Below are 55,134 nucleotides of genomic sequence, written 5' to 3' on the forward strand. Positions count from 1 at the left end.
CCCCACTACCAGGGAGGGCAGCATGAATTCCACCCACGAAAACGTCAGTAGATCCCTCCGTTCTCATGGACCTGCCACTTGTTCAGGACCAGGAAGCACGCAAGGCCGGCAAATATCGCATTTTCTACGACCGTGAACTGGTGTCGAGATTTGCGGTCATCCCGCGCTATGGCAATGGATCTCAAGTGCGATGGTTCGAAGCCAAGCCGTGCTACATCTATCATGTCGTGAACGCATGGGATGCGGGCGAACAGATCATCATGGATGTATGTCGGGTCAAAAATCCCCAGCACCAGACGACTTTCGAGACACCGCTGGCGAACATGCTGGCCTACATGCGCCTTGACGCGCAGTTGTACCGCTATCGCTTTGATCTGCGAACAGGTCAGACAACCGAGACGGATCTCGACGACGCCAACATTGAATTTCCCAGCGTCGACTCGCGAATCGTCGGAAAGTCACACCGCTATTCCTACAACATGAGCCTTGCCAACGAGCCCACACTGTTATTTGACGGACTGGTGCGTTTCGACTCGCGAGATGGCGCCAAAGTCGAATACAAGTTCGGGCCCGGCAGGTGGGGCGCCGAGGCCCCGTTTGCTCCCCGGGACGGTTCCACCAGTGAGACTGACGGCTACCTGGTGTGTTTTGTCAACGACGAAGCAGATGACTGCGCTGAAATCAACGTGTTCGACGCGGACTGTATCGACGCGGGGCCTCTCGCAAGAGTGCTGTTACCCCAACGCGTACCGTCGGGATTTCACGCGTGCTGGGTTCGAGCAGACCAACTCGAATCCTGCAACTCACGGACATTGCGGTCGTAACCGGCGAATGCGGTCCAGCGTCTGGCAGCAAAGCGGCAGTGCCGAACTGGAAGTGATCGAGAAAGGATCGTGCAGTAGAAACCACGAGGTGCCGCTGCTATTCGTACATGGAGCGTGGCATGCGGCGTGGTGCTGGGACGAGCATTTCCTGGATTTCTTCGCACGGGAGGGCTACCGCGCCCTGGCACTGAGTCTGCGCGGCCACGGCAATAGTCCAGCACCCACATCGCTGGATGTCTGCTCAATCAGGGACTTCGTGCACGATGTGGCGTCAGTTGCCGAAGCGCTGCCGCGAAGACCGGTGGTGATCGGTCACTCGTTGGGTGGTTTGGTTGTGCAGAAATATCTGGAGCAGCATGAATCCCCGGCTGCCGTTCTTCTTGCGTCTGTTCCGCGGCGGGGAATAAGTGGAGCCGTTTTGCGGTTCTCGAGGAGGCATCCCTGGCTGACGTTGACCAAAGTGCTCGCCGGAGACACCACGGCTGCGCTCGGTAGCGTAGAGCTTGTCCGTGAGCACCTCTTCTCACCGCAGACACCTGAATCGTTAATCGTTGCGTATATGGGTCGACTCCAACGCGAGAGCAGACGCGCTTTCTATCTGGATGCGACGCTCGCGAGCCTCCCGAAACCCAGATGTGTCACGACCCCTCTGTTGATACTCGGCGCCGGATGCGACGGCATCTTCAGCGCATCAGAAGTCCGCGCGACAGCCCGCGCCTACCGCACCGACGCGGAATTCTTCCCCGATATAGGTCACGACATGATGCTGGAACCACACTGGCCGGCGGTGGCCGGACGAATCGACCGGTGGCTCGGTACGCACGGGCTGTGAGTGCGCTGCGCGCCACACCGAGGGACTCGCGCCCGAACGACACGACCAGCAAGGACCAGCAAGGACCAGCAAGGACCAGCAAGGAATCGACCACCATGCCCCACGACGATCCCCCGATCATTCGCCGCCAGGCCTGTCACTCGCCCGAACGTGCCAGCCAGTATCTCGAACGCGGCTGGTGGAGATCCGAGACCATTCTCGAGGTGTTCGCCCGCAACGTGGCGATGCTCGCTAATGCCACTGCCGTCAGCGATCCGTCCAATTTAGAAACGCTGTGCGATATGCCCGCCCAAAGCCTGACCTGGTCCGAACTCGATGCCTGCGCCGAGACCATCGCAGCGAAGTTATACGCGGCAGGCATCCGCCCCGGCGACGTCGTCGCCGTGCTGCTCCCCAACTCGGTTGCGTTAACGGCGAGCTATCTGGCGGTATGGCGGCTCGGCGCCGTTGCCTCGCCGATGCCCATGTCCTACCGGCGCCACGAGCTTGCCCGCGTCCTTACCTGCACCCGAGCCTCGGCACTGCTGACCGTCACCTCCTTCAACAACCGGGCACCGGCCCAAACCGCAGTGTCACTGATGAACCAGAAGCCGTACGACGAAATCCGGCTCCGCGTAGTTTTCACCTTCGGTGCCGAGTCCACCGACGGCGCCGTCACCCTCGACGGGACGCCGGCCGGCACTGAATCGCGACGACGGGTGCGGGAACTCGGTAGCGAGTTGGTCCACAGCGTCAACGACTGCATCACGATCTGCTGGACCAGCGGAACCGAAGCCGCCCCCAAAGGGGTCCCCCGGTGCCATGGGGACTGGCTCGCAATCGCTCAAGTTGCCCAGGATGCCATGGCTGTGACTCCCGATTCGGTCATCGTCTCCCCATTTCCGATGGTTAACATGGCAGGTTTAGGGTCGGGAATTCTCCCCTGGCTGCTGGGGGGCGGGCATTTGGTCCATCATCATCCATTGGATCTCGAATTATTCCTGACACAAATCCACCGATATCGCGCAACGCACGCAAATATGGCGCCGGCAATAATGACAATGTTACGTAACCAGCTCGATTGCCGTGGTGATTTCGATCTGTCCTCGCTGCAAAAGGTCGGCGCAGGTGGCGGGCCGTTAAGACCCGGTGACGTCCGCCACTGGCAAGAGAAATTGGGAATTGATGTGATCAACTTCTTCGCCTCCAATGAGGGAGTTTGCCTGATCGCGGCTCCCGACGACATCCCCGATCCGCTCATGCGTGCCCACTATCTGCCCAACTACAATTCCGCCGCACGGCACTGGATCACCGCGGTCGCCTCGCGCACTGACGTGCGTTTAGTCGACATGGCGACCGGTCATCCTGTCACGACAATCGGCGGCCGCGGTGAGCTGCGAATCAAAGGACCCACGATCTTCGCCGGCTACCTTGACGGCACAGCACCGCGCAAGCCCTTCGACGACGAGGGCTACTTCTGCAGCGGTGACGTTTTCGAACTCTCCGGCGAAAACGGTGAATTCTTGAAATTTGTTGACCACGCCAAGGACATTATCGTCCGAGGTGGAATGAATATCAGCCCCGCCGAGATTGAGGGAATCCTGATCGACCATGCCGCTGTGTCGGAAGTCGCCATAGTCGGCTACAGCGACGATGTGTTCGGCGAGAAATGTTGCGCCGTCGTTGTTCCCGAGCAGGGAGCCACACCGACACTTCAGCAACTCGCCGATTATTTGCGGGGACGCGATGTCGCGTCGTTCAAACTGCCGGAGTTACTGGTCCTCACCGAGGCCTTGCCGCGCAGTCCGACCGGAAAGCTGATGAGGCGCGAACTCGGCCGCACCGTCAATCAACAGGCGCACTAGTTGGATCGGAGTCTCTCGGGCAGGTCGGCGCGACCCGGGTTCGCCTTTCGACCGCCCCGGACGGCCGGGCCGACGCTGTCGGCGACAACCTCCTCGGAGGGCGGCAGCCGGGGACTCGCCGCAGTTCGCAACCGCGGGGCTGTCGTCGCTGGGTCAAATTTCCATGGGTCAAAGCGATACGGTGCGGACCAACCAGTCGATAGGGTACATTCCTGTGGTCTCGCTCACTACCTGCGAGTAGGGAGCCGACAGTCACACGGAGGGATGGGACGAGGAGGACGCGTGCGACATGATCGGCCGCGAAGGCGGGCGGTACGCGGGCTCTCGGTAGGGGGTCGACGGTGACCACTACACAGCCGCGGATCTCCGATTACGTCCGTGCCCGAATCGGGCCTGCGCTCCTGCTGGTCGGCGGATTTTTCCGGATGTGTGTGCTGACCGGAAAAGCATTGTTTCGCTGGCCCTTCCAGTGGCGCGAATTCATCCTGCAATGCTGGTTCATCATCCGAGTCGCGATCCTGCCGACCATGGCGGTCTCGGTGCCGGTGACGGTGTTGTTCATCTTCACCTTCAACCTCCTGCTCATCCAAGCTGGGCTCGGCGATGTCTCGGGGGCCGGTGCGGGAATCGCGGTGATCACCCAGATCGGCCCCATCGTGACGGTGCTGGTGGTCGCCGGCGCGGGAGCCACGGCGATCTGCGCCGACTTGGGCGCCCGCACCATCCGGGAGGAAATCGACGCGATGGAGGTGCTCGGCATCGATCCCATTCACCGGCTGGTGGTCCCGCGGGTGGTCGCCGCCACGCTGGTCGCCACGCTGCTCAACGCGCTGGTGAGTATGGTCGGGCTGGCCGGCGGCTACATCTTCGGTGTCTATCTGCAGAATATCTCCGGCGGCGCCTATCTGGCCACGCTGACCCTGGTCACCGGGCTGCCCGAAGTGGTCATTGCGACCATCAAGGCCGCGATATTCGGGTTGATCGCCGGCTTGGTCGGCTGTTATCGAGGATTGACCGTGCGGGGCGGCTCCAAGGGTTTGGGGACCGCCGTGAACGAGACTGTGGTGCTCTGCGTGGTGGCGCTGTATGCGGTCAATGTGGTACTAACCACGATCGGTGTTCGGTTCGGAACGGGGTCCCTGCAATGACGATGACCGAAGTCCTCAGTGCCCGCTTCCCGCGGGCGGTCCACACGCTGAGCCGTTACAGCAGCACCGCTGCGCGGCCTCTCGACGAAGCCGGCAAGCTGGGCTGGTTCACGGTCATCAGCGTGCGCGACACGCCTTGGGCGCTAACCCGATACCACAGGGAAGTGCTGCGGCTGATCGCCCAGGTCGGGATGGGAACCGGTGCCATGGCCGTCGTCGGAGGCACCGCGGTGATCATCACCTTCGTGACGCTGTCCTCCGGCTCGCTGGTCGCCATTCAAGGACTCGCGTCGCTGGGCCACATCGGCATTCAGGCACTGCTGGGCTTTGTCGCAGCGCTGATCAACGTGCGCCTTGTCGCCCCCGTCGTTTCCGGTGTTGTGCTGGCGGCGACGGTCGGCGCGGGCGCGACCGCCGAACTGGGCGCGATGCGGATCAGCGAAGAGATCGACGCGCTGGAAGTGATAGGCATCAGGTCGATGGCGTACTTGGTGTCGACCCGGACATTGGCCGGGCTGGTGGTGATCATCCCGCTCTACTCACTGGGACTGATCATGTCGTTCCTGTCACCGCAGATCATCACCACGGTGCTCTATGGGCAGGCTTCTGGAACTTACGAGCACTATTTCCGCACCTTCTTGCGCCCCAACGATGTCTTCTGGTCATTCGTGGAGGTGATCATCATTTCGGTTGTCGTCATGCTGAGTCACTCGTACTACGGTTACAACGCCAGCGGCGGTCCGGTCGGTGTCGGCGAGGCCGTCGGCCGATCGATGCGTTTTTCGCTGGTTTCGGTCAACGTGGTCATCCTGTTGGCCGAAATGGCGCTCTATGGCGTCAACCCCAACTTCAACTTCACCGTGTAGGACAACGGGGAAAGCCATGACACTGCCGTCGGGTAAACACAACAAGCCCCCGTTCCAGCCGTACCGCGCGGCCGGCGTGGTGGTGTTCGTCATCGGTGTCCTGGTGCTGTGGTTGGTATACCTGCAGTACCGGGGGGATTTCACACCGGTAACCCGGCTGACCATGCTCGCCTCGCGCGCGGGACTGGTCATGGAACCCGGCTCCCAGGTCACCTACAACGGAGTGCGAATCGGCCGAGTTGCAGACATTGTCGAGGTGCAACACGACGGCAGGCCAGCAGCGAAATTCACGCTGGACGTGTATCCCCGCTACCTCAAGCTGATTCCGGCCAACGTCGACGCCAAGATCGAAGCGACCACTGTGTTCGGCGGCAAATCTCTGTCGTTGACATCACCGAAAAATCCTACTCCGCAACGAATCACGCCCCAGCATGTCATCGACGCGACACATGTGACCACGGAATTCAACACGCTGTTCCAGACGATCACCTCGATCAGCGAGAAGGTCGATCCGGTCAAGGTGAACCTGACCCTGAGTGCGGCCGCCGAGGCGCTGAGCGGGTTGGGCGACAAATTCGGCCAGTCGATCGTCAACGCCAACACGGTGCTCGACGAGGTCAACCCGCGCATGCCGACGATCCGCCACGACATTCGCCAGTTGGCAACCCTCGGCGACACCTACGCCGACGCTTCACCGGATCTGTTCGACTTCCTCAACCACGCGGTCACCACAGCACACACCGTGCACCACCAGGAAAACGAGCTGGACCAGGCATTGTTGGCGGCGACGGGCTTCGGCAACACCGGCACCGACATCTTCAACAGGGGCGGACCGTATCTCGCGCGCGGCGCCGCCGACTTGGTGCCCACCGCCCAACTGCTGGACACCTACAGTCCCGAGCTGTACTGCACGATGCGCAATCTCCACGATTCAGAACCGAAAGTCGCGGCCTTCACCAGCCCCTATTCGCTCCATTCCGAAACCACACTGCTGTCCGGGCTGGGGCTCGCCATCAACCTTCCCGGCCTCGGGCTCACCTTAGCGTCGGGAGGACTCATCGGGCTGGCCGGCCTCGTCGGCGGCGCGCCGAATCCCTATATCTATCCGGACAATCTGCCGCGGGTCAACGCGCACGGCGGACCCGGCGGAGCACCGGGCTGCTGGCAGTCGATCACCCGTGATTTCTGGCCGGCACCCACGCTGGTGGCCGACACCGGGGTCAGCCTGGCACCGTACAACCACGTCGATACCGGCTCACCGTACGCGATCGAGTACGTCTGGGGCCGCCAGGTGGGGGATTACACGATCAACCCATGAAAATCACCGGCACCGTCGTCAAACTCAGCATCGTCGCCGCGGTGCTGCTGCTCTTCACCGCGATGATCGTGGTGGTGTTCGGCCAGATCCGTTTCGAGCGGACCAACAGCTACTCCGCGGAATTCAGCAGTGCCAGCGGCCTGCGCAGCGGCCAGTTGGTCCGCGCCTCCGGCGTGGAGGTCGGCAAAGTCAAAGACCTCAAGCTGATCGACGGCGGCCGTCGGATCCGGGTGAACTTCGACGTCGACCGCTCCATTCCGCTGTACCAGTCGACCACAGCGCACATCCGCTATCTCAACCTCATCGGTGACCGCTACCTCGAGCTCAAGCGCGGCCAGGGCGAGGGCGCCGACCGTATCCTGCCGCCCGGTGGCTTCATCCCGCTGTCGCGCACCCAGCCGGCCCTGGACCTTGATGCGTTGATCGGGGGCTTCAAGCCGCTGTTTCGGGCGCTGGACCCGGAGAAGGTCAACACGATCGCGTCGGCGATCATCACCGTGTTCCAGGGCGAGGGTGGCACCATCAACGACATCCTCGACCAGACCGCGCAACTGACCGCCCACATCGCCGAGCGTGACCGGGCCATCGGTGAGGTCGTCAAGAACCTCAACATCGTCTTGGACACCACCGTCAAGCACCGCAAGCAGTTCGACCAGACCATCGTCGACTTCGAGAAACTGATCACGGGCTTGAGCAACCATGCCGACCCGCTCGCCGCGGGCACCGCGAACATCAGCAACGCCGCCGGGACAGTCGCCGACCTGCTGGCCGACAACCAGGCGCTGCTGCACAAGACGTTGAACTACCTCGACCCCATCCAGCAGGCGATCATCGACCAGCGTGCTCAGTACGACGACCAGCTCCGCCGGACACCGGCGGGGATCAACACCGTGGGCCGGGTCGCCAGCTCCGGCGACTTCATCAGCTTCTACCTCTGCGATCTGACGCTGAAGACCAACGGGCTGCAGCCGGGCGGACCGGTTCGCACCGTCAAGATCTGGCAGCAGCCGACGGGTAGGTGCACGCCGCAATGAGAACTCTGGAGCCGGCCAACCGACTGCGGATCGGGGTCATGGGAATCGTCGTCACGCTGATGGTCGTCGCCGTGGGCCAGACGTTCACCAGCGTCCCGATGATCTTCGCCAGCCCGAGTTACTACGGCCAGTTCACCGACACCGGCGGGTTGAGCAAGGGCGACAGCGTGCGCATCGCCGGTATGAACGTCGGCAAAGTGGAGGGCATCAAGATCGACGGCGACCACGTGGTGATGAAGTTCTCGACCGGAAGTCAGCTCATCGGCACCGAGAGCCGGCTGGCCATCAAGACCGACACCATCTTGGGTAAGAAAGTGCTCGAGGTCGAGCCGCGGGGAACCACGATGCTGCCGGTCAACGCAGTGCTGCCGCTGGGTCAAAGCACCACCCCTTATCAGATCTACGACGCGTTCTTCGACGTCACCAAGGCGGCCGCCGGCTGGGACATCGACACGGTCAAGCAGTCGCTCAATGTGCTGTCGCAGACCATCGACCAGACCTATCCGCACCTCAGCGATGCGCTCAACGGGGTGGCCAAGTTCGCCGACACCATCGGCAAACGGGACGAGCAGATCACCCACCTGCTGGCCCAGGCCAACCAGGTGGCCGACGTGCTGGGCGATCGCAGCGAGAAGGTGGACCGCCTGCTCGTCAACGCGAACACCCTGCTGGCCGCGTTGAACCAGCGCAGCCAAGCGATCAGCGCGCTGCTGGACAACGTGTCCGCCTTGTCGATCCAGGTGCAGGCCCTGATCAACAACAACCCCAACCTGAACCACGTGCTCGAGCAGTTGCACTCCGTCAGCGACTTGCTGACGGCCCGCAAAGAGGACCTCGCTCAATCACTGGTCATGATCGGCAAAAGTCTCCCGATGATCAACGAAACCATCGGGTCGGGACCCTACTTCAAGGTGTCGCTGGCCAACCTGTTGCCGTACTGGATTCTGCAGCCCTGGGTGGATGCGGCATTCAAGAAACGCGGTATCGATCCCGAGGAGTTCTGGCGCAACGCGGGCCTGCCGGCGTTCCGGTTCCCCGATCCCAACGGCACCCGGTTCCCCAACGGCGCCCCGCCGCCCGCGCCGCCGGTGTTGGAGGGCACCCCGGATCACCCGGGTCCCGCGGTGGCGCCCGGCTCGCCGTGCTCGTACACGCCGACACCGGACCTGCTGCCGCGGCCGTGGAATCCGATGCCGTGTGCGGGCATAGGCCAAGACCTGGGCCCGTTCGGGCCTAACGGTCCCTACCCGCTGTTGCCCGACGTCTTGTCGTCGCCGCCGAACCCCAACGGCCTGCCCCCGACACCGGGGATCCCCATCGCCGCGCAGCCCGGCGATGCGCCGCCGGACCTGCCGGGCACACCGGTGCCGCTACCGGCGAATGCGCCGCCCGGTGCCCGTACGGAAAACCTGGGACCGGCCGGTCCGGCTCCACCGCCGTCGACATTCGCGCCCGCGCTGCCGCCGGGGCCGCCGGCCCCGCCGGGACCCGGGCCGCAGTTGCCGGTGCCGTTCATCCCACCGGGGGAATTCGGAAGTCAGCCAGGCGGAGGCGGCGGCAGCTTGGAGGCCAGTACGTCATGAGCACCGTGTTCGATCTGCGCAACATGCGGCTACCAAGGCTGTCGCGGGTGTCGGTCGCGATCGGCGCATTGGCGGTCGTAGTGGGTCTGATCGCGTTGTTCGTCGCCCGCGAGCTCTATACGAAGTTGACCAACAACAGCGTGGTGGCCTACTTCCCGGAGGCCAACGCGCTCTACAGCGGGGACAAAGTCCAGATCATGGGCGTGCCCGTGGGCGCGATCGACAAGATCGAACCCGCTGGCGACAAGATGAAGGTGACCTTTCACTACCTCAACAAGTACAAGGTCCCGGCCGACGCACAGGCGGTGATCCTCAACCCGACGCTGGTGGCCTCCCGGGTGATCCAGCTGGAGCCGCCGTACAAGGGCGGGCCGGTGCTGGCCGACAACGCGGTGATCCCGATCGAGCGCACCCAGGTGCCGGTGGAGTGGGACCAGCTGCGCAACGACCTCACCAACATCATCACCAAACTCGGCCCCACCAAAGAGCAACCCAAGGGCCCGTTCGGCGAGGTCATCGAGGCCTACGCCGACGGATTGGCCGGTAAGGGCAGGCAGATCAACACCACATTGAGCAGCCTCGCGCGGGCACTGACGGCGTTGAACCAGGGCCGCGGCGACTTTTTCGGGGTGGTGCGCAGCCTGGCGCTGTTCGTCAACGCGCTGCATGCCGACGACCAGAAGTTCGTCGCGCTCAACAAGAACCTGGCCCAGCTCACCAACAGCCTGACCGGCTCGGATCACGACCTCGCCGACGCGATCCAGCAGTTCGACGGTTTGGTCACGACGCTACGCCCGTTTTTAGCCAAGAACCGCGAGGTGTTCGCCCGCGACGTCGACAACCTGGCCACCGTGACCAACACGCTGGTCCAGCCCGACCCGCTGAACGGCTTGGAAACGTTCCTGCATGTGGCGCCGACAGCGCTGGCGAACGCGACACAGATCTATCACCCGGCGCAGGGCGCGATCGTCGGGCAGCCCATTTCACTGGGCGGCGCTATGGGCTTCGCGAACCCGATGCAGTTCTTCTGCAGCGCGATCCAGGCCGGCAGCCGGCTGGGCTATCAAGAGTCCGCCGAACTGTGTGCGCAGTACCTGGCACCGATCCTGGATGCGATCAAGTTCAACTACATCCCGTTCGGGTTGAACCTGTTCAGCACCGCGGCGACGTTGCCCAAAGAAGTCGCCTACTCCGAGCCGCGGCTGCAGCCCCCCAACGGGTACAAGGACACCACCGTCCCCGGCATCTGGGTGCCGGACACGCCGACCTCGCACCGCAACACCCAGCAGGGCTGGATCGTGGCACCGGGGATGCAGGGCGTCAAGGTCGGCCCGATCACAGCAGGGTTGCTGACTCCGGAGTCGCTGGCCGAACTGATGGGTGGCCCTGACATCGCCCCGGTCCAGTCCACCCTGCAGACCCCGCCGGGACCCCCCAACGCCTACAACGAGGAGCCCGGTCCGCTGCCCTATATCGGGCAGCCCGGCCATCCGGCCCCGATACCGCCGCCGCCGCCCGGCCCCGAGGTCATCCCGGGCCCGGTCGCACCGACGCCGGCACCGGTCGCCGGGCCCGCGCCGGGACCGGCCGGACCGCCACTGCCCGCCGAGGCGGCCCTGTCGATAGGAGCAGGCTCATGAGCGCCGCAGGCGTGCTGCGCTGGGCCCGCCACCGGGCCTGGCAGGGGATGGCCCTGGGCGGGTCGGCGCTGATGCTGAGCTCCTGCGGCTGGCAGGGGATCTCGAATGTGCAGATTCCCGGCGGCCCGGGCAGCGGCCCCGGCTCCTACACCGTCTACGTGCAGATGCCCGACACCCTGGCGCTCAACGGCAACAGCAAAGTAATGGTGGCCGACGTGGTCGTGGGCAGCATCCGCGCGATCCAGCTGAAGAACTGGGTTGCCACCCTGACGCTGGGCTTGGACAAGAGCGTCAAGCTGCCCAAGAACGCCACCGCGAAGATCGGGCAGACCAGCCTGCTCGGTTCCCAGCACATCGAGCTGGCCGCGCCGGCTAATCCCTCGCCGCAACTGCTGAAGAACGGCGACACCATCCCGCTGCGGAATGCCTCGGCGTATCCGACGATCGAGCAGACCCTGGCCAGCCTGGCGACGATTCTGCGCGGCGGCGGGATCGCGAACCTCGAGGTGTTGCAGAACGAGGTCAACAACATCGTGGCCGGCCGCGGACCGCAGATCCGCGCGTTTCTGGGCAAGTTGGACACCTTCACCGCCGAGCTCAATCAGCAGCGTGACGACATCACCCGCGCGATCGACTCGACCAACCGGCTGTTGGGCTATGTGGGAACCCGGGCCGACGTCCTCGACCGGGCATTGACCGAATTCCCGCCGCTGATCAAGCACTTCGCCGACAAACAACAATTGCTGATCGACGCCGTCGATTCGGTGGGCGCGCTCAGCGCGGCCACCGCCCAATACCTGTCACAGACCCGGGGACCGCTGCATCAGGACCTGCTGTCGCTGCAGTGCCCGTTGCGTGAATTGGGCCGTGCCGCGCCACACGTGCTCGGCGCGCTGAAGTTGCTGCTGACCGTGCCGTTCGACCTCGACACCGCCCCCAAGCTGATCCGCGGCGACTTCATGAACTCCTCGCTGACGCTGGACACCACGTTGTCGTCGGTCGACAACGCGTTCTTGACCGGGACCGGGTTTTCCGGCGCGTTGCGGGCACTCGAGCAATCGTTCGGCCGGGACCCGGCAACGATGATTCCCGACGTCCGCTACACCCCGAACCCCAACGACGCCCCCGGCGGACCACTGGTGGAAAGGGCGGACCGGAATTGCTGACGCGCTTCGTCAAACGCCAACTGATCATCTTCGGCATTGTCAGCGTGGTTGCGATGCTCATCTTGGGCTGGTATTACCTGCGCATTCCCACCTTGATGGGGATCGGCCAGTACACGCTGAAAGCCGACTTGCCCGCATCGGGCGGCCTGTACCCGACGGCGAACGTGACCTATCGCGGCATCACGATCGGCAAGGTCACCGGCGTCGAGCCGACCGAGCAGGGCGCACAGGCGACCCTGAGCATCGCCAGCCGCTACAAGATCCCGATCGACGCCACCGCTAATGTGCACTCGGTGTCGGCGGTCGGAGAGCAGTATCTCGACTTGGTCTCGGTGGGCAACCCGGGCAGGTTCTTCTCGCCCGGCCAGACCATCACCAAGGGCACCGTGCCCAGCCAGATCGGGCCGGCGCTCGACGCCGCCAACCGCGGGTTGGAAGCGCTGCCCAAGAACAAGATCAGCCAGCTGCTCGACGAGACCGCCGAATCGGTGGGGGGGCTGGGACCCGCGCTGCAACGGCTGGTCGACGCGACCCAGGCGATCGTCGGGGACTTCAACACCAACATCTCCGACGTCGACGACATTATCGACAACTCCGCGCCGATCCTGGACAGCCAGGCCAATTCCGGTGCCGCGATCGAGCGGTGGGCGCGCAACCTGAATATCCTGGGCGCGCAGGCCGCACGCAACGACCAGCACGTCAAAAACATCCTGCATCAGGGCGCGCCGACTGCCGACGACCTCAACGCCGTCTTCGGCGACGTTCGCGAATCGCTGCCGCAGACCTTGGCCAACCTCGAGATCGTGATCGACATGCTCCGGCGTTACCACAACGGTGTCGAGCAGGTGCTGGTGATCTTGCCGCAGATCGGCTCGATCGTGCAGACGGTTGCCGCGCCGTACGACAAGGACCGCCAGGCTGTGCTGGATCTGTCGTTTGCGATCAACCTGCCGCCCCCGTGCTTCACCGGCTTCGTGCCGGCATCGGAGTGGCGATCACCCGCCGACACCAGTTTGGCGCCGCTGCCGGAGTCCGCGTACTGCAAGATCCCGCAGGACACGCCCGCCAATGTGGTGCGGGGATCGCGCAACATCCCCTGCGTCGACGTCCCCGGCAAACGCGCCGCGACACCCCGGGAGTGCCGCAGCAACAAACCCTACGAACCGCTGGGCACCAACCCCTGGTACGGCGACCCCAACCAGATCCGCAACTGCCCCGCCCCCGGTGCCCGCTGCGATCAGCCGGTGAACCCCGGTCAGGTGATACCGGCGCCGTCGATCAACACCGGACTGAACCCCGCACCCGCCGACAAGGTGCCCGGGACTCCGCCGCCGATCAGCGATCCGCTGCAGCGGCCGGGTTCGGGTTCGGTGCAGTGCAACGGGCAGCAACCCAACCCCTGCGTCTACACTCCGGGCGGACCTCCCGTAGCGACCTACAGTCCGATGAGCGGTGAGGTGGTGGGTCCCGACGGGGTCAAATACTCCGTCGACAACTCGAGCAACACAGGGGAGGACGGATGGAGGGAGATGCTGGCACCGGCCGGCTGAGCCCCGACGATACCGACGCGTCGTCTTCTGCCGGGGTACCCGCCGAGGATTGCCCGGAATCGGGTGCCCCGACCTCTGATACCGGACCGGAGCAGACCGCTGCCGAGACCACCGCTGAGGAGCTCACCGAGACGGCAGCGCCCGTCGAGCGCCCGTCGCGGTTGGACCGCCGCTGGTTCATCGGTATTGCCGCGGTGCTGCTCCTGCTGGCCGGTGGCATCGGCGCCGGTGGCTACCTTGCGGCACGCGCCGACCACCAGCGCCGGGTCATCGCCCGGCACGACGCGGAGGCCCTGAAGGCAGCCCAGACGTGCGTCGCGGCGACCCAGGCACCCGACATCGCTGCGATGGTGGCCAGCGAGCAGAAGATCATCGATTGCAGCACCGGCGCTTTCCGCGCCCAAGCGGTGTTGTACAGCAGTTTGTTCGTCGAGGCATACCAGGCCGCCAACGCGCACGTGGAGGTGTCGGACATGCGGGCGGCGGTGGAACGCAACAACGCCGACGGGTCGGTCGATGTGCTGGTGGCGCTTCGCGTGAAGGTCTCCAACAGCGAAGCGCAGAACAAAGAGGCGGGTTATCGGCTGCGGGTGAAGATGGCCCCCGACGACGGCCAATACCGCATTGCCAAGCTTGACCAGGTGGCGAAGTGACGGCGACGGTCGAGCAGACCCCGGGCACACCCCTTGTCGACACGCCACCTCCGGGTGGCCCGGCGGGCTGGTGGGTGCGAACGGCGGCGTGGATCGTCGATGTGCTGCCGGCTGCTGCCGTGGCGGCGACGATGGTATTGGTCGCTGCCACGATGAACCAGCACCCCACCTGGCGGTGGGTATGCCTGTCGGTCGCCGGGGCGGCGATCTTGCTCGCCGGAGCTAACCGGGTGCTGCTGCCGACGGTGACCGGCTGGACCCTGGGCAAAGCCCTGTGCGGCACGGCGGTGGTGCGCCCGGACGGTGCGGCCGTGGGACCCGGGCGGCTGCTGTTGCGCGAGCTGGCTCACCTGCTGGACACGGTCGCGGTGTTCCTCGGCTGGCTGTGGCCGCTGTGGGACCGACGCCGACGCACCTTCGCCGACCTGCTGCTGGGCACCGAGGAACACCGCATCGAGCCGGATCGCCGGCCGCGCCGCATCCGGCGACCAGTCGCCGCGGTGTGGTCGATCGCGACGCTGCTGTGCGTAGCGGGTGCTGCGGTGAGCGTCGCGGTGATCTACCTACCCCAACGGGCGTCTGACCGGACCCGCGCCGAGATCGCCACCCAGGGGCCCACGATCGTCACCCAGATGCTGAGCTATGACCCGAAGACATTGCACGACGACTTCACCCGCGCGCTCGCCCTGACCACCGAGAAGTATCGCCACCAGCTCGCCGAACAACAGGAGGCGGTGCAGAAACGCCATCCCGTCGTCAACGAGTACTGGGTGACCAACAGCGCGGTGCTGTCCGCCGAGCCCCACCGGGCGGCGATGCTGTTGTTCCTGCAGGGCCACCGGGGTGGCGGAAACGAGAACCGCTTCATCACCGCGACCGTGCGGGTCTCCTTCGACAAGGGCGCCGACGGCCGCTGGCTCGTCGACGATCTGGCCGTCGTGACCAAACCTAAACCTGCCAAGGGCGAAAAGTGAGCCCGCGCCGGCGAATTGCGCCCGGCGAAGCGTCGCTGCTCGTCGAGCAGATCCCCAAAAAGTACCCGTGGTCGGTGTTGCCGCTGCCGCGGTGGAGGTTGCCGCGGCAGTGGTGGAAGCCGTCGCGCGGCGCGCTGTTTCCCTTGGGCATGAGCGTCGCGGCGCTGATCGCCACTGCGGCGATCGCAACCTGCTCGCTCATTCTGGTCAGCCACAAAGCGCACCTGCAGGCGGCCTCGAAGGAAGCCGTGGTGCTGGTCTCCGTGCGGTCGTTCATGACCGGGTTCACGTCGCTGGATCCGTTTCACGCCAACGCCTACGTGGACCGCATATTAGCTTCAGCCACAGGAGATTTCGCCAAGCAATACCGTGAGCACGAAAACGAGATCCTGATTCAGGTCGCTCGGGCGGAGCCGACCAAGGGCACCGCGCTGGAGGCCGGCGTGGAAAGGTGGAACGACGACGGCAGCGCCACCGTGCTGGTGGCCACCGAAATCACTTCGAAATCCCCTGACGGCAAGCAGGTTGTCGAGAACACCAACCGCTGGGTGGTAACGGCCCAGCAGGAAGGAAGCCAGTGGAAGATCAGCAACCTGGTGCAGGTGTTTTAAGCGAGAAGGTCACCGAGGACCAGCCCGAGGACACCGCGGCGGCCGACCCCGGCGCCGACGAACCCGGCGCCGCGGAGGATACACCGTCCACCGAGTCCGATGGTGCCCAGCCGGTGCGGCGACCGGCCGGCAAGTGGCTCGCGGTGACGGTCGGCATAGCTGCCGCCCTGTTCGTCGGCTCTGCGGCCTTCGCCGGCGCTGCCGTGCAACCTTACTTGGTGGATCAGGCGGTGGTGCACACCAAATTGAACATCGCACGTACTGCCGCCAACGCGATCACCACGCTGTGGACCTACACCCCGGACAACATCGACAAGCTGGCCGACCGGGCCTCGCAATACCTCGGTGGCGACTTCGGGGCGGACTACCGCAAGTACATCGACAAGATCGTCGCCCCGAGCAAGCAAGCCCAGATCACCAACACCACACAGGTGATCGGCGCGGCGGTGGAATCACTCAACGGGCCCAACGCGGTGGCGCTCGTCTATACCAATACCACCGCCACCAGTCCCCTGACGAAAAACATTCCGTCGCTGAAGTATTTCTCTTACCGGCTGACGATGAAACGCGACCGCGCCCGTTGGCTGGTAACCAAGATGAGCACGGTCACCGCCCTGGACCTGACACCGCAGTTTTGATGCTCAGTTGAATGCCAGCCAGCTGGGCAGTGCGCGCTCGTGGGAGTCGCACAGCACCTGGCGGGTGTCACAGTTGCCCTTCGGCACCCCTGCCCCGGCCCACATGCCTCCGGTGTCGCGGCGCAGCACGATCGCGGAGGAGCCGCCACCGTCGAGGAGCACGGCGGTGTCGCTGCCCAGCCCGCGGAACAGGTCCTGGATGTTATCCGGGGTGTAACTGCCGCCCTGGAACACGTACAGCTCGTCCTTGGGCCGGCTGTAGGCGATCGCCGTCCGGGCCGCGCTGGGGCCGCCGTCGTTGAGCTGGCCGGTGTCGCCCGGGGACAGCAAGCCGAGCCCGCTGACCGCGACGAATCCGGCGCCCTTGTCGACCAGATTCTGGATAACCGGGGCGGCGACCTCGAAGTCGGTACCGTTCTTGCCGCCACGCGGTGCCACCACATACGGCGCACCATCGGTCGGCAGGATCATTGTGGCCAACGGCGTCCACCGATTATCACCATTGGAAAGGCCCGGCTTGCCGGCGTAGGCGATCGTTCCGGTCACCGGTAGATTGGCCCGGCCCTGACCGTGGGTATTGTCGACATAGGCGCCCAGCGGTGAGCTGCACCCGGTGGATCGCCACGACCCGCCGCGTTGTCCCCGAATGTCGAAGAAGTTGGCGTTCACGGCGATGGTGGGCTGTCCCATCACCCGCCAGGCCTGCAACGGCGTGAAGATTTCCGCGGCCTGGATGTCGCCGCCGGTGCGCGCGGCCGGGTTGCGCTCACAGCGCGATTGAAAGCCCCGATGGCTGTCCACCAGCAGGTGGGGTGAAAGCCGTTGCGAGGCCGCCTTGATGATCATCAGGTGACCGCCGCCGTTCCCGTCGTACCAGCTACCGCCCGCGTTGAGCATCGGCGCTGGGTGCCCGGGACCGAAGTTGTACACCAGATAGGAGCCCTTGGTATTGGCGATGGCATTGGCCAACAACTCGCGGGCCTCGGCCCGCGCGAGGGGCTGACCGGTGCTGATGGCCAGCGCCGCCAACAATGCGAGCGTGACGCAGCCGGCCACCATACGCTGGAGGCTGGCAGCAAGACGCGGCACGGGACGCCCTTTCGGCACAGACCATTGATACAACAAGCACACCACTAGCCTCACCGGCATCGCCGTTACGTCGGATAACGAAAGTGTGACGCTTCGGCTCCAGCTTTAGCCCCGGGTCAACGCCCCGGGGCAACGCGTGGAGACCACTGCGTGTGTTGAGATTGCATCCAGGGCTGTGCATTTCCCCAGATTCACGACCCTGGACGCAATCTCGACAGCGTTGCCGTCCACCTGCCGTCATTTTCCCGGGCGATCGACCGTTAGGCTGCCACTGATGGTCACCACCCGAACCGAACACGCGTTCGACGGCGTCGGCGGCGTGCATATCGTTTACGACGTCTGGACACCGGACACCCCTGCGCACGCGGTGGTGATTCTTTCCCACGGACTGGGTGAGCACGCCCGACGCTACGACCATGTCGCTGCGCGGTTCGGCGCCGACGACCTAGTGACCTATGCCCTCGACCACCGCGGCCACGGCCGCTCCGCAGGCAAGCGTGTGCTGTGCAAGGACATCTCGGAGTACACCGGCGACTTCGCGCGACTCGTCGACATCGCCACCAGGGAGCATCCAGGCTGCAAGCGGATTGTGCTCGGGCACAGCATGGGTGGCGCCATCGTGTTCACCTACGGCGTGGAACGTCCCGACGACTACGACCTGATGGTGCTGTCCGGTCCGGCGGTGGCGGCTCAAGCAGCGGTGCCGCCGCTGCTGGCGTTCACCGCCAAAGCACTGGGCGCCGTCGTTCCGGGCCTGCCGTTGCAAAAGCTCGATTCCGACGCGATATCGCGCGACCCCGCCGTGGTGAATGCCTACAACACCGACCCGCTGGTACACCACGGCAAAGTTCCGGCTGGCATCGCGCGGGCGCTGTTGCTCGTCGGTGAGACAATGCCGCAACGAGCTGCTGCGCTGACGGCTCCGTTGCTGGTCGTGCACGGGTCGGCAGACCGGTTAGTCTCCGTCGAGGGCAGCCGCCGGCTGGTTGAGGCCGTGGCTAGTTCGGACCGTGAGCTGAAGGTGTATCCGGGCCTGTACCACGAGGTCTTCAACGAGCCTGAGCAAGGTCAGGTGCTCGACGATGTGGTGTCGTGGATCAACGCCAGACTGTGAGTAACGCACCGGGAGAGGACGCGGCCGAGGCCGCGATGTCGTCCAGGTGGCTTATTTTGACGACGATGCAGAGCGAAGCGATGAGGAGGAGCGGCGCTCATGACCCGCGCCGACGACGATGCAGAGCGAAGCGATGAGGAGGAGCGGCGCCGATGTCCCGCGCCGACGACGATGCAGAGCGAAGCGATGAGGAGGAGCGGCGCCGATGACCGACGACAAGATGCTGGCACGCATCGCAGCCTTATTGCGTCAGGCCGAGTCGACCGACTACGCCCATGAAGCCGAGGCGTTCATGGCCGCCGCGCAACGGCTGGCCACGACGGCGTCGATCGACTTGGCGGTGGCCCGCGCCCACGCCAGCACACGCACACCCAATCAGGCGCCGGTTCAGCGCACCATCACCATCGGCGCAGCCGGCAGCAAGGGACTGCGCACCTATGTGCAGTTGTTCGTCGTGATCGCTGCAGCCAACGACGTGCGTTGCGACGTGGCTTCCAACTCCACATTCGTCTACGCCTACGGCTTCGCCGAGGACATCGACGCCAGCCACGCCTTGTACGCCAGCCTGGTGGTGCAGATGGTGCGCGCGTCGGATGCCTACATCGCCTCCGGCGCGCACAAGCCCACCCCGACGATCACCGCCCGGCTGAACTTTCAGCTTGCCTTCGGCGCCCGGATCGGCCAACGGCTGGCCGAGGCACGCGAGCAGGCTCGCCAGGAAGCAACAAAGGATCGCGGGCGCCCACCGGGAACGGCGATTGCGTTGCGAAACAAAGAGATCGAGCTACGTGATTACTACCACAGCGCATCGAAGGCTCGTGGCATCTGGCGGGCCAGCCGGGCGTCCGCGGGGTATTCGTCGGCGGCGCGCCGAGCGGGGGACCGCGCCGGCCGGCAGGCCCGGTTGGGCAACAGCATCGAGCTGTCGGCGGCGCGGACCGCCCTGGAGCGGTGAGTTCGCAGAACGGCCGGGACGCCCAGCGTTCGAAGGTCTACGCTGCCGAGGAATTCGTCCGGACTCTGTTCGACCGTGCGGCCCAGCACGGATCGCGCAGCGTGGAATTCTTCGGCGCGCAGCTGACGCTGCCGCCCGAGGCGCGGTTCGGGTCGGTCCCTGCCATTCAGCGCTACGTCGACGAGGTACTGCAACTACCGTCGGTGCGGCAGCAGTGGCCAACGGCGCGGCCGCTGCGAGTCCGGTCCCGACGCGCCGCAACAGCAGCGCACTACGAACACCGGGACGGGGCCGGGATCATTGCCGTCCCTGATCGCGGTGCCGACTGGGCGATGCGTGAACTGGTGGTGCTGCACGAAATTGCTCATCATCTCTGCGATGAGCCGTCACCGCACGGACCGCAGTTCGTCGCTACTTTCTGCCGGCTGGCCGAGTTGGTAATGGGCCCCGAACTCGGTCACGTATTGCGTGTTGTCTTCGCGAAACACGCCGTGGATTAACCGACGTTGGCTAACGTTGGGCCGGTGGGCGACGCCGGTGCCGATCCCGATTCCCGGGCGCGCGAGGTCGAGCTGGAGATGACCGACGAGGAGCGGTTCCGCCTGCTGGTCAGCGTGATGGGCGCCAACGACCTCCTACCGATGCGGGACCCGCGCATACCGCCCGACGTGCCCATGAGCGCCGGTTACGTTCCCGGAGTACCCCGCCTCGGGGTACCCGCGCTGCTGATGAGCGACGCGAGCCTCGGCGTCACCAACCCCGGCTACCGGCCGGGTGACACCGCGACCGCCCTGCCGGCAGGTCTGGCGCTGGCCGCCGGCTTCGATCCCGCCCTCGCCCGTGCGGCGGGCGGGGCGATCGCACGCGAGGCACGCAGCCGCGGGTTCAACGTGCTGCTCGCGGGCGGCATCAATCTCGCCCGAGACCCCCGCAACGGCCGTAACTTCGAATACCTCTCCGAAGATCGGCTGTTGAGCGCTCTGATCGCAGCGGAGTCGATCAACGGCATCCAGCAGGAAGGCGTCATCTCCACGATCAAGCACTATTCCCTGAACTGCAACGAGACCAACCGACACTGGCTGGACGCGATCATCGACCCCGCCGCGCATCGCGAATCGGAACTGCTGGCCTTCGAAATTGCCATCGAACGCTCCCATCCGGGTGCGGTGATGACCGCCTACAACAAGGTCAACGGGCAATACGCCGGCGGTAACGAGGCCCTGATCAACGGCGTGCTGAAAGACACGTGGGGATACCGCGGTTGGGTGATGTCCGACTGGGGCGCGACACCAAGCTGGGAGTTTGCCCTCGCCGGCCTCGACCAGGAGTCCGGAGCGCAAGCCGACGTCATGTTGTGGCACGCCGAAGCGTTCACTGACCGGCTCGAAGCCGCCTATGCCGAGGGCAAGCTGTCCAAGAAACGGTTGTCCGATATGGTGCGCCGGATCCTGCGGTCGATTTTCGCTGTGGGTGCCGACCGGTGGGAAAGCACCCCGCAACCGGATATGGCCGCCCACCATCGGATCGCGTTGCAGGTCGCCAGGCAGGGCATCGTATTGCTGCAAAACCGGGGTGTCCTGCCGCTTTCACCCGAATCCGTGCAGTCTATCGCTGTCATCGGCGGCTGCGCGCAGATTGGTGTGCCGATCGGCTGCGGGTCGAGCGCGGTGGTGCCGCCCGGGGGCTACGCGGCAGCGTTTCCGATCGGCTGGCCGGGTGGCTTGCGCAACCTCTTCTTGTTGCCGTCGTCGCCGGTGGCCGAGCTGAGAAAGCAACTACCCCAGACGTTTATCGAATTTGACCCCGGCGTCAGCCCGGCAGAGGCCGTCCTTGCAGCGCGACGTGCCGACGTCGCGATCGTATTCGCGATCCGGGTGGAGGGGGAAGGCCTCGACAGCGCCGACCTGTCGCTGCCCTGGGGCCAGGATTCGGTGATCGCGGCTGTCGCAGCGACTAATCCGAACACGGTTGTAGTCCTGGAAACCGGCAACCCGGTCACCATGCCGTGGCGCGATGCGGTGAACGCGATTGTTCAGGCCTGGTATCCGGGTCAGGCCGGTGGTCAGGCGATCGCGGAGGTCATTGCGGGTCGGGTCAATCCATCGGGCCGGCTGCCAATCACCTTCCCGGTCGACTTGGGTCAGACACCTCGCCCGGAGCTGCCCGGACTGGGCGCCCCGTGGGGTACCGCAACAACCATCCACTACAGCGAGGGCGCCGAGATCGGCTACCGCTGGTTCGACTCCAACGGCTTGACACCGATGTTCGCATTCGGTCACGGGTTGTCCTACACCAGCTTCGAGTATCGCGACCTCAGGGTGACGGGCGGTGACACCGTGACCGCCGACGTCACCGTCGTCAACTCCGGCGAGCGCCCTGGCGCCGATGTCCCGCAACTGTACTTGACCGCCGCGCCCGGCGAACGGCGACTGCGGTTGCTCGGATTCAATCGGGTTGAACTCGAACCGGGCGAAGCACGCCGGGTAACCATCGAAGCCGATCCGCGCCTACTGGCCCGTTACGACTCCGATGCGCAAGCCTGGCGAATCGCCGCGGGACGACACGCGGTGGCCGTAGCCTCGTCCGCGGTAGCTTTGCACCTGATCACCGACGTGGAGTTGACCGGCCGCACCTTCGGCCGCTGACCGGCCGACCGGAAGACGGTGCTATTCGACAGGGACCATCTCGTCGCCACAGGTGCACCGATACGGGCCGCCCGCCTCAGGGCAGTGGCATGCGGCCTCGATGCGTACCCGGCATCCGCAGCCCTCGTGACCGCAGGTCAGCAACGTCCCGTTCTCGTAACTGGCCATCTGCCGCACACTCCTTGTGTCGGGAATCCCGCGACTGCGGAATCCGGCGGACTGTCTTTCGATGTGACTGTATACCCCATATGGGTATATGGTGAAGGCCATTGGGGCGATCTGCGGGCATTGCGCCCAACCCGCTACCCTTGAGGCCGTGACCGACCAGCCCAACCCTGCCGACGTCGACGCGTTTTTGGACACCACGTTCGTCGGCGAGGATGCCGCCCTGTCCGCGGCGCTGGAAGCCAGCGACGCAGCAGGGTTGCCGCGCATTGCCGTATCGGCTCAGCAAGGCAAGTTCCTGAGCCTGCTGGCCACCGCGATAGGGGCCCGCCGGATCCTCGAGATCGGTACGCTGGGCGGCTACAGCACGATTTGGCTCGCCCGCGGCGCCGGTTCGGACGCACGGGTGGTGACGCTGGAAGCCGAACCCCTGCACGCCGAGGTGGCGCGGGCCAACCTCGACCGCGCCGGGGTCGGCGACCGGGTGGAGGTGGTGGTGGGCCCTGCCTTGCAGACGTTGCCGAGCGTGAACGGCCCGTTCGATCTGGTGTTCATCGATGCCGACAAGGAAAACACCGTCGGCTACCTGCAGTGGGCCGTCCGGTTGTCCCGTCCGGGCTCGGTCATCGTCGTCGACAACGTCATTCGTGACGGAAGTGTGTTGGCGCCACCCGACGATGATCCGCTGGCGAAGGCCATGCGCGCAGCCCTGGACATGATGGCGGACCATTCGCAGTTGGACGCTGCGGTGCTGCAGACGGTGGGCGTCAAAGGCTGGGACGGGTTCGCGCTGGCACTTGTCCGGTAAAGAAGCACCGCCGGGGTTCAGCCGCAGACCGCGCCAGTCGCGGCCGAACCGACCAACTTGACATATTTGGCCAACACACCCCTGGTGTATCGCGGCGGAAGCGGAGTGAAACCAGCACGACGGGAACCGAACTCGTCGGCGTCGACCAACACGTCGAGGGTCGCGTTGGGGACGTCGAGACGGATTCGGTCGCCGTCACGCAGAAATGCGATCGGTCCGCCGTCGGCCGCCTCCGGGGCGACGTGTCCGACGCACAGCCCGGTGGTGCCGCCGGAAAACCGTCCGTCGGTCAACAACAGCACGTCTTTGCCCAGTCCCGCGCCCTTGATCGCGCCGGTGATCGCCAGCATCTCGCGCATTCCGGGGCCGCCCTTGGGGCCCTCGTAACGGATCACCACGGCATCCCCCGCAGTGATAGTGCCGTCTTCAAGAGCATCCAACGCAGCCCGCTCCCGGTCGAAAACCCTTGCTGTCCCCTCGAATACGTCGGAGTCGAAGCCTGCCGTCTTGACCACAGCCCCTTCCGGCGCCAGCGAGCCGTGCAGAATGGTGATTCCCCCGGTCGGGTGGATAGGATTGTCGAGCGCGCGCAACACCTTCCCGTCGGGATCCGGAGGGGCGACCCGCTGCAGGTTTTCGGCCACGGTCCGTCCGGTCACCGTCAGGCAGTCGCCGTGCAGCAGGTCCGCCTCCAACAATGCTTTCATGACCACCGGTACACCGCCGATGCGATCGACGTCGAACATCACATGCCGGCCGAACGGCTTGACGTCGGCCAAGTGCGGCACCCGCGACCCGATCCGACTGAAATCCTCCAGCGACAGCTTGACGTTGGCCTCGTGGGCGATGGCCAACAGGTGCAGCACCGCGTTGGTCGAGCCGCCGAAGGCCATCACCACGGCGATCGCGTTCTCGAACGCCTCCTTGGTGAGGATGTCGCGAGCGGTGATTCCGCGGCGCAGCAGATCCACGACGGCCTGGCCGCTGCGCCGGGCAAACCCGTCTCGGCGCCGATCGGTGGCCGGCGGCGCGGCGCTGCCGGGCAGTGACATACCAAGGGCCTCAGCCGCGCTCGCCATCGTGTTGGCGGTATACATCCCGCCGCAAGCGCCTTCACCGGGGCAGATAGCCCGCTCGATCGCATCGACATCCGAACGCGGCATCAACCCGCGAGCGCACGCACCGACCGCCTCGAATGCGTCGATGATCGTGACGTCGCGCTCGCTGCCGTCGGACAGCTTGGCCCGGCCCGGCAGGATAGTGCCGGCGTAGAGGAACACCGACGCCAGGTCCAGCCGTGCCGCAGCCATCAGCATGCCGGGCAGCGACTTGTCGCAGCCGGCCAAAAGCACCGCGCCGTCGAAGCGTTCGGCTTGCATCACCGTCTCCACGCTGTCGGCGATAAGCTCACGCGACACCAGCGAGAAGTGCATGCCCTCGTGACCCATCGAAATGCCGTCGGACACCGAGATAGTCGCGAACTCAAGCGGATACCCCCCGCCGGCAAACACCCCGTCCTTTGCCGCTTTGGCCAGCCGGTCCAATGACAGGTTGCACGGGGTGATCTCGTTCCACGACGAGGCCACCCCGATTTGCGGCTTGGCGAAATCCTCGTCACCCATGCCCACCGCCCGTAACATGCCCCGGGCGGCTGCCTTCTCCAGCCCGTCGGTGACATCACGACTGCGGGGTTTGATGTCGACGTCGGACAACGCAGTCAGGTCGGAGTCGTCAGGTTTGGCCATTGCCCAAGTATGCGCGTACCGCGACGCCCGCCCAAATCAGCGTCATACCCCATCCGGGTATCGGGTACGCTGCTAACATGCCGATCGCAGATGTCGACTCCGCACACGGCTACGCATCACACAAGGCGAACTACGCTAAGCGGCTGCGCCGCATCGAGGGGCAGGTGCGCGGCATCGCCAGAATGATCGACGAGGACAAGTACTGCATCGACGTCCTCACCCAGATCAGCGCCGTCAACAGTGCGTTGCGTTCGGTGGCGCTGTCCCTGCTCGACGAGCACCTCGGGCACTGTGTCAGCCGCGCCGTGGTCGGCGGGGGTGCCGAAGCCGCCGCGAAGCTCGACGAAGCCTCGGCTGCCATCGCCCGACTTGTCCGGTCCTGAGCGCTGACGCTGCGCGCAACCGCATGGTTGAGTAATGGCCGTGGGTAGCACCCGGTCCTCGCGCCTGACGGGGGCTGATCAGCGCACCGTCCGCGGCGGACCATGGACCCCGCGGGTCGCCGTGCAGCTGGCGGTGCTGGCGGCGGCTGCCTTCATCTACGTCACCGCCGAGATCCTGCCGGTGGGCGCCCTGCCCGCAATCGCCCGCAGCCTGCATGTCAGCGTGCCGGTGGTCGGCACACTGCTGGCGTGGTACGCCCTGGTTGCGGCGCTGACGACGATTCCGCTGGTGCGCTGGACCGCGTACTGGCCGCGGCGGCGGGCGCTGCTGTTGTCGCTGGTGTGTCTGACCGCCGCGCAGCTGGTGTCGGCGTTGGCGCCCAACTTCGTGGTGCTGGCCGGCGGCCGGATGCTCTCGGCTATTACCCATGGCCTGATGTTGTCGGTGCTCGCCCCGATCGCCACCCGCTTGGTGCCGACCAGCCATTCCGGACGCGCGACGACCGTCGTCTATGTCGGCATCACCCTGGCGGTGGTGGTCGGCAGCCCCCTGACTGCCGCGATGAGCTTGTTGTGGAGCTGGCGTTTGGCGGTCGCTTCGGTCACTGCCGCAGCCGCCGCGGTGACCGTCACCGCCCGGCTGGTGCTGCCGGCGATGCCGCTCACCGACGAGCAGTTGGCCACCGCCGGACCCAGAGCTCGTCACCACCGCAACGGTCGGCTGGTGGCGGTGAGCCTGCTCACCATGATCGCCGTCACCGGCCACTACATCTCCTACACCTTCATCGCGGTGATCATCAGGGACATCGTCGGGGTGCGCGGACCGAGTCTGGCCTGGGTGTTGGCCGCCTACGGCGTCGCGGGCCTGCTGGCGATGCCGCTGGTCGCGCGGCCGCTGGACCATCACCCGCGCGCCGCGGTGATCAGCGGGATGGGCGGGCTGTCCGCGGTGTTCGTCGCGCTGACCGCGCTGGCGTTCGGCGGCGGGCCCACCGCGGCGACGGCCCTGATCGGGACCGCCGCGATCGCCGTGTGGGGCGGCACCGCCAACGGGGTCTCGCCGATGCTGCAAGCTGTGGCGATGCGCGCCGGCGCCGACGACCCTGACGGGGCGTCCGGGCTGTACATGGCGGCCTTTCAGGTCGGTATCACCGTCGGATCCCTGGTCGGTGGACTGCTCTACGAGCACAGCGCGGTGGTGATGCTGGCCGCGTCGGCGATTCTGGTCGGCGGCGCGGCTGCGGGAATGACGGCCGGACCGCGGCTCTTCGACGTGCCTGCGGATAACCGGCTGTAACGTTGCGGCCGCGACGGCGATGAACACAGCAGCTCAGCGTCATCGACCGGGTCGTTGAGGGGTGGTCCGGGGGACTCGCTGACGCCGCAACCGCGCACAGCGTTGTGCCAGACTTGACCACGACAGGACTGGAGGTAGGCCATATGTCGCGATGGGCGGCCGCGGTCGGCGCGGCCGGGTTGATCGCTGTCCTGGCGCTCGGCAGCGGCTCGGCGCTGGGCGACCCCGATCAGCCGCCGCCCGGCGATCCGCAGGTACCGAGCGCCGTGCCGGCCGATCCGCCGGACCCGCCGACGGCGGCCGACTCGTGGGCGGCGGCGCCTCCGGCGCCCGCCCCGGATGCTCCGGTGGCCGGACAGAACCCGGCACCGTTCGTGGGCCAGCCGCCGTTCGTGCCCCCGACGTTCGTACCGGTCACCGGCTCGACGGTCGGTGTCGCCCAGCCGATCATCATCAACTTCCAACGGCCCATCGCCGACCAGGCGATGGCCGAACAGGCGATCCACATCTCGTCGAACCCGCCCGTACCGGGCAAGTTCTATTGGTTGACGCCCACCCAAGTGCGCTGGCGTCCGCTCGCCTTCTGGCCCGCCCACACCACGGTGAACATCGACGCCGCGGGCACCACATCGAACTTCAGGACCGGCGACGCGCTGGTGGCCACCGCCGACGACGCCACGCACCAGCTGACTGTCACCCGCAACGGGGTGGTCGAAAAAGTCATCCCCATGTCGATGGGCATGGCGGCGGGCGGCCATCAGACCCCCAACGGCATCTACTACGTGCTCGACAAGAAGGCCAAGGTGGTAATGGATTCGTCTACCTACGGAGTGCCCGTCAACTCGGCCTACGGCTACAAAGTAGATGTCGAGAACGCCGTGATGTTCGACAACAGCGGCGACTTCGTGCACAGCGCGCCGTGGTCGGTGGCCGACCAGGGCAAGCGCAACGTCAGCCACGGCTGCATCAACATCAGTCCGTCCAATGCCAAATGGTTCTTCGACAACTTCGGCACCGGCGACCCTATCGTGGTGAAGAACTCAGTCGGTACCTACAGTAAGAACGACGGCTCCAACGACTGGCAGATCTAGGGGTTAGTTCCAGATCCTGACCCGGCGCCGCGGTTCGAGGTACAACGCATCGTCTTCGCCCACGCCGAACGTCTCGTAGAACGCGTCGATGTTGCGGACTACGCCGTTGCAGCGGAACTCCGGCGGGGAATGCGGATCCACCGCTAGCCGCCGAATCGACTCGGCACGGCGGGATTTGGTGCGCCATATCTGCGCCCACCCGAAGAACACGCGTTGCATCCCGGTCAGGCCGTCGATGACCGGGGCCGGCCCGTCGCCCAGCGAGATCCGGTAGGCCAATAAGGCGATCGACAGACCACCCAAGTCGCCGATGTTCTCGCCGACCGTGAACGCCCCGTTCACGTGATGCTCGTTGCCAAGCCCGCGGGGCGTGTAGGCGTCGTACTGCTCGATCAATGCCGCAGTGCGAGCGCCGAACTCGGCACGATCCTCGTCGGTCCACCAGTCGACCAGGTTGCCCTCGCCGTCGTATTTGGCGCCCTGGTCGTCGAAACCGTGCCCGATTTCGTGACCGATCACTGCCCCGATTCCGCCGTAGTTGGCCGCGTCGTCAGCCTCGGCATCGAAAAATGGCGGCTGCAGAATCGCTGCAGGAAAGACGATTTCGTTCAGCCCAGGATTGTAGTAGGCATTGACGGTCTGGGGTGTCATGAACCATTCGTCCCGGTCTACCGGTCTCCCCAGCTTGGCGAGTTCGCGGTCGTAGTTGACCGCGCAACCGCGTTGGTAATTGCCGTACAGGTCATCACGGTCGATCACCAACGCCGAATAATCCCGCCAACGGCTGGGATAGCCGATCTTGGCTGTGAAACGGTCCAGCTTGGCCAGCGCCCGCTCGCGCGTTCGCGGCGTCATCCAGTCCAGGTTGGTAATGCTGATCCGGTAGGCCTCGAGCAAGTTGTCCACCAGTTTGTCCGCCCGCGCCTTGGCCTCCGGTGGAAAATGCCTCTGCACGTAGAGTTTCCCGACAGCATCACCCAATAGGTTCTCCACCAACGACACGCCGCGCTTCCAGCGGTCGCGGATAGCCTCGGCGCCGGTGAGCATGCGGCCGTAGAAGGCGAAGTCCTCGCGCACCAGCGCATCGGTGAGCAACCCGGCCCGGGCGTGAATCAACCGCCAACGCGACCAAAGCTTCCAGTCGTCGAGATCTTGGCTTTCCCACAATGCCGCGAATGCGGTGAGGTAATCAGGCTGACGCACGACGAGTTCGGCGACGTCGTCCGGTGTGCTGCCCAGTGCGCTGACCCAGCCGGTCCAGTCGAAGCCCGGCGCCGTGCGCGCCAGGTCGGTGAACGCGCGCAGGTTGTAGCTCAACTCCGCGTCACGTCTTTTGACCACATCCCAGTGGGCGGCGGCCAACGTGGTTTCCAACGCCACGATCCGGGCCGCGGTCTCGGCGTGGGCGGCCGCGTCTGCGCCGTACACCAGGGCGAACATCGCCGCGATGTGCTGCGAGTAGGCCGCCAGCACGTGAGCGTGCCGGGGGTCGCGGTAATAGGACTCGTCGGGCAACCCGATGCCGGACTGTGTGACATGGAGAAGGTAGCGGGCCGAGTTCTTCGCGTCAGTGTCGACATAGACCCCGACCCCGCCGCCGACACCGGTGCGCTGCAGCGCCCCCACGACGCCGGCCAAGGCGTCCCGGTCGGTCGCGGCATCGATCACGGCCAATTCGTCGAGCAGGGGTGCAACGCCCCGACCTTCGACGGTGGCCTCGTCGAGAAAGCTGGCGTAGAGGTCCCCGATACGCTGGGCGTCGGTGCCGATGGCGGGGCCGCTGCCGCCGGCTTCCTGACTGGCTTGGGTGATCAGATCGCGCACCTGGACTTCGGCCCGGTCGAACAGCGACCGAAACGCGCCGTCGGTGGCCCGGTCTGCCGGTATCGCGTACTCGGCGAGCCACCGGCCGTTGACGTGGCCGAACAGGTCGTCTTGTGGGCGGATGCCGGCGTCGACATGGCTCAGGTCGATGCCCGAGCGGGTGGCTGTTGTCGTCACCGTTCCCATGATGGCAGCAGGCACCTGCAGTGCCACGGGGGCGCCCGGTCCCTGGGTGAGAACCCGGCACCGGCGTCGGGTAGCCTCACCGCCATGGCTAAGCACGGGGAAGTCGAATCATCGGCCGATCCGGACGGTCCGGTGCCCGACGAGGCGGAAGCCGAGTCACCGACTGCCGCGGACACCTCGGCGAGCGACACGCCGGGTGGCCGCAAAGTCTGGCTTTACCGGGTCGCCTCGGCCATCCTGGGCATCGCGTCGCTCGCCGCCATCGCGCTGGGCCTGATCACCTGGTCGGCCCACCACCGTGAGGTCGATGACCGCGCCTACCAGAACCGGGTCGTGCGCACGGCGGCCAATTGGGCCAGTGTGCTGATCAACCTCAATGCCGGCAACGTCGACGCCGGCATGGCACGGTTGCGCGGCAAGACCGCCGGCCCATTCAACGCCGAGTTCGAGTCGTTCATGCAGCCCTACCGGGCGGGGATACAAAAAATCCAATCCCGCATCAATGGCCGGATCGATTCGGTGGCCATCGAATCGGTGCACCACGACCTCGGCGCCCCGGCCGGTGCCGAACCGCCGCAGCCGATGCCGCCGCCGCCGTCGGCGGCTACCCGCACCGACACCGTCCTGGTGGTCGCAACCTCGGTGTTCCAGAACGAAGGCAAACCGGAGACCCTGCGCTGGAACTTGCAGGTGAACGTCTCCGATGTGGGCGGAACGTTGCTGATTTCCGGGCTGACATCGTTCCGATGACCGGTCTGCGAGGGTGCCAATGAGGACGTCGATGAGAAAACTGTGGCGGCTGTCGGCTTTCGACGTTGCCGCGCCGCTGGGTACGATCGCCGGTCTGCTGGGCATCGGGCTGGTGCTCGGGTGGCCACTGTGGTGGGTCTCGGCGTGCTCGATGCTGGTGCTGCTGGTCGTCGAGGGCATGGTCGCGAATTTCCTTGGGCTGCGGCGGCGCGCGCTGACGCTCGGTATCGACGACAGCCGGCCCGGCCTACGGTTGGCTGTCGTCGCGGTGTGCACCACGGCCCTGGTGGCCGCGGTGGCGCTGGGGTACAAACGCTGGACGGTGCCCGACCGTGAGCTCAAACGCGACTCCGCGGAGGTGGTGCAGATCGCCAGCGAGGTCATGGTGGCGACCGGAACGATCGCGCCCGCCAACCCGACCGCATCGATCGATCGGGCCGCGGCGATGGTAGCGCCCGATCACGCGCACGCTTTCAAAGAGAAATTCGGTCAGGCCGCTGCGAAACTGGCCAGCCAAAACGTCAGCGCCGAGGCGGCGACCCTGGCGGCCGGCGTCGAAGCGATCGGACCCTCGGCAGCCCGGGTGGCGGTGATCTTGCGCAGGACCCAAAACGTGTGGGATCAACCGCCCAAGAGCGTCGTGGTCGCCGCACGGGTGACGTTGACCAAGCAAAACGGCCACTGGATGGTGGTCGACGTGTTACCCGTCCACGCTCGCTGAATCCGGTGCCGGCCGACGACCCCTCGCCCGACTCGCACGCCGGCCGGATCCTGTCTGCCTACGGCGTCGCCTCGGCCGTGTTGGGCGCATTATCGGTGGCCGCGGTCGTCGTGATCGTGGTCATCTGGTCGGCCCATCGCAGCGACCTCGACGAACGCCGTTACCTGAGCCGGGTCATGCAGGCCGCAGCGGATTGGACCGCTGTGCTGATCAACATGAACTCCGACAACGTCGGCACCAGCTTGCAGCGCCTGCACGACGGGACCGTCGGTGAACTCAACGCCGACTTCGACTCCGCGATGCAGCCGTACCGGCAGGTGGTCCAGCGGCTTCAGGCGCGCAGCACCGGCCGGATCGAGGCCGTCGCGATCGAAGCGGTCCATCACGACTCAGACCTTCGGCCCGGCGCTCGCCGGTCGGCCGAACACCTGCCCCCGGAGCTGGCCAGTCGCACCGACAACGTCATCCTGGTAGCCACTTCGGTAAGCGAGAACGTCGGCGCCAAGCCGCAGATCGTGCACTGGAACCTGCTTCTGGGCGTCTCCGAGGTCAGCGGTCGGCTGCTGATCTCGGCGCTGGAGTCGATCCGATGAGAAACGCCTGGCGGCTGATCGTGTTCGACGTCGTGGCGCCGTTGGCGGCAATCGCGGCGCTGCTGGTCATCGGGATAATGCTCGGCTGGCCGCTGTGGTGGGTGGCGCTGTGTCCGGTACTGGTGCTGCTGATCGTCGAAGGCGTGCTGATCAATTTCTGGCTGTTGCGGCGTGACTCGGTGACGCTCGGCACCGACGACGACCGTCCCGGGCTGCGGCTGGCTGTGGTGGGGCTGTGCACGATAGCCCTGGTGGCGGCCGTCGCGGTCGGGTTCACCCACTGGACGGAGCGCGATCGGGCCATCAAACACGATTCGGCCGAGGTGGTGCAGATCGCGACCACGATGGCCGAGGCGACCGCGACCTTCAACCCCCACCAGCCGGCCGCGTCGAGGGATCGGGCGGCGGCGATGATGGTGCCCGAGCAGGCCGACGCGTTCAAGGACCAGTTCGCCAAGGCCACCGCAGACCTAGAGCACCGCGACGTCACCGCACAGGCGACGACGCTGGAGGCAGGTGTCGAAGCGATCGGGCCGTCACTGGCCAGCGTCGTGGTGTTGCTGCAAGCTACCCGCACCAGTCCGGGGCAGCCGCCCAGCCACTCCGTGCTGGCGCTGCGCGTGGCGCTGACCAGGCAGGGCGATCGCTGGCTGGTGGCCGGTGTGTCGCCGATCAATGCGCGCTAGTCCGGCGGCTGTGTTTTGAGCTTGGCGAACCGGTCCGACAGCCGGCGCATCCGAATCATCAGCGCGGCCGACGGGCTGACCCTGGCTTCCAGATAGGCAGTTAATTCGTCGGCGGACACCCCGATCCGGGACGCGAACTCCAGCTGCCCGAGACCGGACCGCTCCATCAACTGCCGCACGTGGCGGGCGACTTCCTCGCGTTCGTTGGCGGCGAGGTGGGCACGAGCGCGATCCAGCACCTCGGTCAGCGCTTTGGAGATACCGTACGGGCGGGACTTAGCCAGGACCTCTTCGACTTGGCGGGCGGTCCGCCCGTAAGGATCCCGTTTGAGCGCGACGGCGAGCTTCTGCCAGGTAGCCAGGTCGCCGCCGTCCAGCGCCGCGTGGATCGCCGAAGTCGGCCAGAACTCCACCGGCTGATCCGCATACCGAGGGGCAGGTTCCTGCGGCGCCGTCGCGGGACCTCGATCAGCGGGGGACCGATCCGGCGCCGGTTCGGGGCGTCGGTCCGCTGCCAACGTCACCTCGCCTCCTCCAGCATCGCCACCGCCACCGCCAGGCAACGCTGCCTGACCCGCTCCCAGTCTGCCCGCTCATCTGGTCCGGGCCAACGATCGGTATCGAGGTCATGGGGATGCGGGTCCGCCAACCGGCGCACCAACTGGGTGGCGATCCACTGGCGCCGCGATGACCGGCAACAGTAATAGCTGTCGATCCCGGTCAAGACGACCGCGGCGGTTTCGGGCTCCATGGACTCGACCAGCTCAGCAAACTCGGCGTAATCGCGGAGGCTGTTGCGGTTGATGATCAGATAGCCCTTCATCCGCAGCGTCTCGGCACCGGTCGGGATTTGCAGGCGGTCTCCGGTGGGCAACTGAACGTGGGTGGTCTCCACCGGGCGGCGCCGCTGGAGAGCCGGAGCCGTGGTTTTCAGCGCGTCCACAGCAACGGAGAGTCGGCCGCGCCACCGGGTGACCGGATGCACCGGCCTTGGCGCCCGCCCGGCGCTGGTGCGGTGGGTCAAGCCGCCGGCAAGCTTGCGCACCATGAACTGGCCGCTGCCCGCCGCACCCACCAGTGCGAGGCGGTGAGCGGGCTCCCCGGCGCTGCACGTCACGCGCTCCCGTGCCTCGCTGTCCGGCTCGCAGCCGCTGAACGCCAGCGGATCGGTCACGCAAATCGCATCCGGGGCCAAGCGTTTGAGCTGGGCCGCCGATTTGAGCACCATCCGCAGGTCAGCGCGGGGCACCACCGGCACCCAGATGTCGTCGGGAATCGTCACGACGTCGCGGAGGTCGGCCGCGGGCAGTGGTTTCTCGAAATCCACCGACGGCAGGATGCGGTGCAGCCACGTCGGCACCCACCAGTTCCACTGCTCGAACATCGCCATCAGCGCAGGCACCAGCACCAACCGCACCACGGTGGCGTCCACCGCGATCGCGACAGCGCACGCCACCCCGATCTCGGCGACCAGAGGCATACCGGCGAACGCAAAACCGATGAACACCGCGATCATGATCAACGCCGCGCTGGTGATGGTGCGCGCGCTGGTGCTCACGCCATAGGTGACGGCGTCGTGGGTGTTGGCGGACTGCAGGAAGCGTTCCCGGATGCGGGTCAGCAGGAAAATCTCGTAGTCCATCGACAAGCCGAACGTCATCGCCAGCACCAGCGGCGGAACGGTGCTGTCGATCGAACTGATCGGTGCGAACCCGAGCTTTTCCAACCAGCCCCACTGGAACACCATCACCAGGCTGCCGTAGGCGGCCGCCACCGACAGCACGGTCATCAGCACACCCTTGAAGGCCAAAAACACCGACTGGATCGAGATCAGCAGCATCACGAACGCGATCAGCGCGACGAACCCCAGCACCAGCGGCTCGGTTTGCGACACCCGGTCGTCGAAGTCTTTGATGAACGCGGTCGGCCCACCGACATCGATCCGGGCCGAACCGGCGCCGGGTACGCCCGGCAGATGATGGCGCATCCAGTCGACAGTTCGGCGCGCGGCCAGATCCTCGGGATCTACTGACAGCACCGCGGACAGCATCGCGCTGCTGTTGTCGTCAGCAAACACCGGTGGTGCCACCGACACGATGTTGGGCGCCCGTGCCATCTCGTGACGGAGTGCCGCCAGCACCGCGGCGTGCCCGGCCGAGGAGGCGTTATTGTCCGCGAAACGGACCAGCACCTGCACTGGGCCCAGTGCGCCGGGTCCCAGCGCCTCGGCCGCCCCGGCCACCCCGGCACGGATCTCGTGTGCCGAATCGAACTGCCGCAGCAGACTGTTGCCCAGCACCATCGACATGGCTGGTACAGCCATTGCGATCAGCACCGCCGCCGCGGCCAGCGCCGACGCCCACGGCCGGCGCATCACGAAGCCGATCCAGTACGTCCAGAACCGCGATTGGGTGGCCTCCGGCCGACGTGACCAGTGCAGCAGCGCGGACCGCTTCGCGGCGGCCCGGCCGAACGTCGCCAGCACCGCCGGCGTCATTGTGGTCGAGGTCAGCATGGCGATGGCCACCGCGATGATCGCGCCGCTGGCCATTGACGTCAACACTGGAGTGTGGATCAGGTAGATGCCGGTCAGTGAGGCGACCACGGTCATGCCCGAGAGCACCACCGCCAGCCCTGAGGTCGCCATCGCCGCGTCGACGGCGTCGGCAGGCTGTCTGCCGGCGCGCAGCTCTTCGCGGAACCGCATCAAGATGAACAGCGAGTAGTCCACCGCGAGCGCGATACCGAACATCGATACCGTCGATGTCACGAACACCGACATCGTGGTGTAGGCCGACAGCACATACACCACACCCATCGTGATCGCCACGGTGCACACACCGAGCGCCAAGGGGATCGCCGCGGCCGCCAGCGAACCGAACACCGCGAGCAGCACGATCAGGATGATCGGCACATTCCACCGCTCTGCTGCCGCGATGTCGTGTTTGGTGTTGGCGGCGGCTGCCGTGCTGAGCGCGCCCTGACCGATGACGTACAGCCGCACCCGGCCGTTGGCGGTCCGCCCGGGCTGATCACCCTCGACGCCAATTTTGCGACGCAGCGTTTTGGCGACGTCGCTGGCGCCGGTGTTGTTGAAGTCGAGTCGCAGCGGCACCACGTAGGGCCGATCGGGTTGTGGGGCCGGTTGCCGCAGATCCGGGACGACCGCCACGGCGGGAACCTCGCCGGCAACCCGCTTGAGCATCGCGACGGCGGCAGTCATGTCCTGGTAGCTGGCGTCTGGGCGGGGCGAGGCGACCAACGCCAGTGGGGAGGCGCCCTGGTCGGGATAGTGGGCCTCGAGCGCGTCGTGGACCTGCAGCGACTGTGACCCCGCCACCTCGAAGCCACCGCCGGTCAATTGACCGGACTGAGTCGCCGTCAGGTAAATCGCGGGTACCAACGCAAGCAACCACGCTGTGAAGACCAACCAGCGGAGTCTGCGTAGCCTGCCGGACAGGCGCATCATTAACTGCTGGATTTCTTCTCTCCCCGTTTCCGCGTCGAATGCCCACGAGCCTACCGCAGCGCGCGTTGGTTAAATTATCTTTCTTCGGTCTCTGAGCTGCATCGACTCGGCAACGTCGGCCAGTGCCGGGCGATTCGACGCTGTGCAGCGGGAATCGACCGCGCGATGACCGGTTTCCCGGTCCGGCCGCTTTTGTGAATCATTTGTGAGGCATTCGTGACCCGTTTGTGATGCTGCGGCGATTTTTCCACGCTGCTCAGCAGTTATCGGTGGTCGATATCGATGGCCGACATTTCCGCGCCGCAGGACAGCGGCACCTCCACCGTCATCAGCACAAACCGGGCCGATGGTCCGCGTCGGGCGGGGGCAGCGGCCCCTGCAGTGCGGTGTCGGCAAGATCGATGGACGAGCCTCGGCTGTTCGGTGTCACCGCATCCCCGGGTGCGGTGCCGGCTCCCAACGTATCCGCCGCCTTGTTGTCACGATTGATCTCGAAGTTATTTTCCGGGTTATTTTCCGGGGCCTCGACATCGACCTCGTTGGTGGTGCGGAACATGACGAAGAACACCACCCACCCGATCGCAGCGATCACCAGCCAGCTGATCAGCCGGTAGATCAGCATCGCGGAGATCGCGTCGGGCAGTGACATCCCGCTCGACACCAGACCCGGCACCAATACCGCCTCGACCACCAACAGGCCGCCCGGCATCAGCGGAATCGTCCCGACCGCGCGGGCGGCGGCGTAGGCAACGGTCAACCCGGCCACCGACGCATTGCCGCCGGCAGCGTACGCGGCGAAGCCCAAACATGCGACATCGGCGATCCAGTTGAACATCGACCAGCCGAACGCGACGCCCAGATCCCGGCGACCCAGGCTGACCGACTCCAGCTGGTCGAGGATTTCGCGCCACTTCACCAACCCGGCCTCCGCCGGCTTGCCCCGCACCGAGTTGATCCAGGACAGCACCCGCGCGCCGATCCCGTCGATCAACTCCGGGCGCGACGCCACGGCCTGGGCCAGCAGCAGCAACGCTCCGAACCCACCGAGGGTGAACAGCAGCGAGAACGGGTTGTTCGCGGCGCCGAGAAAGAACGCGCCGCCCAGACCCAGCAGCGCCAAGCCGACCGCCTGCAACACTCCCGACATCACCAGCTGCCATGAGGCCACTAACGTCGAGGCACCCCACAATCGTTGCTGGCGCAGCAGAAACGTCGCCGATATCACCGGCCCGCCGGGCAATGTGGTGCTCAGCGCATTGGCCGCATAGAATGCGGCTTCCGATCGCCATTGTTTGACGTGCACCCCGGCCGATTTGAGCAGGGTGCGCTGAATCTGGGCGAAGCTGTGCATCGACGCGGCCGCGGCGAGCAACGCAGCCAGCAACCACCACCACTGCGCCGAATACAGGCTTTGGGCGGCCTTGGACAATTGGTCCCGGCCCAACGCCACCTCGACCGCGAGTACGGCGGCGACGACACCCAGCATCGCCCACCGTACCCACCAATATTTGCTCCGGGTGGGCTCTTGCTGACGGTGGGCGACGTGGGCCGGCGCGTCATGCGGCACGTGCTTCAGGGTAACCGCGCAGGTGGCAGCGGAACCGTCCCCGGGTGCCGCGCCGCGCCGATGTGTCACCGAGATCCGCCGATCAACGGGTTCCCCCCGGCGATTACGCTTAGCCGCATGCCGTCGACCCGCGACGACGAGTCGGTCGAACCGCTAGTCCGCAAGACCGCGGCGTGGGCATGGCGGTTGTTGGTGATTGTGGCTGCCCTCGTTGCGGCGCTGTGGGTGATCAAGCGGCTGGAAATCATCGTCGTGCCGGTCCTGCTGGCGTTGATGCTGAGCGCGTTGCTGCTGCCGGCAGTGGACGGGCTGGACCGCCGGGGGTTACCCCGCGGCGGTGCGGTGGCGTTGGTGTTGCTCGGCGGCTTCGCCATTTTGGGAGGCATCCTGACGTTCGTCGTCAGCCAGTTCATCGTCGGCTTGCCGGGCGTGGTCGAACAGGTCACCCGCAGCATCGACACCACCCGCAATTGGCTGATCAACGGACCGTTGCAGCTGAGCCGCCAACAGATCGACAACGCCGGCAACGCCGCGATCCAGGCGCTGCAGAACAATCAGGCGAAGCTGACCAGCGGGGCGCTATCCACCGCGGCAACCATCACCGAGATCGTCACCGCGGTGCTTTTGATGCTGTTCACGCTGATCTTCTTTCTCTATGACGGCCGCAATATCTGGGATTACGTCACCAAGATCGTCCCGGCCGGGGGTCGTGACCGGGTGCGTGCGGCCGGTCGAGCCGGATACGGGTCGCTGATCGGCTACGTGCGTGCCACCTTTCTGGTGGCGCTGGTCGATGCCGCCGGAGTCGGCGCCGGCCTGGCGATCATGAGTGTGCCGCTGGCGTTGCCTCTGGCCTCGGTGGTGTTTCTCGGCGCGTTCATCCCGCTGGTCGGTGCCGTGATCAGCGGCTTTTTGGCGGTGGTGGTCGCCCTGCTGGCCAAGGGATTCGGCTATGCGCTGATCACGCTCGGCGTGCTGGTCGGGGTCAACCAGCTCGAGGCGCACATCCTGCAGCCGTTGGTGATGGGCCGGGCGGTGTCGATCCACCCGCTGGCCGTGGTACTGGCCATTTCGTCAGGCGGGGTGCTCGCCGGGATCGTCGGTGCGCTGCTGGCCGTCCCGACGGTGGCCTTCCTCAACAACGCGTTTCAGGTTCTGCTGGCGCCGGGCGCGTCGGCGAAGGCGACCGATCATCCCTAGAACCAGCCTTCACGGCGCAGCAAATCCTGGGCGCTGAGCCGACTGCCCCGGGGGTGGCGAGCCTGCTCGGCGTTGGCGGTGGTACCGCGGCGCGGGTTCGTATTCTCTCCGGGCACCCCGGGATCGCTGTTGTCCGGCGAGACGGGGATGGCCGTCGTCGCCGCGTTGCCGTCGCCGGGTATCGGCAAGGCTCGGGTCTCGTCGGAGGACGGCTCGGCCCGCCGGGGCTGCCCAGCGCTTTCCGGCCCGCGGGAATATCCCGGGGTTTTGCCGTCTTTGCCGGCCCGCAGCTCGGACAGCCAGGACTCGATGTGGCGGTCCTGAGCCGTGCCGTCCGGTGGCCGATGGTCACCGCGGCGAGCAGGGTCCGTGGTGGGTATGCGGGTGGTCGCCGCATCCTCCGCAGGCGTCACCGGCCCCGGCGCTCGCATGCGGGTGGTGTTGGCGGCCGACGGGGTCTCCTGAGTCGGGGACCGGTGATTCGCTCGGGCGGACGGGCGCGGACGTGCGGCAGCCTCCGCGCTTGGGTGGGTCGGGTCGCGTGGTGGCAGCGAGGTCGCGGCGGACGGGCCGCAGGTGGCGACCGGCGGCCGCTCGAAACCACGGCTACCGGGCCGCCTCCGCTCGTCGGGCAGATGGATCTCGCCCAGCCCGAGTCGGTTCTGCAGCCGTTTCATCCAGCGCGGCGCCCACCAGCAGTCGTCGCCGAGCAGCTTCATCACCGACGGGACCAAAAACATTCGTACCACCGTGGCATCCAGCAGCAGCGCTGCCATCAAACCGAACGCCAGGTATTTCATCATCACCAGGTCGGAGAACACGAACGAACCGGCGACCACGGCGAGGATCAGCGCGGCCGCGGTGATAATGCGACCGGTGGTCGCGGTGCCGATCCGGATCGCCTCCGCAGTGGACAGCCCGCGCTCCCGCGCCTCGACCATCCGCGACACCAGGAACACCTCGTAGTCGGTGGACAAGCCGAAGACGACCGCGATGATCAAGCCGATGACCGGTGCGGTCAGCGGCGTCGGGGTGAAATTCAGCCACCTGGAGAAGTGACCGTCAACGAAAATCCAGGTCAAGATGCCCATCGTGGACCCGAGGGTTAGAGCGCTCATCACCGTCGCCTTGACCGGAAGCACCACTGAACCGAAGGCCAGGAACATCAACAGGGTCGTGGCGGTGAGCAGGATGAACAGCATCAACGGCAACTTCGCGAAGATGCTGTGAATGCTGTCCTGCACCAGGGCCTGGGTGCCCCCGACCATGATTGATATCCCTTTGGGTGGGGTGATTGCCCGCAGCTCGGCGATTTTCTTGGCGGCGTCGTTGGGGTTCACCAAGCCGTTTTGGATGACCCGGACGGACGGGTCTTTCGACGCGCCCTGGGCGTAGGGCCGCTGCGGCCACATTGCGGCCGGATCATTGTTCGGGACGGTGAATCCGCTGATTGCCATCGCCTGGTTGCGTATCGCGGCCAGCTGCTGGTCGGTGATGGGCTTGTGCTCGTTGCTGACAACCACCAGGGTCACCGGCTCGGTGCGATAATTGGGAAAAAGTTTGTCGAAATGCTCCTGGGCCTGACGCACCGAATTATTCGGTGGCAAATATTTTTCGCTGAAGCCGCCCAGCGACATCTTGCCGAGCGGGATGATCAGCAAAATCATGATGATGAGGATGGGGGCGGCAAACAGCAATGGCCGCTTCATGACGCGGTTGACGAGCTTGCCCCAGAACTCGTGTTCGACTTCTTCCCGTGTCTTGGTCTTCTGCAGCCGTTCGGCCAGCCAGTTCAGGTAGACCCGGGAGATCTTCCAGTTCGCCAGGAAAGAAACCCGCAACAGGGTGCGCACCCCCAGCGCGTCAACGTGTCGGCCGAGGATGGCGAGCACAGCCGGCAGGACGGTGATCGACAAGATCGCCGAGAGCATGACGGTGGCGATCGTGGCGTAGGTGAGCGACCGCAGGAAGCCCTGCGGGAAGACCAGCATGCTGACCGCGGACGCGGCGATCAGCACCGCCGAGAACGTGACGGTCCGACCGGCTGTCATCATCGTGCGGCGCACCGCCACTTCGGCGTCATAGCCTTCGGCGAGCTCCTCGCGGAACCTGCTCACCACGAAAAGCCCGTAATCGATCGCGACGCCCAAGCCGATCATGGTCACCACGGGCTGGGCGAAAAAGTGCACCGGGCCGAATATCGCCAGGAAGCGCATGATACCCAGGGCGCCCGCGATGGCAAGTCCGCCGACGATTACCGGCAGAGCAGCCGCGACGACCCCGCCGAACACCAAAAACAGCACCACCGCCACCAAGGGCAGCGCGAGCACTTCCACGCGCTGTTGATCTTTGGCGATGGTGCCGGTCAAGGCATTGGCCACCGGCTCCAGGCCGGCGAGCTCCACCTTGCCGCCGTCGAGCTTCTGCAGGTCCGGTGCGACCGTTTTGTAGTTGTCCAGAATGGTGTCGTCGTCGTTGCCTTTGAGTGGGATGGACACGAAGGTGTACTTGCCGTCGGCGGTCTTCATGCCCTGAACGACCGGGTTGGTCGAGTTGGGCGCCCGCAGGTAGCCGGCCCATCCCAGCACCTGGTCGGGATGGTCTTTGACGAACGTGTTGAGTTCCCCGACGATCTTTTTCGACCACGCGGGGTCGGTCACCGTCGCGCCTTTGGGGGCGGGGAAGACGGCCACGATGTGACCGGTGCGGTCGCGGCCGTAGACTCTGTCACCCAGCTCCGAGGCTTTCACCGACTGGCTGCCGTCGTCGTAGAAACCGCTCTGGGTGACGTGCTTGCCGAGGCTGAGCCCGACGATGCCGCCGCCCAGGCACAGCGCCACCATCACCGCAATGACGGTGAACCGGTAGCGGTATACGATTCGACCCCACCAGGCGAACACGCAAGCTCCTTACTGGATCGGTGGCGACCCGCGCAGTGATTGTCCAGTTGTCATAGACGCGAGGCCAGCAGCGACGACAGCGGCCGGAACGGCTGCAGCCACGCTCCCTGCTCAGGCAGCGAATCCAGGCCGATTCGCGGCAGCGGTTCCCGGAAAACACCGTCGATGTCTTCCAAGTCGATGAACTCCAAGGTATCCGACGCTAGCGCCCAACTCGCGTGTTCGCGAAATCCGAGCACCGCGACGGGGACCCCGCTGCGGGCGATGTCGGCCAGCGGCGCCCGGAACGCCTGGCCGTCCGCGGAGGCCAAGACCAGCGCGGCCAGGCCTTCGCGGTGTCGGAGCGCAATGTGGGCGAGCATGTCGGCGTCGACGTCGCTGTCCTCGTCCACTTTCGGCTTGGCGAAGACAGCGAACCCCACGTTACGCAGGGCGTCCACCCACGGCCGCACCACCTCGGCGTTACCGGGCGCGATGTTGGTGAACACCGTGGCCTCGGGTTCGGTCGAGACGTCAGGACGACCCGCGGCGACCTCGGCGGTGCGGGCCAGCAGCCAGCGGCCCAGTGCGTCGAACCGGGGCCGCTCCAGCGCCGTCGGCCGGCGGCCCAGGATCGCGCCCAGCCCCATGTCCAGGTTGGGGGCATCCCACACCAGCAACACCCGCCGTGCGGCGACGCCGGCCGGGCCGGGCGGACCGCCCGGGTCGTCGCCGGCAGCAGTGCTCGGTGTCGGGGTCGGTTCGGACGTGCCGGTGGTCGATTCTTCGGTCAGGCTCATGGTCGACGTCTTTCCCACAGCAATTCGGTGACGCTGCTGCCGGCTTGCCGCGCCTTGGTTTCGTATTTGGTGATCGGGCGCATGATCGAGATCGGAAGGGCCTGGGCAGCCGGATCGACTCGACGCAATCGGTGTTCAGCGTCCCCGACCGTGGCGATCTGGGCCGCGTAGCCGGTGTGGTCGGTCGCGACATGCAGCACACCGCCGGGGCGCAGCCGGTCGGCGATGAGGCCGACGGTGGCCGGCTGCAGCAGACGCCGCTTGTGGTGGCGGGTCTTGGGCCACGGGTCGGGGAAGAACACCCGCACCCCGGTCAGCGCTGCGGGCGCGATCAGGCGTTCGAGGACGTCGACGGCGTCACCGCGGATCAGCCGCAGGTTGCCGACGGCTTCCCGTTCGATGGCGCACAACAGCTGGGCGAGCCCCCGGCGGTACACGTCGACGGTGACCACGTTGACGTCCGGCTCGCACTGCGCCATCGCGAGCGTCGAAGTTCCCGTGCCACAGCCAATTTCCAGGACCAACGGAGCTTCTCTGCCGAACCACAGGCCGGCGTCGAGCGGCGGCTCGGCGGAGCTGCCCACCGTGCGGCCCAGCGTCGGCCACAGCCGCTCCCAGGTCCGCTGCTGGGCGGCCGACAACGCGGAGCGCCGGGGCCGGACGCTGGTGGTGCGGGGATAGCCGCCGGAGCCGCGCGGGGTGGGCGCGTCCGTATCGGGGTGGCCGTGCACCCCGGGCTGTGCGTGCATTGGTCCATGGTTACCCATGAACCCAGGTTGTCGCCGTGCCCACCCGAGATTGATACCCAACAGTTGTCTTCGGCCCCCAGGCGGTGGCTCGCGCCCCGGCCGGACACATGTCACCATGCGGGGACCATGAGCGGGCACCAGATCTTCGTCGACGAGCTGGCGCGCTTCGCCCGGGCGGCTGCCGACACCCGGTGGACGGCGATCGTCGAGCGGGTCGGCGCCCCGCTGCGGGTTGCCGTCGTGGGGCGGCGTGGGGTGGGCCGGCGCACCGTCGCGCGTGCCCTGGCTCGGGCGGGCATCGACCTGGCACCGTCGTCGAGCGCCGCCGACCTCGATGTCTACCTGATCGCCGAAGTGGTCAAGCCCGAGGACCGCGACGCGATCGCGGCGGCCGGGCAGCGGGTGCTGACCGTGTGGAACAAAGCGGACCTGGCCGACCCGTTGCCCGGGGTCTCAGCCGAGCCCATGGTGGGCCTGCTCGCCGTCGCCGCGCTCGACGGCTTGCTCGACGACACCCGGTGGGCGGCGCTGCGGCTGCTGTGCGCTCGGCCCGCCGACCTGAGCAGCCCGGACAGCTTCCTGACCGGCGCTCATCCGCTGCCGGTGGCGACCCGGCGACGGCTGCTGGACACCTTCGACGTGTTCGGGATCACCCAGGCGATCGCGGCGATCCGCCGCGGCGAGTCCAAAACCCAGGTGCAGGCGCTGCTGCGCAGGCTCAGTCGCGTCGATGCGGTGGTCGCCTCGATCACCGCCGCCGGTGCCGAAGTGCAGTACCGGCGCTTGCTGGATGCGGTGGCCGAGCTGGAGGCGCTGGCCGTCACCGACCGGCTGGCCGGGCGCTTCCTGTCCCGCGACGACACGGTGATCGCCCGGATGCGCGCCGCGATCGACGTCGTCGAGGCGGCGGGCGTGCCCGTCGAGCCTGCCGGCCACCCGGCCGCGTACCTGCGGCGGGCGCGGCATTGGCAGCGCTACAGCCGGGGCCCGGTGTCCGCGGTGCACCGGGCCTGCGGCGCCGACATCGCCAGGGGCTCGTTGCGGCTCTGGTCCCGAGCCGGAGCGCCGCCGGCGGACCGAGACGCACCGTGACCGATCCCTCAGACCACGCAGGCGTTGCCGAGGTGGACGCTGCGGTGGCCGCGGTCGCACCGCGACTGCGGGCCCCAGCCGTGCGGCGGCGCGACGTGGTGGCGGTGACCGGACCGCGGCTCGCCGGGGTCAGCAGCGTGCTCGCGGCGCTCCGCGAGCGGGCGAGCGGGCACACGTTCGTCGAGTCGGCGGACCTGGCGGTCGGTGAAGCGCCGACGGCGGTGGTGTTCGTGGTTTCCGCGGCGGCGGTCATCACCGGATCCGACTGCGCGCTGCTGGACGCGGCGGCCGCCGACACCGACGTGGTGATCGCGGTGGTGACCAAGATCGATCTGTACCGCAACTGGCGCGAGGTGCTCGCCGACGACCGCGACGAGCTGGGCGCCCATGCGTCGCGTTACCGTGCGGTGCCCTGGGTGGCGGCAGCCGCGGCTCCCGGGCGGGCACGGCCGCAGGTCGACGCCCTGCTCGCCGCGGTCGACGAACACCTCGCCGACCCCGCTGCCGCGCGGCGTAACCGCCTGCGATCCTGGGAACATCGGCTGCAAACGGTCGCCGGCCGCTATGAGCGCGCGGATCGCCGGGTACCGGTCGAGGCGTTGCGCGCGCAGCGCGATGACGTGCTGCGACAGCAGCGGCTGGCCAGATCCGCGCGCGGCACCGCGTTGCGCAGCCAGATTCAGCAGACCCGGGTGCAGCTGTCCTACCTGGCCCGCAATCGTTGCTCAGCACTGCGCTGCGAACTGCAGCAGGACCTGGCCGACCTGACCCGCCGCGGTCTGCGCGAGTTCGAGCCCTACGCCCGCAGCCGCGGCGATCAGCTGCTCGCCGAGATCGACGCGGGCCTCACCACCCATCTGGCCGACGTCGCGCAGGCGCTGGACCTGGCGGTGGACCCGCCGCCGGCCACGGTGCCGGTGCAGCCGGCGATCGGGTCCCCGCCGGTAGCATCCCGATCGCTGGAAACGCGGCTGATGACGCTGCTGGGCGCCGGGTTCGGTCTGGGCATGACGCTGACCCTCGCCCGGCTGTGGGCGGGTTTGGCGCCCGGGCCGACCCCCGTCGGGATCGTGGCGTGCCTGGCGATCGGGCTCGCGGTCACCGTCTGGGTGGTGAGCACGCGCGGTCTGCTGGCCGAGCGGGCGCTGCTCGACCGCTGGGTGGGGGAAGCAACCGGATCGCTGCGGTCGGCGGCCGAGGAGCTGGTCGCCCACCGGGTGCTGGCCGCGGAGTCGGCGCTGAGCGCGGCGCTGAACGAACAGGACGAGGCCCACAGCGCCCAGGTCCGTGCCCAGATCCGGGTCATCGACAGCGCGCTGCGCGAGCAGGCCGCCGCGGCCCGGACCGCAGCCCTGCGGGACCGGGAGCTGTCCGCGGTGCGGGCCGCACTCGCCGCGGTGCGCGCCGAACTGGCCAGCCCGCAGGGCAGCCAGGCCATCGGTCGCGCCCCGCGTCCCTGTGAGCGATCTGATACCCGCCCGCGCCACGACGCAGGTAAGAGCCGCGATAACCTGTGTTAAGGACGGCCACACATTTTTTTCACGGACGTGACACGCACACGGGAAAGTTCAGGAGTTTTCGATGACGTCAGCGACCATCCCCGGTCTCGATAGCGCGCCGACCAACCATGCGGGCCTGCTGGCCTGGGTGGCCGAGGTGGCCGAGCTCACCGAGCCCGACCGGGTGGCTTTCGCTGACGGCTCCGACGAGGAATGGCATCGGCTCTGCACCCGGCTGGTCGAAGCCGGCACCTTCAAGGAGTTGAACAGCGCCAAGCATCCCAACTCCTACCTGGCGTTGTCTGATCCCTCCGATGTGGCGCGCGTCGAGTCGCGCACGTTCATCTGCTCCGAGCGCGAAGCCGACGCCGGGCCGACCAACAACTGGATGGACCCCGCCGAGATGCGGTCCATCATGACGAACCTGTACCGCGGCTGCATGCGCGGTCGCACCATGTGGGTGGTGCCGTTCTGCATGGGCCCGCTGGGCGCCGAGGACCCCAAGCTGGGGGTGGAGATCACCGACTCCGAATACGTCGTCGTCTCGATGAAGATCATGACCCGGATGGGCACCGCCGCGCTGGACAAGCTCGGTGACGACGGTTTTTTCGTCAAGGCGCTGCACTCGGTCGGCGCGCCGCTGGAACCCGGGCAGAAAGATGTGCCGTGGCCGTGCAACGACACCAAGTACATCACCCATTTCCCGGAAACCCGCGAGATCTGGAGCTACGGCTCGGGCTACGGCGGAAACGCGCTGCTGGGCAAGAAATGCTATGCGTTGCGCATCGCCTCGGTGATGGCCCGCGACGAGGGCTGGCTGGCCGAGCACATGCTGATCCTCAAGCTGATCTCCCCGCAGAACAAGGCGTACTACATCGCGGCGGCGTTCCCGTCGGCGTGCGGCAAGACCAACCTCGCGATGATCCGGCCGACCATCCCGGGCTGGCGCGCCGAAACCCTCGGCGACGACATCGCCTGGATGCGCTTCGGCAAGGATGGCCGGTTGTACGCGGTCAACCCCGAGGCCGGTTTCTTCGGGGTCGCGCCGGGCACCAACTGGACGTCCAACCCCAATGCCATGCAGACCATCGCGGCCGGCAACACCATCTTCACCAACGTCGCGGTCACCGACCGCGGCCACGTGTGGTGGGAGGGCCTGGAAGGTGAGCCGATGCACCTCACCGACTGGCGCGGCAACGACTGGTATTTCCGGGAGACCGAAACCACCGCCGCGCACCCGAACTCACGCTACTGCACGCCGATGTCGCAATGCCCGATCCTGGCGCCCGAGTGGGACGACCCGCAGGGGGTGCCGATCTCGGCGATCCTGTTCGGCGGCCGCCGGCGGACCACGGTGCCGCTGGTCACGCAGGCACGCGACTGGCAGCACGGCGTGTTCATCGGTGCGACTCTGGGCAGCGAGCAGACCGCCGCGGCCGAGGGCAAGATCGGCACGGTGCGCCGCGACCCGATGGCCATGCTGCCGTTCTGCGGCTACAACATCGGCGACTACTTCGCGCACTGGATCGAGATCGGCAAGAACTCCGACGAGTCCAAGCTGCCGAAAGTGTTCTTCGTCAACTGGTTCCGCCGCGACGAAGACGGCCGCTTTTTATGGCCCGGCTTCGGCGAGAACAGCCGGGTCCTGAAGTGGATCATCGACCGCATCGAGCACAGGGCGGGTGGCCGGTCCACCCCGATCGGCACCGTGCCGTCGGTCGAGGACCTGGACTTGGACGGTCTCGACATCGACCCCGACGACGTGGCCAAGGCGCTGGAGGTCGACGCAGACGAATGGCGTGCGGAGTTGCCGCTGATCGAGGAGTGGTTCGAATTCGTCGGCGAGAAGCTGCCCACCGGCGTCAAAGACGAGTTCGACGCGCTCAAGCAGCGGCTGGCCGAGGCCGAGTAGCAGCCGACGCTGCCGGGGCTAGCGCTGTCGGCGCAGCGAGGCCCGCCGTCGTTTCTCGTGCTCGGCGACCCGACGGCCCTCCTCGGTCGACAGCGCAACCTGGCGGCCCTTGTCGGTGAGATTGAGCCAGTAGGAGAACACCCACCCGCCGGTGTCGCGGTAGTGGGTGATGTAGGCGTCCTGGATTACCGGCATGATCTCGTCGAGTGGTTTCGGCACGAAACGGTCGCCCAGGTAGCCCACATCCATCAACCCGTCACCGACCAGCGAGCGGATCACCGCCAAGGTCTCCTGCTGCCACTGGGCCTCCGATTTCGACGGGTTGAGCCGCCTGACCTCGGAGTGAATGCGCGCCAAGTTCACCGGCTCGATAAGCCCGTCGAGCAAAAGCCCGTGGCGCAGCTCCTCGCGTGTCGCCGTCATCGGGTCGATCCCTCGTCGTGCTCGAAACGGTGGTCCGGATCGCGCCGGAACTTCGGTGTCAGGTTCGGTGTCATCGCGGGCCGAACTCGGGGAGGTCGGCCACGTCGTCTTTGCCCAGTATGGGCGGGCCGTGGTGGCTGTGCGGCAGGTGAATCGGGTGCGGCACGCTGTTGGGGTCCATCGGCCCGACGACTCCGCCTCCGCCACCGCCCGACGGCGCCCGAGCGGCGGGCGGCGCCGGGCGTGCCGGTGGCGGTCCTGCCGGGACACGTTCGACCGGACCCCGCGGCCCGAGCGCGGGTTCCGCTCCGCGCGGCACCGGCGCGCCTGGCCGGGGAAAATTCAACTCCCCGCCCGTGGTGGCGTTGACGTGAAGCTTGACGTACTCACCATCGGGAAGCCGAGCGTCCATCGTGGTCCCGTGTGCATCGCTCGGGCCTATGCCGACGATCGTCCCGTCCGGCAGCTGACGCAGCGCACCGGCTCCACTCCGGTAGGGACTCGGCGGCGTATGAGGGTAAGAGTGCTGCGTGAGCCAGTCCCAGAAGCTGCGCAGCTCCGCCTCACTGCGCACCTCTAGATAGCCGCCCCGACTGCCTTGCGGCAAATCCTTGATAGCCGCGCGGATGTCTTGTGCCGTCGGACCAGGGGTGGGAGCCGGATCCAGGGGAACGTGGCGGTCGACCGCCTGCAGCAGGGTGCGGTCGTCGTCACCGACAATCGTGTCGTCGACGCCGGACTCGGCGAAGGTGATGTCGGCCAACCCGCCGAGGGCGGCGTCCATCTGGTGCGCGACCTCGCGGTCGTGGGCGACCAGCAGGGCGACCCGATGCCGGAGATAGTTGCGGTGCCCCTGAGCTTCGTGCCGGCGGGCCTGCCGCTGCCCAGGCGTGCCTCCGGTGAACGTCTCGGTGACGGTGTAGTCGTCGGCGACCTCGAACCCTGCCGCGCGGACCTCGGCGACCGCGTCGAGCACCGACTGCCTGCTGACGGTCATCTGCTCGAAGCCCCGCATGCAGACCGCGTCGCCACCGCGCCAGCAGGAGACCGCGCCGCCCGCGACCACCAAATCCCGTTCGCGCGCGGCCAGGTAAGCGTCGGCGGTCCGCCCGTCCCACTCGGTTCCGCCCGGGTGCCGGGCCGCGTCGCGCAGCGTGGTGAAGGAGAGCTCGGCCCAGTCGGCGGCGCGGCGAAAGTAGGCCGCCGAGTCGGGCAGGTGCTCGAAGCTCGCCGACTCGACCTCGGACAGCGTCGGCAGCTCGGAGGTCAGCGGCATCAGCGGTTGCCCAGCGCGCGGAAGGTCGACGCCGACACGGCTTCGTTGCGCTCGAAGCTGTTCGCAGCCGCGCACAGGCCGGCCGCTGCCGACTGCATTCGGTTGCGCGCCAAAGCAAGCAGTTTGGCGGTGTCAGCACGGTAGATATTGGACCGGAACGCGGTGGCTTGCCAGGTGGACACCGCCGGGGACGACGGCGCGGCGGCGAGGGACAGTTCGCTGGCCAGGCGCCGGCACTGCGCGGACCCCGCACGCACCCCGTTGGGGTCGATCTCGAGCGAGGTGACGGCAAGCATGGGGGGAATGCTACGACGGCGGGATATCGGTGTCACGTCACGCTGGTTCGCCGCATCAGCGGCTGGACAGCTGTCGAGTTTCTCGGCGGTACAGTCGGCGCATGCAGATTCGAGAGCACACTTCGCGCGCGAAAGGCGCCGACAAACCCGCCGTCATCTTGTATCCGTCGGGCACCGTCGTCACCTTCGACGAGTTGGAAGCCCGGGCCAACCGGCTGGCACATCACTTCCGGCAGGCCGGCTTGGTCGAGGGCGACGCGGTGGCCATCCTCATGGAGAACAACGAGCACATCCACGCGGTCATGTGGGCGGCGCGACGCAGCGGACTGTACTACGTGCCGATCAACACGCACCTGACCGCAGCTGAGGCCGCCTACATCATCGACAACTGCGCCGCCAAGGCGGTCATCGGCTCCTCGGCGCTGCGCAAGACCTGTGAGAACCTGGCTCAGCATCTACCGGACGGCCTGCCCGATGTGCGGATGATCGCCTGCGACGAGGGGGAGACTGAACTGCCCGGCTGGCAGCGCTACCCGCACTGTGTCGCCGATCAGCCGGATACGCCGATCGCCGACGAGCGCGAAGGCGACCTGCTGCAGTACTCGTCGGGCACCACCGGTCGACCCAAGGGCATCAAACGCGAATTGCCGCACGTCTCACCGGCACAGGCGCCCGGCATGATGGCGGCGCTGGTCGGTTCCTGGATGACCCCCGATTCGGTCTACCTGAGTCCGGCACCGCTGTATCACACCGCGCCGTCGGTGTGGTCGATGAGTGTGCAGGCCGCCGGCATCACCACGGTCGTCATGGAGAAATTCGACCCGCAAGGCTGTCTGGACGCGATCGCCCGTTTTCGGGTCACCCACGGCCAGTTCGTCCCGGCGATGTTCATCCGGATGCTGAAACTTCCTGAGGCAGTGCGCAATTCCTACGACCTATCCAGCCTGCAGCGGGTGATACACGCGGCGGCGCCGTGCCCCGTGGAGATCAAAAAGCAGATGATCGACTGGTGGGGGCCGATCATCGACGAGTACTACGCGTCCTCGGAGGCGATCGGGTCGACGCTGATCAGCGCCGAGGAGTGGCTGGCGCATCCGGGTTCGGTCGGCAAGCCGTTGGCCTGCCAGATCCACATCCTCGACGAGAACGGCACCGAGCTGCCGCCGGGACAGCCCGGTGAAATCTACTTCGAGGGCGGCTTTGCGTTCGAGTACCTCAACGATGCCGAGAAAACCGCGGCGTCCCGCGACCGGCACGGCTGGGTGACCGTGGGCGACGTCGGCTACGTCGACGAGGAGGGCTACCTCTACCTGACGGACCGCCGGCACCACATGATCATCTCCGGCGGCGTGAACATCTACCCGCAGGAAACCGAGAACCTGCTGGTCACCCATCCGAAAGTCCTCGACGCGGCGGTGTTCGGCATTCCCGACGACGAAATGGGCCAAAGTGTCAAGGCGGTGGTGCAGACGGTGGATCCGGCCGACGCCACCGATGAGTTCGCCGACGAGCTGGCGGCCTGGCTGCGGGATCGCCTGGCGCATTACAAGTGTCCCCGGTCGATCTCGTTCGAAGCGCAGTTGCCGCGCACGGACACCGGCAAGCTCTACAAGAGCGAACTGGTCCAGAAGTACTCCGTGTGACCCTGCGCATCATCGATCTGACGGACCCGCCGGGGGTCGACGACGTTACGCCGCCCGGTGTGGTGATCGCCACCGGCCCGATCGCTGCTGCACCCGAATACTGGTTGCAACACGCTACTTTCACGCTCACCGAAGACGACGCCGACGACCGGCGGGTGATCACCGTCGACTCGGTGCCTGACACCCTGGCCGAACTGACGCGGCGCTGCGAGCGCTGGCCGCAGGCCAGCGCCGTCTGCGACGACGTGCTGCGATCCGTCGACCCCGGCGGCCCGACGCTGCCTGGCGTCCTCACCGAGTCGCTGGCCTACTCCACGTTGCAGTCCGGCCCGGAGTTTCATCGCTGGCTTGCCGAACGCGGCCCGGCCGCCGTGCCCGAGTTCGCCGACCCGGTGCTGGCCGCACGCGACGGCGACACGTTGCGCGTCGTGTTCAACCGGCCGCTGCGCCACAATGCGTTGTCCACCGCTGCCCGGGCCGCGTTGCTGGAGGCGTTGGCGGTGGCGCACCTGGATCCCTCGATCGACGAGGTGGTGCTCGCCGGCAACGGGCCGTCGTTCTGCAGCGGCGGTGACCTTGCCGAGTTCGGGACGTTGCGCGACCCGGCCAGCGCGCATCTGGCGCGCACCCGGCACAGCCCGGCGCTGGTGCTCGACGCGCTGACCGCCCGGCTCGGTGCCGCCTGCCGCGCCGAGGTACACGGCCGGGTGCTGGGCAGCGGCTTGGAGATGGCGGCGTTCTGTGGGCGGGTCGAGACCCGGCCCGACGCGGTGTTCGGTTTGCCTGAACTGGGCCTGGGATTGATTCCCGGCGCGGGCGGCACCGTCAGCATCACTCGTCGGATAGGCCGTTGGCGCACAGCGTATTTGATTATCTCCGGCCGGACGATCGACCCGGCGACAGCACTGGCCTGGGGGCTGGTGGACGCGATCGGTTAGATCCCGCCCCGGGCGACCAACTGTGCGGCGATGACGTTGCGCTGGATCTCGTTGGTGCCCTCGCCGACGATCATCAGCGGGGCGTCGCGGAAGTACCGCTCGACGTCGTATTCGCAGGAGTACCCGTAGCCGCCGTGAATGCGGACAGCGTTGAGCGCGATCTCCATGGCGACCTCGGAGGCGAACAGCTTGGCCATCCCAGCCTCCATGTCGGCGCGCTCACCGCTGTCATGGCGTTCGGCGGCATAGCGGGTGAGCTGGCGGGCGGCGGTGAGCTTGGTCGCCATGTCGGCCAGGTAGTTGCCGATGGCCTGGTGCTGCCAGATCGGCTTGCCGAAGGTTTCCCGCTGCCGGGCATACGCCAACGCGTCCTCCAAGGCCGCCGTCGCCACCCCCAGCGCCCGGGCCGCCACCTGGATGCGGCCGGTCTCCAAACCCTTCATCATCTGCGCGAAGCCCTTGCCGGGCACCGCACCCAAAACCGCCGAGGCGGGTGTCCGGTAGCCGTCGAAGGACAGTTCGCAGCTTTCCACCCCTTTGTAGCCGAGCTTGGGCAGATCCCGCGAGATCGTCAGACCCGGTCCGGGCTGCACCAGCACCACCGAGATGCCGCTGTGGCGCGGGGTTGCGGTGGGGTCGGTCTTGCACAATAAGGCGATCAACCCCGAATGGCGGGCATTGCTGATCCAGGTCTTCGACCCGGTGATCACCAGGTCGTCGCCGTCGCGCAGCGCGGTCGTGGTCATGTTCTGCAGATCGCTGCCGCCACCGGGCTCGGTCAGCGCCATCGTTGCGCGCAGCTCACCAGTGGCCATCGACGGCAGGTAGCGGCGCTTCTGTTCCTCGGTGCCGTAGCGGGTGAGCAGCGTGGCCACTACGGTATGCCCGCCCATGGCGCCGGCCAGGCTCATCCAGCCGCGGGCCAGCTCCTGGGTGACGTCCACGTAGCACGGCGTCGACACCGGCGTCCCGCCGTACTCCTCCGGAACGGCCAGCCCGAAGATCCCGATGCGCTTCATCTGCTCGATCCACGCCGCGGGGTATTCGTTGGCGTGTTCGACCTCGCGAACCGTGGGCCTGACTTCTTTGTCGACGAAGGCGCGCACCGTCTCGACCAGCATCGTCTCCTCGTCGGTCAGCGCCGTGCTCATCCGTGCCTCCGCGTGTGTCAAGATTCCTACCGCCAGATTCTTATCGTCATAGTGACCGACCGGAGGGGCGATGAGCGGCGGGCCCTACTTCGACGACCTCTCGGTCGGGCAGGTGTTCGCCGACGCGCCGTCGGTGACCTTGACCGCCGGGATGGCGGCGGTCCACCAGTCGATCGTGGGCGATCGACTGCGGCTTGCGTTGGACGCCGGCCTGGCCGCCGCGGTGGTCGGGGCGCCCGCCGCGCTGGCACACCCGGCGTTGGTGTGCGACGTGGCGATCGGCCAGACGACGCTGGCCACCCAGCGGGTCAAAGCCAACCTGTTCTACCGCGGGTTGCGGTTTCACCGCTTCCCGGTGATCGGCGACACGTTGTATACCCGAACGGAAGTGGTTGGTTTGCGGCAGAATTCGGCTAAACCGGGACGGGAGCCCACGGGTCTGGCGGCACTGCGGATGACCACGTTCGATCAGGCCGACCGATTGGTCCTGGACTTCTACCGCTGCGCCATGCTGCCGGCCAGGCCTGAGGCCGGCGACACCGGTCACCACGACGACCTGTCCGGCATCGGCGCCGACGCGTCCACGCCGATCCACGACCCGACGTCGGACTGGGACGCCGACGCGTTTCGCACGCTGGTGCCCGGACCGCACTTCGACGCCGCCATCGCCGGCACCGTGTTGCACAGCACCGGCGACGTGGTCAGCAGCGCACCCGAGCTCGCCCGGCTCACCGTGAACATCGCTGCGCTACACCATGACTCACGCATCGGTGGACGCCGGCTGGTCTACGGGGGACACACCATCGGGCTGGCGCTGGCGCAGGTCACCCGGCTGCTGCCGAACGTGGCCACGGTGCTGGGCTGGCAGTCCTGCGACCACACCGGGCCGGTGTACGAAGGCGACACGCTCTACAGCCAGGTGAGCGTTGAATCCGCCGAGCCGACCCGGCACGGTGGCGTACTGGGACTGCGGTCGCTGGTCTACGCCCAACCCGACCGGCAGGTGCTGGACTGGCGGTTCACCGCGCTGCAGTTCTGAAGGCGGCGCAGGTCACAATAGGATCACAATAGGAGATGTGGACTCGGCAGCAGCGGATTGGGCCCGCAGCGGGCTGGCCTATCTGACCGGCCCGCCGGGTGGGCCGCCGGATTACTCGCGCGCCGCCGTGCTGGCCGAGGCCCGCCGGGTGACCGCCGATATCTTCACGCTTTCCGGCGTCGAGGCCGACGCCGCCGCGATACTGGCCGGGCGCGCGGCGCTGCGCGGCCTGTACCGTCGTGGCCGGATCTCCGCAGGCGGGGCCACCCGGCTGCTGCCCACGACCGACGGCTGGTGTGCGATCGCGTTGCCGCGCGGCGAGGACATCGAGGCGCTGCCGGCGCTGCTGGAGACCGACACCGCGCAGACCCAACCGTGGCCGGCGTTATCGGCGTGGGCGGCCGGGCGTTCCAGCGCAGCCGTCGTCGCCCGGGCCCAGCTGCTGGACGTCGCCGCGGCGGCGCTCGG

48 protein-coding genes and 1 pseudogene are annotated in these 55,134 nt (G+C 66.7%); 35 read left to right on the forward strand and 14 right to left on the reverse strand.

Translation table 11 applies throughout. The features are described 5' to 3' along the window. The first annotated feature begins 65 nt into the window (after nucleotides 1-65). The 15 genes from F6Q13_RS05890 (at nucleotide 66) to F6Q13_RS05960 (ending at nucleotide 16,681) form a co-directional block, all read left to right on the forward strand. Nucleotides 66-824: a carotenoid oxygenase family protein gene (locus F6Q13_RS05890; RefSeq protein ID WP_293053784.1), complete on the forward strand. Its 759-nt coding sequence runs from the start codon at nucleotides 66-68 to the stop codon at nucleotides 822-824. A gap of 7 nt (nucleotides 825-831) precedes the next feature. Further along, on the forward strand, nucleotides 832-1,656 hold the full coding sequence (locus F6Q13_RS05895) for an alpha/beta fold hydrolase (RefSeq protein WP_293053788.1): 825 nt from the start codon (nucleotides 832-834) through the stop codon (nucleotides 1,654-1,656). After that, nucleotides 1,653-3,500 carry a class I adenylate-forming enzyme family protein gene (locus tag F6Q13_RS05900; RefSeq protein WP_293053791.1) on the forward strand — a complete coding sequence of 616 codons (1,848 nt, stop codon included), beginning with the start codon at nucleotides 1,653-1,655 and terminating at the stop codon, nucleotides 3,498-3,500. Before F6Q13_RS05895 ends, F6Q13_RS05900 begins: the two co-directional genes overlap by 4 nt. Before the next feature lie 362 nt (nucleotides 3,501-3,862). After that, on the forward strand, nucleotides 3,863-4,648 hold the full coding sequence (locus F6Q13_RS05905; RefSeq protein WP_293053910.1) for an ABC transporter permease: 786 nt from the start codon (nucleotides 3,863-3,865) through the stop codon (nucleotides 4,646-4,648). Then, entirely contained in the window at nucleotides 4,645-5,514 is an 870-nt protein-coding gene (locus F6Q13_RS05910) for an ABC transporter permease (protein WP_293053794.1), read from the forward strand. The genes F6Q13_RS05905 and F6Q13_RS05910 overlap by 4 nt, the downstream gene beginning before the upstream one ends. A gap of 16 nt (nucleotides 5,515-5,530) precedes the next feature. Continuing rightward, nucleotides 5,531-6,832 carry an MCE family protein gene (locus F6Q13_RS05915; RefSeq protein WP_293053797.1) on the forward strand — a complete coding sequence of 434 codons (1,302 nt, stop codon included), beginning with the start codon at nucleotides 5,531-5,533 and terminating at the stop codon, nucleotides 6,830-6,832. Further along, nucleotides 6,829-7,866, forward strand: coding sequence for a virulence factor Mce family protein (locus F6Q13_RS05920; protein ID WP_293053800.1), 1,038 nt, complete (start codon nucleotides 6,829-6,831; stop codon nucleotides 7,864-7,866). The genes F6Q13_RS05915 and F6Q13_RS05920 overlap by 4 nt, the downstream gene beginning before the upstream one ends. Further along, on the forward strand, nucleotides 7,863-9,449 hold the full coding sequence (locus F6Q13_RS05925) for a virulence factor Mce family protein (RefSeq protein ID WP_293053803.1): 1,587 nt from the start codon (nucleotides 7,863-7,865) through the stop codon (nucleotides 9,447-9,449). The genes F6Q13_RS05920 and F6Q13_RS05925 overlap by 4 nt, the downstream gene beginning before the upstream one ends. Then, a complete protein-coding gene (locus F6Q13_RS05930; RefSeq protein ID WP_293053806.1) occupies nucleotides 9,446-11,089 on the forward strand; it encodes a virulence factor Mce family protein in 1,644 nt (547 codons plus the stop codon). Before F6Q13_RS05925 ends, F6Q13_RS05930 begins: the two co-directional genes overlap by 4 nt. After that, nucleotides 11,086-12,255 (forward strand): virulence factor Mce family protein, encoded by a 1,170-nt coding sequence (locus tag F6Q13_RS05935; RefSeq protein WP_293053809.1) that lies wholly within the window; start codon nucleotides 11,086-11,088, stop codon nucleotides 12,253-12,255. The genes F6Q13_RS05930 and F6Q13_RS05935 overlap by 4 nt, the downstream gene beginning before the upstream one ends. Continuing rightward, entirely contained in the window at nucleotides 12,249-13,805 is a 1,557-nt protein-coding gene (locus F6Q13_RS05940; protein ID WP_293053812.1) for a virulence factor Mce family protein, read from the forward strand. Before F6Q13_RS05935 ends, F6Q13_RS05940 begins: the two co-directional genes overlap by 7 nt. Beyond that, nucleotides 13,775-14,458 carry a hypothetical protein gene (locus tag F6Q13_RS05945; RefSeq protein ID WP_293053815.1) on the forward strand — a complete coding sequence of 228 codons (684 nt, stop codon included), beginning with the start codon at nucleotides 13,775-13,777 and terminating at the stop codon, nucleotides 14,456-14,458. Before F6Q13_RS05940 ends, F6Q13_RS05945 begins: the two co-directional genes overlap by 31 nt. Further along, the gene (locus F6Q13_RS05950; RefSeq protein WP_293053818.1) at nucleotides 14,455-15,432 is read left to right on the forward strand and encodes an RDD family protein; all 978 of its coding nucleotides are present in this window, start codon (nucleotides 14,455-14,457) and stop codon (nucleotides 15,430-15,432) included. Before F6Q13_RS05945 ends, F6Q13_RS05950 begins: the two co-directional genes overlap by 4 nt. Continuing rightward, nucleotides 15,429-16,043, forward strand: a complete 615-nt coding sequence (locus F6Q13_RS05955) for a mammalian cell entry protein (RefSeq protein WP_293053821.1) — start codon at nucleotides 15,429-15,431, stop codon at nucleotides 16,041-16,043. Before F6Q13_RS05950 ends, F6Q13_RS05955 begins: the two co-directional genes overlap by 4 nt. Continuing rightward, nucleotides 16,010-16,681, forward strand: a complete 672-nt coding sequence (locus tag F6Q13_RS05960; protein ID WP_293053824.1) for a mammalian cell entry protein — start codon at nucleotides 16,010-16,012, stop codon at nucleotides 16,679-16,681. The genes F6Q13_RS05955 and F6Q13_RS05960 overlap by 34 nt, the downstream gene beginning before the upstream one ends. 3 nt (nucleotides 16,682-16,684) lie before the next feature. Here the strand turns inward: F6Q13_RS05960 and F6Q13_RS05965 are convergent, their stop codons facing one another. Then, a complete protein-coding gene (locus F6Q13_RS05965; RefSeq protein WP_293053827.1) occupies nucleotides 16,685-17,740 on the reverse strand; it encodes a phosphodiester glycosidase family protein in 1,056 nt (351 codons plus the stop codon). 304 nt (nucleotides 17,741-18,044) lie between these two features. Between F6Q13_RS05965 and F6Q13_RS05970 the strand changes: the two genes are divergently transcribed. The 4 genes from F6Q13_RS05970 (at nucleotide 18,045) to F6Q13_RS05985 (ending at nucleotide 22,484) form a co-directional block, all read left to right on the forward strand. Then, nucleotides 18,045-18,884 (forward strand): alpha/beta hydrolase, encoded by an 840-nt coding sequence (locus tag F6Q13_RS05970; RefSeq protein WP_293053830.1) that lies wholly within the window; start codon nucleotides 18,045-18,047, stop codon nucleotides 18,882-18,884. A gap of 205 nt (nucleotides 18,885-19,089) precedes the next feature. Next, a complete protein-coding gene (locus F6Q13_RS05975; RefSeq protein WP_293053832.1) occupies nucleotides 19,090-19,839 on the forward strand; it encodes a DUF2786 domain-containing protein in 750 nt (249 codons plus the stop codon). Then, on the forward strand, nucleotides 19,836-20,339 hold the full coding sequence (locus F6Q13_RS05980) for a TIGR04338 family metallohydrolase (RefSeq protein WP_293053834.1): 504 nt from the start codon (nucleotides 19,836-19,838) through the stop codon (nucleotides 20,337-20,339). Before F6Q13_RS05975 ends, F6Q13_RS05980 begins: the two co-directional genes overlap by 4 nt. A gap of 78 nt (nucleotides 20,340-20,417) precedes the next feature. Continuing rightward, the gene (locus F6Q13_RS05985) at nucleotides 20,418-22,484 is read left to right on the forward strand and encodes a glycoside hydrolase family 3 C-terminal domain-containing protein (protein WP_293053913.1); all 2,067 of its coding nucleotides are present in this window, start codon (nucleotides 20,418-20,420) and stop codon (nucleotides 22,482-22,484) included. A 21-nt stretch (nucleotides 22,485-22,505) separates the two neighbouring features. On the opposite strand, the gene F6Q13_RS05990 is transcribed toward F6Q13_RS05985, so the two are convergent. Next, nucleotides 22,506-22,652, reverse strand: a complete 147-nt coding sequence (locus F6Q13_RS05990) for a metallothionein (protein ID WP_293053836.1) — start codon at nucleotides 22,650-22,652, stop codon at nucleotides 22,506-22,508. 148 nt (nucleotides 22,653-22,800) lie between these two features. On the opposite strand from F6Q13_RS05990, the gene F6Q13_RS05995 reads away from it, so the two are divergent. Beyond that, complete coding sequence (locus F6Q13_RS05995; protein ID WP_293053838.1) at nucleotides 22,801-23,457, forward strand: O-methyltransferase; 657 nt, start codon at nucleotides 22,801-22,803, stop codon at nucleotides 23,455-23,457. Nucleotides 23,458-23,474: 17 nt separating this feature from the next. On the opposite strand, the gene ilvD is transcribed toward F6Q13_RS05995, so the two are convergent. Beyond that, nucleotides 23,475-25,202, reverse strand: a complete 1,728-nt coding sequence (gene ilvD, locus F6Q13_RS06000) for a dihydroxy-acid dehydratase (RefSeq protein WP_293053841.1) — start codon at nucleotides 25,200-25,202, stop codon at nucleotides 23,475-23,477. Nucleotides 25,203-25,279: 77 nt separating this feature from the next. Between ilvD and F6Q13_RS06005 the strand changes: the two genes are divergently transcribed. The 3 genes from F6Q13_RS06005 to F6Q13_RS06015 all read left to right on the forward strand — a co-directional run bounded on the left by F6Q13_RS06005 (nucleotide 25,280) and on the right by F6Q13_RS06015 (nucleotide 27,973). Then, nucleotides 25,280-25,585, forward strand: a complete 306-nt coding sequence (locus F6Q13_RS06005; RefSeq protein ID WP_293053844.1) for a metal-sensitive transcriptional regulator — start codon at nucleotides 25,280-25,282, stop codon at nucleotides 25,583-25,585. A 34-nt stretch (nucleotides 25,586-25,619) separates the two neighbouring features. Continuing rightward, nucleotides 25,620-26,882 carry an MFS transporter gene (locus F6Q13_RS06010; protein ID WP_293053847.1) on the forward strand — a complete coding sequence of 421 codons (1,263 nt, stop codon included), beginning with the start codon at nucleotides 25,620-25,622 and terminating at the stop codon, nucleotides 26,880-26,882. A gap of 143 nt (nucleotides 26,883-27,025) precedes the next feature. After that, the gene (locus tag F6Q13_RS06015; RefSeq protein WP_293053850.1) at nucleotides 27,026-27,973 is read left to right on the forward strand and encodes an Ig-like domain-containing protein; all 948 of its coding nucleotides are present in this window, start codon (nucleotides 27,026-27,028) and stop codon (nucleotides 27,971-27,973) included. A gap of 3 nt (nucleotides 27,974-27,976) precedes the next feature. On the opposite strand, the gene F6Q13_RS06020 is transcribed toward F6Q13_RS06015, so the two are convergent. Beyond that, a complete protein-coding gene (locus F6Q13_RS06020) occupies nucleotides 27,977-29,974 on the reverse strand; it encodes a M13 family metallopeptidase (protein ID WP_293053852.1) in 1,998 nt (665 codons plus the stop codon). A gap of 93 nt (nucleotides 29,975-30,067) precedes the next feature. On the opposite strand from F6Q13_RS06020, the gene F6Q13_RS06025 reads away from it, so the two are divergent. The 4 genes from F6Q13_RS06025 to F6Q13_RS06040 are packed head-to-tail and all read left to right on the forward strand — an operon-like array spanning nucleotide 30,068 to nucleotide 32,733. Continuing rightward, the gene (locus tag F6Q13_RS06025) at nucleotides 30,068-30,733 is read left to right on the forward strand and encodes a hypothetical protein (RefSeq protein ID WP_293053854.1); all 666 of its coding nucleotides are present in this window, start codon (nucleotides 30,068-30,070) and stop codon (nucleotides 30,731-30,733) included. Between the two features lie 31 nt (nucleotides 30,734-30,764). Then, nucleotides 30,765-31,454, forward strand: a complete 690-nt coding sequence (locus tag F6Q13_RS06030) for a hypothetical protein (protein ID WP_293053857.1) — start codon at nucleotides 30,765-30,767, stop codon at nucleotides 31,452-31,454. Nucleotides 31,455-31,459: 5 nt separating this feature from the next. Further along, a complete protein-coding gene (locus F6Q13_RS06035) occupies nucleotides 31,460-32,047 on the forward strand; it encodes a hypothetical protein (protein WP_293053860.1) in 588 nt (195 codons plus the stop codon). Continuing rightward, nucleotides 32,044-32,733 carry a hypothetical protein gene (locus tag F6Q13_RS06040; protein WP_293053862.1) on the forward strand — a complete coding sequence of 230 codons (690 nt, stop codon included), beginning with the start codon at nucleotides 32,044-32,046 and terminating at the stop codon, nucleotides 32,731-32,733. Before F6Q13_RS06035 ends, F6Q13_RS06040 begins: the two co-directional genes overlap by 4 nt. Here the strand turns inward: F6Q13_RS06040 and F6Q13_RS06045 are convergent. The 3 genes from F6Q13_RS06045 to F6Q13_RS06055 all read right to left on the reverse strand — a co-directional run bounded on the left by F6Q13_RS06045 (nucleotide 32,730) and on the right by F6Q13_RS06055 (nucleotide 37,769). After that, a complete protein-coding gene (locus F6Q13_RS06045; protein ID WP_293053863.1) occupies nucleotides 32,730-33,257 on the reverse strand; it encodes a helix-turn-helix transcriptional regulator in 528 nt (175 codons plus the stop codon). The two genes, F6Q13_RS06040 and F6Q13_RS06045, sit on opposite strands and share 4 nt — an antisense overlap. Beyond that, nucleotides 33,254-36,202 carry an MMPL family transporter gene (locus F6Q13_RS06050; RefSeq protein WP_293053866.1) on the reverse strand — a complete coding sequence of 983 codons (2,949 nt, stop codon included), beginning with the start codon at nucleotides 36,200-36,202 and terminating at the stop codon, nucleotides 33,254-33,256. The genes F6Q13_RS06045 and F6Q13_RS06050 overlap by 4 nt, the downstream gene beginning before the upstream one ends. A gap of 328 nt (nucleotides 36,203-36,530) precedes the next feature. After that, the gene (locus F6Q13_RS06055) at nucleotides 36,531-37,769 is read right to left on the reverse strand and encodes a YbhN family protein (protein WP_293053869.1); all 1,239 of its coding nucleotides are present in this window, start codon (nucleotides 37,767-37,769) and stop codon (nucleotides 36,531-36,533) included. 117 nt (nucleotides 37,770-37,886) lie between these two features. On the opposite strand from F6Q13_RS06055, the gene F6Q13_RS06060 reads away from it, so the two are divergent. Continuing rightward, nucleotides 37,887-38,969, forward strand: coding sequence for an AI-2E family transporter (locus tag F6Q13_RS06060; protein ID WP_293053871.1), 1,083 nt, complete (start codon nucleotides 37,887-37,889; stop codon nucleotides 38,967-38,969). Here the strand turns inward: F6Q13_RS06060 and F6Q13_RS06065 are convergent. Genes F6Q13_RS06065 through trmB form a run of 3 tightly spaced genes read right to left on the reverse strand, consistent with a single transcriptional unit; the run spans nucleotide 38,966 to nucleotide 43,415 of the window. Further along, nucleotides 38,966-41,869 (reverse strand): MMPL family transporter, encoded by a 2,904-nt coding sequence (locus tag F6Q13_RS06065; RefSeq protein WP_293053874.1) that lies wholly within the window; start codon nucleotides 41,867-41,869, stop codon nucleotides 38,966-38,968. The genes F6Q13_RS06060 and F6Q13_RS06065 overlap by 4 nt on opposite strands. Nucleotides 41,870-41,919: 50 nt before the next feature. Beyond that, complete coding sequence (locus F6Q13_RS06070) at nucleotides 41,920-42,648, reverse strand: NYN domain-containing protein (RefSeq protein ID WP_293053877.1); 729 nt, start codon at nucleotides 42,646-42,648, stop codon at nucleotides 41,920-41,922. Beyond that, nucleotides 42,645-43,415: a tRNA (guanosine(46)-N7)-methyltransferase TrmB gene (gene trmB, locus F6Q13_RS06075; protein WP_293053880.1), complete on the reverse strand. Its 771-nt coding sequence runs from the start codon at nucleotides 43,413-43,415 to the stop codon at nucleotides 42,645-42,647. Before trmB ends, F6Q13_RS06070 begins: the two co-directional genes overlap by 4 nt. Nucleotides 43,416-43,523: 108 nt before the next feature. Here trmB and F6Q13_RS06080 point away from each other — a divergent pair, with 108 nt between their 5' ends. The 3 genes from F6Q13_RS06080 (at nucleotide 43,524) to F6Q13_RS06090 (ending at nucleotide 47,900) form a co-directional block, all read left to right on the forward strand. Beyond that, complete coding sequence (locus tag F6Q13_RS06080; protein WP_293053883.1) at nucleotides 43,524-44,489, forward strand: hypothetical protein; 966 nt, start codon at nucleotides 43,524-43,526, stop codon at nucleotides 44,487-44,489. Continuing rightward, nucleotides 44,486-46,009: a hypothetical protein gene (locus F6Q13_RS06085; protein WP_293053886.1), complete on the forward strand. Its 1,524-nt coding sequence runs from the start codon at nucleotides 44,486-44,488 to the stop codon at nucleotides 46,007-46,009. Before F6Q13_RS06080 ends, F6Q13_RS06085 begins: the two co-directional genes overlap by 4 nt. A gap of 61 nt (nucleotides 46,010-46,070) precedes the next feature. Further along, nucleotides 46,071-47,900, forward strand: a complete 1,830-nt coding sequence (locus F6Q13_RS06090) for a phosphoenolpyruvate carboxykinase (GTP) (RefSeq protein ID WP_293053889.1) — start codon at nucleotides 46,071-46,073, stop codon at nucleotides 47,898-47,900. Nucleotides 47,901-47,918: 18 nt separating this feature from the next. Here the strand turns inward: F6Q13_RS06090 and F6Q13_RS06095 are convergent, their stop codons facing one another. From F6Q13_RS06095 to F6Q13_RS06105, 3 genes are all read right to left on the reverse strand, one after another. After that, on the reverse strand, nucleotides 47,919-48,323 hold the full coding sequence (locus F6Q13_RS06095; protein ID WP_293053892.1) for a hypothetical protein: 405 nt from the start codon (nucleotides 48,321-48,323) through the stop codon (nucleotides 47,919-47,921). Between the two features lie 70 nt (nucleotides 48,324-48,393). Next, complete coding sequence (locus F6Q13_RS06100; RefSeq protein ID WP_293053895.1) at nucleotides 48,394-49,599, reverse strand: hypothetical protein; 1,206 nt, start codon at nucleotides 49,597-49,599, stop codon at nucleotides 48,394-48,396. Next, nucleotides 49,599-49,895, reverse strand: a complete 297-nt coding sequence (locus F6Q13_RS06105; RefSeq protein WP_293053898.1) for a hypothetical protein — start codon at nucleotides 49,893-49,895, stop codon at nucleotides 49,599-49,601. Before F6Q13_RS06105 ends, F6Q13_RS06100 begins: the two co-directional genes overlap by 1 nt. Nucleotides 49,896-49,996: 101 nt before the next feature. Here F6Q13_RS06105 and fadD4 point away from each other — a divergent pair, with 101 nt between their 5' ends. After that, nucleotides 49,997-51,538, forward strand: coding sequence for a fatty-acid--CoA ligase FadD4 (fadD4, locus tag F6Q13_RS06110; protein ID WP_293053901.1), 1,542 nt, complete (start codon nucleotides 49,997-49,999; stop codon nucleotides 51,536-51,538). 2 nt (nucleotides 51,539-51,540) lie between these two features. After that, complete coding sequence (locus tag F6Q13_RS06115; protein ID WP_293053916.1) at nucleotides 51,541-52,476, forward strand: enoyl-CoA hydratase/isomerase family protein; 936 nt, start codon at nucleotides 51,541-51,543, stop codon at nucleotides 52,474-52,476. Here F6Q13_RS06115 and F6Q13_RS06120 read toward each other — a convergent pair. After that, the gene (locus F6Q13_RS06120; RefSeq protein WP_293053904.1) at nucleotides 52,473-53,627 is read right to left on the reverse strand and encodes an acyl-CoA dehydrogenase family protein; all 1,155 of its coding nucleotides are present in this window, start codon (nucleotides 53,625-53,627) and stop codon (nucleotides 52,473-52,475) included. The genes F6Q13_RS06115 and F6Q13_RS06120 overlap by 4 nt on opposite strands. A gap of 70 nt (nucleotides 53,628-53,697) precedes the next feature. Between F6Q13_RS06120 and F6Q13_RS06125 the strand changes: the two genes are divergently transcribed. Further along, on the forward strand, nucleotides 53,698-54,666 hold the full coding sequence (locus tag F6Q13_RS06125; RefSeq protein ID WP_293053907.1) for an acyl dehydratase: 969 nt from the start codon (nucleotides 53,698-53,700) through the stop codon (nucleotides 54,664-54,666). 37 nt (nucleotides 54,667-54,703) lie between these two features. Next, nucleotides 54,704-55,134 (forward strand): annotated as a pseudogene (locus F6Q13_RS06130) (CoA transferase); the annotation flags it as partial.

It is taken from the genome of Mycobacterium sp. (genome assembly GCF_008709575.1).
GTDB lineage: Bacteria > Actinomycetota > Actinomycetes > Mycobacteriales > Mycobacteriaceae > Mycobacterium.

What these genes read in the sequence shown, in the direction of transcription:
- F6Q13_RS06040 (WP_293053862.1), top strand. Translation starts at nt 32,044, where the DNA reads ATGAGAAACGCCTGGCGGCTGATCGTGTTCGACGTCGTGGCGCCGTTG.
- F6Q13_RS05890 (WP_293053784.1), top strand. Translation starts at nt 66, where the DNA reads ATGGACCTGCCACTTGTTCAGGACCAGGAAGCACGCAAGGCCGGCAAA.
- F6Q13_RS05920 (WP_293053800.1), top strand. Translation starts at nt 6,829, where the DNA reads ATGAAAATCACCGGCACCGTCGTCAAACTCAGCATCGTCGCCGCGGTG.
- F6Q13_RS06095 (WP_293053892.1), bottom strand. Translation starts at nt 48,323, where the DNA reads ATGACGGCGACACGCGAGGAGCTGCGCCACGGGCTTTTGCTCGACGGG.
- trmB (WP_293053880.1), bottom strand. Translation starts at nt 43,415, where the DNA reads ATGGGTAACCATGGACCAATGCACGCACAGCCCGGGGTGCACGGCCAC.
- F6Q13_RS05985 (WP_293053913.1), top strand. Translation starts at nt 20,418, where the DNA reads ATGACCGACGAGGAGCGGTTCCGCCTGCTGGTCAGCGTGATGGGCGCC.
- F6Q13_RS06100 (WP_293053895.1), bottom strand. Translation starts at nt 49,599, where the DNA reads ATGCCGCTGACCTCCGAGCTGCCGACGCTGTCCGAGGTCGAGTCGGCG.
- F6Q13_RS06025 (WP_293053854.1), top strand. Translation starts at nt 30,068, where the DNA reads ATGGCTAAGCACGGGGAAGTCGAATCATCGGCCGATCCGGACGGTCCG.
- F6Q13_RS06105 (WP_293053898.1), bottom strand. Translation starts at nt 49,895, where the DNA reads ATGCTTGCCGTCACCTCGCTCGAGATCGACCCCAACGGGGTGCGTGCG.
- F6Q13_RS05895 (WP_293053788.1), top strand. Translation starts at nt 832, where the DNA reads ATGCGGTCCAGCGTCTGGCAGCAAAGCGGCAGTGCCGAACTGGAAGTG.
- F6Q13_RS06005 (WP_293053844.1), top strand. Translation starts at nt 25,280, where the DNA reads ATGCCGATCGCAGATGTCGACTCCGCACACGGCTACGCATCACACAAG.
- ilvD (WP_293053841.1), bottom strand. Translation starts at nt 25,202, where the DNA reads ATGGCCAAACCTGACGACTCCGACCTGACTGCGTTGTCCGACGTCGAC.
- F6Q13_RS05935 (WP_293053809.1), top strand. Translation starts at nt 11,086, where the DNA reads ATGAGCGCCGCAGGCGTGCTGCGCTGGGCCCGCCACCGGGCCTGGCAG.
- F6Q13_RS05990 (WP_293053836.1), bottom strand. Translation starts at nt 22,652, where the DNA reads ATGGCCAGTTACGAGAACGGGACGTTGCTGACCTGCGGTCACGAGGGC.
- F6Q13_RS05930 (WP_293053806.1), top strand. Translation starts at nt 9,446, where the DNA reads ATGAGCACCGTGTTCGATCTGCGCAACATGCGGCTACCAAGGCTGTCG.
- F6Q13_RS06070 (WP_293053877.1), bottom strand. Translation starts at nt 42,648, where the DNA reads ATGAGCCTGACCGAAGAATCGACCACCGGCACGTCCGAACCGACCCCG.
- F6Q13_RS06015 (WP_293053850.1), top strand. Translation starts at nt 27,026, where the DNA reads ATGTCGCGATGGGCGGCCGCGGTCGGCGCGGCCGGGTTGATCGCTGTC.
- F6Q13_RS06125 (WP_293053907.1), top strand. Translation starts at nt 53,698, where the DNA reads ATGAGCGGCGGGCCCTACTTCGACGACCTCTCGGTCGGGCAGGTGTTC.
- F6Q13_RS06050 (WP_293053866.1), bottom strand. Translation starts at nt 36,202, where the DNA reads ATGATGCGCCTGTCCGGCAGGCTACGCAGACTCCGCTGGTTGGTCTTC.
- F6Q13_RS05925 (WP_293053803.1), top strand. Translation starts at nt 7,863, where the DNA reads ATGAGAACTCTGGAGCCGGCCAACCGACTGCGGATCGGGGTCATGGGA.
- F6Q13_RS06030 (WP_293053857.1), top strand. Translation starts at nt 30,765, where the DNA reads ATGAGAAAACTGTGGCGGCTGTCGGCTTTCGACGTTGCCGCGCCGCTG.
- fadD4 (WP_293053901.1), top strand. Translation starts at nt 49,997, where the DNA reads ATGCAGATTCGAGAGCACACTTCGCGCGCGAAAGGCGCCGACAAACCC.
- F6Q13_RS05965 (WP_293053827.1), bottom strand. Translation starts at nt 17,740, where the DNA reads ATGGTGGCCGGCTGCGTCACGCTCGCATTGTTGGCGGCGCTGGCCATC.
- F6Q13_RS05915 (WP_293053797.1), top strand. Translation starts at nt 5,531, where the DNA reads ATGACACTGCCGTCGGGTAAACACAACAAGCCCCCGTTCCAGCCGTAC.
- F6Q13_RS05945 (WP_293053815.1), top strand. Translation starts at nt 13,775, where the DNA reads ATGGAGGGAGATGCTGGCACCGGCCGGCTGAGCCCCGACGATACCGAC.
- F6Q13_RS06120 (WP_293053904.1), bottom strand. Translation starts at nt 53,627, where the DNA reads ATGAGCACGGCGCTGACCGACGAGGAGACGATGCTGGTCGAGACGGTG.
- F6Q13_RS06060 (WP_293053871.1), top strand. Translation starts at nt 37,887, where the DNA reads ATGCCGTCGACCCGCGACGACGAGTCGGTCGAACCGCTAGTCCGCAAG.
- F6Q13_RS06090 (WP_293053889.1), top strand. Translation starts at nt 46,071, where the DNA reads ATGACGTCAGCGACCATCCCCGGTCTCGATAGCGCGCCGACCAACCAT.
- F6Q13_RS06080 (WP_293053883.1), top strand. Translation starts at nt 43,524, where the DNA reads ATGAGCGGGCACCAGATCTTCGTCGACGAGCTGGCGCGCTTCGCCCGG.
- F6Q13_RS05910 (WP_293053794.1), top strand. Translation starts at nt 4,645, where the DNA reads ATGACGATGACCGAAGTCCTCAGTGCCCGCTTCCCGCGGGCGGTCCAC.
- F6Q13_RS06010 (WP_293053847.1), top strand. Translation starts at nt 25,620, where the DNA reads ATGGCCGTGGGTAGCACCCGGTCCTCGCGCCTGACGGGGGCTGATCAG.
- F6Q13_RS05975 (WP_293053832.1), top strand. Translation starts at nt 19,090, where the DNA reads ATGACCGACGACAAGATGCTGGCACGCATCGCAGCCTTATTGCGTCAG.
- F6Q13_RS05970 (WP_293053830.1), top strand. Translation starts at nt 18,045, where the DNA reads ATGGTCACCACCCGAACCGAACACGCGTTCGACGGCGTCGGCGGCGTG.